The sequence below is a fragment of the Nocardia sp. NPDC056100 genome (genome assembly GCF_042266325.1).
Lineage (GTDB): Bacteria > Actinomycetota > Actinomycetes > Mycobacteriales > Mycobacteriaceae > Nocardia.
Map to the genome: position 1 here is coordinate 1,550,794 of NZ_JBHJVY010000003.1, position 57,671 is coordinate 1,608,464.

Sequence of the window (57,671 nt, forward strand, 5' to 3'; positions counted from 1 at the left end):
TGACCACACTCCCGGAACCTCGACGCGGAGAGCCGTGGACACCACCATCCCGGTCGAGCTTCAACCGACGGGCAACCTCGCGATCGATCCCGTCGCAAAGCTGCTCTACGTGGCCAACTCCCCGGCGAGCGATTCCAACCCGGGTTCGGTATCAGTCATCGATCTCGGCAGCAATACCGTGAAGGTGACCATCAACCTGACCTCGAATCCGAATTTCATTGCGGTGGACCCGGGTACGCGTACGGTGTATGTCACGAGCTCATCGGGGACCAGCAGCCGTGACGGTCGCGTGACGGTGATCGACGCCGTAACCAACTCCATCACCGCCAGTATTCCGACCAAGCAGGATTCACGAGTCATAGTGGTGGATCCGATCAGCCACACCGTATTGGTGAACAATCTGTCGGGCAGCTTCGATGTGAACGATCCGAGGTCCGATCCCGCGGAGAGCTCCGTCTCGGTGATTCCCCGCGGTTCCGCATCGGTCAGTGCGACCGTGCCGAGCGGTATCAACTCGATGGGTATCGCTGTGGCACCGGACCTTCGGACCGCCTTTGTCAGCAGTCGCGACGGAACTGTCAAGGTCATCGACCTCGCGACCAATATCCAAACCGGCTCCATTCCGGTGTCGATCGACGCCGGGACCATGATGTTCGACCCGGGCTCCAACAAGGTTTTCGCCGTGGACCGCAAGGGGATGATCGCCGTAATCGACCCGAGCATGCGCAAAGTCATCGGTTCGATCGATGGTCTCGGCCAGGAGATCCATGCCGTGGCAATTGATTCCGGCACCCACGCCATGTATCTGGCCAGTATGACCGATAGTCGGATCAAGGTCGTCGATACCGTCTCCCAAGCGATCACCGGTACTCTGAGTGCTCCGAGTCCGCAGTCGCTCGCGGTCGATCCGAGCACGCATACGCTCTATGCCTATGCCGCGGGCCAGGTTTCGGTGATTCGACGATGACGAAGAACAACAGGGGTGGGATGAATGGCTGAACCCAATGCTTTAACCGGTCTGAAGGACAGCGCTGCGGCCGGAACCTTCCAGTTCGATCGTGCCATAGCGGAATCCATCGCCAATCTCTGCGCCGGCATGATCTATGTTGTCGAGCAGATTGACAGGAATACGGAATCCCTTACGAAAGTCATGGACTTCAGCATCTTCGGCTCCGGTCGAGCCATCGCCTCCAAGTTCGAAAAGGCGGCCCACGACCTGCGAGGCAAGGTTATCGTCGACCAAAAGCGGACACTCGAAGATTTGGCGCAGACATTCATCTCGGCAGGGAAACTGGCCACCCAGACGGAGGCCAACTCGGAGGCCGCATTCAATCGCATCCGAAGCACTTTGCAGTCGAATCCGAGCTTCACCGGGGGGCGGAACTTCAGCCAGGGAGCCGTGACTTTTCCGGGCTGGAAAACCTCGGAAGACTCCAGTGGCATTGATGATGACGGCGAAGGAATCTACGTCGAGAAGCAAAACGGTCAGGGAGGTAGTCATTACTATACTGTCGAGCTGACTCAAGAGTATGAAGACAAATTGAATTCGCTCAAGGAGACGTCGAACCTCGATACATTATTCACCGGGGCGAAAGATGAGAGCCCGGTGGGTCCGGAGGCGGGGTCGTCACTGAGCTGGGATAACCTGCACGCCGACTATATCGAGATGAACGGCCGAATCCCACTTATTGCGGATACCGCTCGTGTCTGGCTGGGTGCAGCGAATCTGCTTGCGCAAGAGCTGTCCACATTTCAAACCCAGACCACGATTCAATTCAATGGAAATGGCGGCTCCGCTTGGGTTGGAGTATCCGAACTGGCGGCCAAGAATGCGATTACAGGCTTTCAGAACAGCACCACGGATCTGATCAACTCTATGAAGGCAATCAGTGCCAACCTAGCGTACTCCGTGGGCTATCTGGAGAAATTGCAGACATATCTTCCGGAAATTACCGCCGAAGCCTATGCCAAGAAGTTCGGTGTGAACACCTTGAATCAGGTCACGCGTCTCTATGCGGCAAAATGGGATGAATGGTACGGCGTCGGTGTCGCGAAGTCGAGCAGTCACATCCCTGTTCTGCAATCCCCTCTCGACAAGGCGTATCAACCGCAGAAGGTAATCGATACCGGTCCGGGTGGTGTGCCGAATACCGGCTCACCGGGTGGTTCGCCCGTCACCACCACCGGTGGCGGTGGCAATCCGAGCGGAACTCAGGATCTGTCGGAGTTGAAGAAGGAGTTCGAGGACCAGCTCAAGACATTGACCACCACGGAGCAGCCCAAGACCCAAACCCCGTCGACGACGACAACCACGGATACGACATCGCAGATCACCTCCCTGCTCTCGACACTGGCGCAGCAGGGTTCATCACTGGCTCAATCGTTGGCCTCGACCGGCTCGTCCCTGATCCAGTCCCTGCAGAAGAGCGCGACGACAACCGATACGACAGCGGATCAGCTGAAAACACAGTTGCAACAGCAACTTGCGGCATTGACGAATCTGCAGACAACGCCGACGGATCCGAACTCGCCGGGTGGCGGATCACCGAAGTCACCGAGCGGTGGCGGGGGCCCCACCGCCGTAAGCCCCAAGGAGAACCCGCAGAGCAAACTCTTTCCGCGTTCGACCGTGTCCTCCACCGACAAAGACGAGAACGTGGTCGCCACGCGGGCAGGCTTGGCGACAGGCGCCGCCTCTACATCGGGTACGGGAACGACCGGATCATCCGGTGCACCAATGGGATCGGGTGCTCAGGCAGGCAGCCAGGGCGCGGGTAAGGAGCACAAGCGGCCCGAATTCCTCAGATCCGGTGAGAACCTCGCGGAGGGTCTGGGTGACCTTCCGATCGCGGTCACACCCGTAGCGGAGAAATAACCGCCATGTGGAGTTTCACCGAGAGCGAGTTCTTTGTCCTCTGGCAGGACATCCTGAAAGAGAACTTGCCGCTGCCGTTCCTGTACACGTCTCGCAACAAGGCGCGTGATGCGTTCGACGAAGAGATGCGTCAGGCGCGCGAAAGTGTCGAGCAGACCCTCGATGCGAGAACTCGGGAAATGATCGCTGCGGCCTCGGGCCCGGATCTGTACCTCGCGGTCAGCGCTTGGAATGAACAGACACCTCTGGAGCCATCGGAGCTGATTCGAATTCTCGCGGTGCGGCAGGGATCCAAAGGCTACGTGCTCACTCAGAAAATCGGCGAATCTTTCTGGTACGGAGCCGGATACAGCGTTGTCGAATGTGATCCGCTGCGAATATCGGACGAGGTGGTTCGCGCTCTCCCCGATGTGAGTGCTGGTCAGCAGGGTGACATTGTCCTTGCCGCGGCCGCCGACGAGTCTTATGAATACGAGTACGGCAGGTCTTCCATCGTCGATGTCTCAGCGCCATCGACGGAGACCCGTTCCGCACGATTCATGTCGGCACCCACCGATCGTGCAGGCGAGATCGTGATCGCACAGGGTCGATCGATATACGGGCCCCGCGGGGTTACCCAGCGAGTGCTGGGGTGGCGTGATCTTCGCGACGATGGGCGATACGTGGTCGCCGATCAGAACCCGTCCCTGGCTGTATCCGCGGATGCCAAACGCCTGGTGACCCTGATCAACTCGCAGGTCGCCGATGTGGTTCGAGCGATCAAGGAAGAGCGGGAAGGTATTAGACGGTAACGCCGTACCCACAGTCGGTGGATCACGACCGCGGTGTGTTGAACTGAAGTGTGTGGCGCCGAATGCCACGGGTGTGGTGTTATGTCAACGACAAACTTGGGAGGGAGTTGTTATGACCGAGGGGGCGGTCAATTCAGGCGCTGCCGAGCAGGGTTGGGCTTCGACGACGATCGCGAATCCGCAGGGTTCGATCAAGCTGCGTACCACCGAGCAGGGGATTCCGCTCGCCGTGAAGGTGGATGTGGCTGAGCTGCATCGGGATCCGGCGCAGTTGGCGGGGGAGGTGCTCAGGTTGTGTCAGCGGGCCGCTATGCGGGCCGGGCTGGCCAAGCGTAAGCAGTACGAGGAAGCCGGGATGAGTGCCGAGATGCTCGCGCGCACCGGGTTGCCTACCGAGGCCGATGTCGCTCGACAGGAGATTGTCGAGGAACAGGACTATGATACTGAGCCGCAGAGCTGGCTTCGGACTGTCTGAGGAGGGGGGGACTCATGGTCGGGTCTATGGATGAGCTCGAGGAGCGGGTTCGGCGGCAGCTGTATCGGTTTCAGGATTTGGCCGAGCAGATGGCGGCGGTCCGGGGGCGGGAGACCTCGGAGGACGGTGCCGTGATGGCCGAGGTCGACGGGAATGGTGCGCTGCGGGATCTGCAGTTCGGGCATGCCATTTCGCGGATGACGCCGGATGAGTTCGAACAGGTCGTGGTCGCGACGTCCGCCGCGGCGGCGCGGGCGGCGTTCGAGCGGCGGGCCGAGGTTGTCAACCGGTTCAACGAGGAAATGGCCGGGTAAAGTCCGGTTCGTTAACGCAATCTTGAGCCAGAGTTTGCGTTTTACTATCTGGCACAACCAATTTCGTACTTGTACTGTCATTCAAGATCGTGTACTTGGGAGGGACCACCGATGGCCGACTACGTGAAAGCGGATTTCGAACCGATTCTGGAGTACGGGACCACGCACGCCGGGATCGCGGCGCAGATCGCGGGGGCGGCCGCGGCCGACTCGATCGGTGCGATGGCTTCGGCGGTGCCGATGTTCGGTCTGATCGGTCAGGACTTCCTGCTGGCGTTCGCGGGTGCGCAGGGCAGCTACCTGTCCTCGGCGGCGGAGATCGCCGGTGTGCACGCGGAGACCGCGATCAGCGCCGCGTCCGCGGTGGGCACCTACTCCACCACTGAACTGGCCTCGGCGACGACCTTCCTCAGCAACCTGTGACTGAATCCGTCGGTGTAGTCACTACGACACCGAGCCCCACCGTGCTGGACGTCATTCGTACCAGTCCGGCTGGGGCGCTGGTGGATACGCCCGTGGCCGATGTGATCAACGGGCTGGGATTGCCGCAGCTGCCGCAGTTTCCGGCGATTCAATTGCCAGATCTGTCGGGCATCCAGATGCCCACGCTGCCGACCATCGATCCCACGACGCTGATTCAGCCGGCGATCAGTCTGCTGTCCGCCATGGGCAACGGCGCGGCCAGCATCGGCACCCAGTTGATCTCGATCTTCGCTTCGGTGAGCAAGGCGCTCACCTCGGCGGCCAGCTCGAGTTCTGCTGCTACAGCGGCGGTTTCGAATAGTTGGCAGGGTGACGCGGCCAAAGCCGCGGAGGTGAAGAGCAAGCAGGTCGAAACCGTCATCCCGACCGTTGACGCGCAGGGGCAGGAGTTGCGGACGATCCTGCTCGCCGCGGAAGCGACTGTCGCGGAGGGGTATGGGCTGCTCTCGGCCCTCATCTCGCGATTCGTCGCGTCGGTGCTGGCGGATCTGCCCTTCCTGGTCACTCCGGTCGGCGTGCCGGTGTTGGTCGCGATGGCCACCGACGCGTTGTCGGAGGCGGGGATCATCACCGCCAATACCCGTGCCCAGCTCACCGTGCACACCGCCAATGTCGCCGCCGCCGGAATCAAGATCCCGGTGCCCGGTGCGCCGAACATCGCCGATGCGGCGTCACTCGCGAACCAGGTGACACAGGCCGTGCAGCCGTTCCTGAACGTCGGCACCACCGCCGTCCAGAAGGTGGTCGAAAAGGGCAGCACGGTGGCGTCTTCGGCGGCATCGTCGGCCAGCAGCATCAGCTCGGCCGGGCAGTCGGTCGTGAGCGCGCTGACCTCGAACACCAGCAAAGACACGACCACCACGAACAAGACCACCACGACCAACCCGGACGACAAGACCACCACCGAGACCAAGCCGGTCGACACCACCCTCAAGACCAACGACACCACCACAACCGGTGGCGGCGGCGGTATCCCGGGCGGCATGCCGATGGGCGCGGGACTCAGCAACAGTCCGCTGAGCCCGTACACCGGCAAAATGCCGACGGCGGAGGGCGTGGGCTCAGGCTCACCGGTCTCACGCGTCACCAGCAATAACAACGAGACCCAAACCCGTTCCACCACAGGCATGCCCGGCGGTATGGGTGCCGGTGCGGGCTTGGCGAACAAGGGCGACACCGAATCGGCGGGCGAGCGCACCGCTCTGGTCACCGGCGCACACGGCGACGAAGTGGTCGGCGTAATCGAAGGCGTCTCCATCCCGGTAGTTGGCGCGGTGGAAGCCGTCGACGAACCGCCGGACAAAGCGCTCACGCTCTGAAAACGCAGGGGTATTAGGAGGATTGCCATGAGCACCAACGATTTCGAAGGCGTGCGGTTCGATGCGTCGAGCGCACTTCAGGCCGCGATGCAGCTGGATGCGCTGGCCGATCGCATTGCGAACGGGCTGAGCGCGGAGCAGTCGAAGCTGGAGATCGCTCCGGCGGGGGCCGATGAGGTTTCCACGCGTGCGGCGCAGACGCTGAATTCCGTTGCGGCGTCGTTCCAGACGTCCGGTGGCACCGGTGTCGACGAGGTGCGCAAGCTGGCCGCGGCGCTGCGCGCGCAGGTCGGTCAGTACACCTCGGTCGAGGAGCAGAGCGTCCTCGGGTTCGCGGTCTGAGGAGCGCCGTAGCCGATGTTGGAACCGACGAGCCCCGGCTTCACCGGTGTGGTCTGGGAAGCCAGGCCACCCGAGCAGCTGGCACGCGATCTGGTGACGGGGGCGGGCGCGGTGCCCGCCGCCGAGGCCGGTCTCGCCTGGGCGCGCTTGAGCGCCGGATTCGCCGCGGCCGCACTCGACTACGAGCGCATTCTCGAAAACCTCGACAGCGCATGGCAATCGAAGAACAGTAGTCAGTTCATCGAGCGCATTCGCACGCTGCGGGACTGGTTCGCCAGTTCCGCGGCCGATGCGGCGGCCAATGCCGCCAAGGCCGAAACACACGCCGCCGCATACGAAATCGCACGCCTCGCCATGCCCGACGCCGACGATGTCGAGAAGCTGAAGCACCTGCGCGAGACGCTGGAGCAACTGGGAACCGCCATCGGCGCCCCGATGCTCGCCCAACTCGCACAGACCGACACCGACGCGGACACGGTGAAAGCCGTCGCGTCACGCGTCATGCACACCTATGAAGGCGCGACCGAAACACTGGCCACGCCTTGGGAACACCCCGCGCCGCCGGAGATCACCGCCGGTATGACCCCGACGCAGAGCGTGCCGCAGGCGGATCCGGAAACGGTGACGCCCGAGCTGCCCGCCGGCATGCCGGGAATCCCGCTGGGCGCGCTCAACATCCCTCCGGTCATCACCGCGTTCCGCCCGCAGGGCGTGGCCGAGGTGAACGCGAGCACCACCCAAAAGGTCACCGTGCAACCGGTTACGGTGCAGCAGGCCGGTTCGGTGCCCATGGCGCCCGGCGGTATGGTGCCGAACAGCCAGGACGAGGGCGAGCATCACACGCGCTCCGGGCTCGCCGGTGCGCCCACCAGCGATGAGGAACTCGGACTCACCTCGGGTATGCAGGTTGCGCCCGCGGTGCTGGGTGGGCTGGATCCCAATGCGCAGCAGCGGGTTCCGGATATCGCGTTCAATGCCGGGACCACCGGTGTCGAGAGTTCCAGCCCCGCACCCGCTCCCGCGACGAGTGAGGAGGCGTCGGCATGACGACCCTCACCAATGACAGCGTCATGGCGCTCGCCGCTGAGCTCGGAGTGCAAACCCTGCCGCTGGTGCTCTCGATTGCCCCGCAGCAGGATTCGCACCGCGAGTGGAACGAGGGGCAGGCCCGGGCGAGGGATGATCTGCGTCGCGGCCGCATCATCGACAACCATGGCGATGTCGAATCAGGAATGGCCACAGCGCTTTTCGTGCTTGCGCAGCCTGATCGCGAACTGGCCGCGCGCATTTACACCGCCAACGGTCAGATACGTGTGTGCCTGGCAAGGCGCGGCGAGGAGTCCGTTCTAGCTGTCCGGCGTGGTGACGATCTGGATATCCGGTCGATCTGGACCAATGACAGCGGTGACTCGCTGGCACGGCCCGTGCTGGAGGCTCTGGGCGCGTTCCCTCCCGCCGATGTCGCCAGCTTCAGCGCCCCGGCGGCGGAGCTGAGTGAACGCTTCGACAACGCAAGAACTTCCGAAGATTTCGCGAGCGCGGTTTACAGCCTCGGCGTCGCCGATACCGATGCCACGGTGTACGGTCTCGCGCTCGCGTCCTGCCACGCTTACGCCGAAGTGGTGGCCTATGCCTACGCCGATGGCGTGACTGATCGATCGCCGGGGGCCGTCGTGGTGTATGACACCGCGCGGGGTCGAATTGTGGCCGCACCCGGGGTCGCTCCGGATCAGCAGGTCTGGTCCACCTTGACACCGGGCACTGATCACCGTGTCGCTCAAGCGATTTCGGGCCTGATCGACATGCTGCCTGGGGGGAGGTGGCTGTCGTAACTCACATCCAGTGACCAGGCAGCTGACCCACTCCGAATCGGGTGATGCAGAGCCGCATTGCCCTAGCGTTCCATCGAATACACCGAAGAGGGAAACATCATGAGCGGCAATAGCGTTCAGTCAGAACACGATGTAGCCAGTAAGGCGCAGGGCCACATGGCCGACGTCGTCGCCTCCGTCAAGGCGATCCTGGCCAAGGTCACCGCCTCCGTCGACTCCTCGCGCCCGGGCTTCAAGGGTGTCGCCGCGGTGGCGTTCAACCAGGCCGCGGACAACTGGGACGCGGAGAACAAGCGCCTGAACGACATCCTCAACCAGATCGAGACCCAGGTTGGCACCGGTGTCGCGTCGTTCAAGCACCTCGATGCCGAGAACGAGGCCGGGTTCAAGACCCTCACCAACCTCTGATCGATCCACTGATCCACCCGAAAACAGCTTTGGAGGACTGACACATGTCGGATGAAATGCTTTATGACCAGGCGACTATCACCACCCTGGTGTCCGATCTCAAGGAGCAGTTCGGTCAGCTGACCGCGGCTGGCCAGGATATGGAAGACGCTGCCAAGCAGCTCGAGGTCGCGTGGGCGAACAACAGCTCGCTGGACGGTTTCAAGGCGGTGCACGCGAACTGGACCGGCGAATACTCGGACTCGCTGCACACGCTCAACCAGGTCGCGGTCGCCGTCGAGAACGCGATGCACTCCGCTCTCGGCGCCGACAAGAAGATCGGCGACGGCTTCGGCGGTATCTAAAGACTACCGGGATTTCGTCCGACAGCGCACCCCGCTGTTTCAGCGGGGTGCGCTGTCGAATGCCCGCCTCGGTAGTCTCCCGCTTGTAGTTCTCGTTCCGACGGAGGTTCAGTGCCAGCCCAGTTGACCACTCGGGCCCAGGTCAATGGGTACCGGTTCCTGTTGCGACGTCTTGACCACGCGCTCGTGCGCCGCGATGTGCGCATGCTGCACGACCCCATGCGCGCGCAGTTCCGGTCGCTGTTTTCGGGTGCGATCCTCGCGCTGCTGGTTGTCGCCGGTTGCGCGATCATGGCGTTCATCCGTCCGCAGGGATCGATCGGTGACGCGAAGATCGTCATGGGCAAGGACAGCGGCGCGCTGTACGTCGTCGTGGCGGACCCGAACGACAAGACCAAGATAACGCTGCAACCAGCGTTGAATCTCGCATCCGCGCGGTTGATCGTGGGTAGTGCCGAATCACCCAAGTCGGTCAAGGACAGCAAACTGAATTCGGTCCCGCGTGGCCCGATCCTCGGAATTCCAGGCGCCCCAGCGGCCTTGCCCGGTTCGTCGCAGGGAGACCGGTCGCAGTGGACGATCTGCGACACCGTGCAACTGTCGGCTTCTGGCGGTGCCGCGTCTTCGGTCGGTGCGACCACCACGGCCATCGCGGGCAAGCTCGAACTGAATGATCGGATCAAGCAGGCCGACGCTGATAGCGCGCTGCTGGTCCGTAGCGTGGCCAAGAAGGGCGACAGCGAGACGGTCACGAAGGACTATCTGCTGTACGACGGCAAGCGTGCCGAGGTGAAGCTCAATGATCCCACCATGATGCGCGCTCTGAATCTTTCCGCGCCCCGTCCTCGGCCTATCACCACCGGTGTGATCGGTGCGGCGACCGAAGTGGCACCGCTGGCTCCACCGGCGATTCCGAACGCGGGCGATCCGGGGCCGGGGCGGCTCAACGGGATTCGCGTCGGCGGCGTCATTCGGGTAGCGGCACTCGGTAGCTCGGATAAGTCGGATCTCTACGTGGTGCTCTCCGACGGCGTGCAGCGGATTTCCTCCTTCGCCTCGGATGTGATTCGCGCCGCCAATTCGCAAGGCATGGATGAGATCAAGTCTGTGCCACCGGATCTCATCGTCGGACTGGATCGCCCCGCGAACCCGCTGCCGGTATCCGATTTCCCGGCCGTGGCACCGAAGATCATTGCCACCGAAGATGATCCGGTTGCCTGCATCACCTGGTCCAAGAACAAGGCCACCGATGTGAAGGACGCCGACGCGACCGAAGGACCGTCGGACCGCGCGGTGGTCTCGATGCTCGTCGGAACCCGTCTGCCACTGCCGGACTCGTCGACCCCGGTGAAGCTGTCGACGGCCGATGGCACCGGCGACCATATCGATAAGGCGTACATCCCGCCCAGCACAGGCGAATTCGTGCAGACCACGGGTATCGCGCCTGGCAGTCGTCGTCGGGACAGTCTGTTCTACATCGCGGACAACGGGATCAGCTATGGCATAGCGGATTTGAAGACGGCACAGCTGCTCGGGCTCGGCACGGCACCTCGAGTGGCGCCATGGGAAATCGTGGGACAGTTCGTCCCAGGCCCGGCCTTGAGCGTGACCGCGGCCCTGACCAGCTTCGACTCCATGAGCATCGTCGAGAAATAACAGCGCGCGGCCCGAACCCCTCGGCCCGTATCGGCTGGCCGCGATCCATGCGAATGGCTCCGGCGGCCGACCGATGTTAGATTGGCGCCGAACACGCGGCCTCGCCGCAGGTTTCGCCGTTCGAGGCTTGAGTGTTCGCGGGGGAATCGCGGGCTAGGGGGGTGCATGCGGTTTCGATTCCGTCGACTCGCCGGGGCTGTGCTGGCCGCTGCGGTCGCGAGCGCCTCCGCCGGTTGCGGGAGTGACAGTGCGACAGCTGATCACGATCCGAAACTTGATGTCGGTTCCTACTCGACGCAGCGGCTCGACAGTGGCTATGACGATCGCCCGAGCCTCGATCGCGGAATTCTGGTGGATTCACTTCGACTGGGCGAGCGCATTGCGTTCGGTAGCGAGGTGGCGGCCGAGTTCGCGGCCGGGCAGGGTGGCCAGGTGCTGGCGAGTGCGCAGGGAATCCGCAACATACCCGGTGTTTCGGAGGAGGCGATGTACCAGTATCACCCGCTGGCGGTGTACTTCGCCCACTCCGCGGAGACGCCGTTCCTCGGGGCACACCAGCACCACTTCGAGCTTTCCATCGCCTTGATCGCCTTCCCGGATGAACAGGCCGCTGCCGCTGCTGCATCCGATTTGGAGCAGCATGACAACGCGGTCAATGGCAGGACTATCAAGAACGAAGCCGTGGCACTGCCGGATTATCCAGCGGCGCTGAGCCATTGGCGACCGGGTGTGCCGAACATGGTCAGTTGGATGGCGTATAAGACGATCGTGGTGGCGGTAGATGTGCAGGCGCGCGAGGCAAAGCTGGACCTGCTGACGGACTACGTGAGCAAGACCTATAAGCAACAGTTGCCAAGGCTGGACGGCTATACGGCCAGTCCGAGAGTTCAGCAGCCGAGCTTGAAGATTGATCCGGACAAGCTGTTGACGAAACTGGTGAAAACCGGTGACGCACACCCGGATCAGCGTGATTTCGCGGTGTACGCCCCGCGCGCCTTCGCGGTACTCGGTACCGATCCAGCCGTCACCGCCCGCGAATTTGACACACGAGGCGTCAAGTCCATCGCCGTGTCGAACAACAAGTATCTGTATCAGTTGCGCGATGCCGCGGCGGCGCGGGACTTCACCGGCTTTCTCGCGAGTGATCCGACCGTTTCCAACTATGGTTCGATGGCGGGTGTATCCGGCGCGCCCGAGATCGCCTGCTTCAAGGCGGCGAAACCGAATCCCACTGTTGTTTCGGCTCGCCGCTTCCGCTGCCTGATTCCGCACGACACCCTCGTTTCGGAGGTGTTCAGCGAGCAGGAGTTGGATGTGCGGCAGTTGGCCGCCGCTGAATACGTGCTACTGAAGGACGCTGGATGATGCGGCGGTCAGCACAGCGGAGCTTTGCGGGAGTGATGGCATGAAGGGTCTCGGTTCGCAGGACCCGCGTCAGCTCGGGCGCAATCGGATGGTGGCCGTGATCGGCCAGGGCGGGATGGGCCGGGTATTGCTCGGCGAGTCTCCCACCGGAAGGCTGGTGGCGGTCAAACAGATCCACCGGCACCTGTCGAGCGATGCTGATTTCCGTATTCGATTCCAACGCGAGGTAGAGGCCAGTCGAAGGGTTACCGGCGCTTACTCGGCGGCCGTCGTCGACTTTGACACCACCTCCGAAAATCCTTGGTTGGCAACCGAGTACATCGCGGGTCCGTCGTTGAACACGGTCATCGAGGAGACCGGTCCGCTATCGCTCGGTGGTTTGCGGCTACTGGCCGCGGGTCTGGCTTCGGCACTGATCGAGATTCATCGCGCCGGACTGATTCATCGGGATCTCAAGCCAGGCAATGTTCTGCTGGCGCCCGATGGGCCCCGAGTGATCGATTTCGGTATCGCCCGTGCCCTGGAGGGGGATACACAGCTCACGATGACCGGGTCGGTCATCGGTTCTCCCGCCTTCATGTCACCGGAGCAGGCACAGGGCCACCAGTTGACTCCGGCCGCCGATGTGTTCTCGGTGGGTGCGATCCTGGCCTTCGCGGCCTCGGGGCATAGCCCTTTTGCCGGGACCTCGACGCCACAGGTGCTCTACAGCGTGATGCATTCCGCACCGGAGACAACTCTTGTGCCGGAACCGTTGCGAGACATTGTCGTACGCTGTTTGGCCAAGGAGCCGGAGCGCCGTCCGACGCCGGAGCAGCTTCTCGATGCGGCTGGTCGAATCGAGCCCGAGCCGGTGTGGCCCGGCGCTGTCCGAGATGTCATTGCCGACCATCGGGCCGATTCCAGCTGGTGGGTTGAAACCACGGCCAAACACGCGAAATACGAAGCGCAGCTGACCGAATTGCGCACCCGCCGCAAACACCGGATCCGTACCTTGATAGCAGCTGCCGGATGTCTGTTGTTGCTCATCGGGATCGGTGTGGTGGCGCAGCAGTGGGCAGAGCAGCCGGGGCATGCCGCGCCGGCTACCGACCTCACGGTGTCGTTGACCGGAGAACAGTGGCGCCTGCTGGATTTGTGCACGCTTTTGGATAAATCTGTGGGCGGCCAATTCGGCCTGCGCACAGGGGATGTACCCAGTACCAGCTCGTACAAATGCTCTCTCAGCTATGCGGATGCAGCCGGAGCGAAGCGTTCTTTCAGCCTAGCCATTGGAAGTACGGTCGCGGTCTACAGCGATATGTACGTCCCAAGTGGCTCGGTGGCGGGCTGGATGCCGATGTACGGCATTTTCAAGGAGAATGACCTCTGCGCCCGCCGCGTTTTCACCCAGACGCGCCCCGTGGTGGCGATCGAGTTATCTGTTGGTTTCCGGGGCGGCGATGGGTGTAAGCCTGCTGAGCAGGTCATGCTTTCCCTGGTCAATCGGCTCGCGGTCAACCCGCCGCAGCTCTCTCTGCCCTCGAACTCGATTCGCCGTCTCGACCCCTGTGCGCTGCTGAGTCCGTCCCTGGTCAAGGCGGTAGTCGGGGATAGCCGAGAGTCCACCGGTTTTCCGTACGATTGTCAGCTGGAAAGTGATGACGCCTTCTTGAGTGTCGACTTCACCGAACGCGGCCGACTTGATAGGGCGAGTCTCAGCGGCACCCAGAATCCCTCGATTCAGGTCGATGGTGCCACCGCGTTCATCGAGGACAATGATCTGACCTACCACACTTGCACGCTGAACTACATGGCTCGTCCGACCCGAGACGATCTCGCCGAGATCGTCTCGGTTCGATCGGAAGTACACGGCCAACCCGGTTCGTGCGAGCGGGCCACCCGGGTCCTTTCCGCCGTTCTAGCGCAGCTGCCGAAATGACGATTCGTGCACTGGCTCAGGGAGATCCACAGCGGATCGGCCGATATCGCATCCTCGGAGTGCTCGGTTCCGGCGGAATGGGCCGGGTACTGCTCGGAGTGGGACCGGACGGCCGGTTGGTTGCGGTCAAGCAGGTGCACGCGCATCTACTCGGCGAGCGCGAGTACCGGGCGAGGTTCCGCCGGGAGGTCACTGCCTCAACTCGGGTTTCGGGTGCGTTCACCGCACCTGTAATCGATTTCGATGTGGATACCTCCGCGCCGTGGTTGGCGTCGGTCTTCGTAATCGGCGTACCGCTGGACAAGATCGTGACGGAGTACGGGCCGTTGCCGCCCATGGCGGTGCGCATGCTCGCGGCCGGGCTGGCATCGGCCCTACAGGCGATTCATCGAGCCGGGCTGATTCATCGAGACCTCAAGCCCGCCAATGTGCTGCTGGCAGCGGATGGCCCACGCGTGATCGACTTCGGCATCGCGCAGGCGGCGGAGAACCAGGGTCTTACCGAAGCCGGATCCGTGCTCGGCTCGCCCGCGTATATGTCGCCGGAACAGGCTCTCGCGGAACCGCTTACACCGGCGAGTGATGTATTCGCGCTGGGATCGCTACTGGTGATGGCGGCGACCGGTGCGAGCCCTTTCGTCGCGGCGTCCATGGCCTACACCCTTTTCAATATCGCCCATGTCGAGCCGGACCTGGGCGGGGTGCCTCCGGAACTGCGCGATCTGGTCGGGCCATGCCTGCGTAAGGACCCTGCGACGCGACCGACGCCGACTCAGATCCTGGACCATCTCGGGCAGCCACCGGAGCACGGTCGTATCTGGCCGGAACCGGTACACGCCGAGATCGATCGTGTGGGTGCGGAATTGGCCATGCTCGCTTCAGATCCGAATGCGACGGTGGTCCTGTCTGGTGGCAGACGTGGAGCTTTCACGCGAAAGCCGACGGAGTTCGCAATCCCGCAGGGCGTTCCACGTGGCCGGGGTACCAGGACGGTGCTCATTATGGTCGCCGTGCTGATAGCACTGGCGACGACGGTTGGGGCCGCGTGGATGCGCTGGAGTGACGGCGGCGACACCCCGCAGGCGACGTTGACCGGGTTCACGTTGGCCCAGATGCGCGAGGTCGACACCTGCGCATGGCTCAGTAAAGCACTGGGTTCAACCATTCCCGCGGGTTTGGATCCTGACTGGCCAACGACGGTCTCGGACTGGACGCTCACAACCTCCGAGACATGGGGATGTACCGTGACCGCGCCGGGCATCCGCTCGATGCTCGATATCGCCCCGGGGGATTTCCTGGTCGGATTCGGGTTGACTGCCAATGCTGTTTCCGGGCAGACGATTCTCGGCTCCGAGTCCGATGGATACTGTGGACGCGCCGTGAAACCCGCAGGCGCGCAAGTACCCTGGGGAATTTCGGTCGAAATCCATATTGGTGAGAAATGTGCTCTCCCCGAGTATGTAATCACCCGCTTGATGTCTGTGGCCGAACCGCCGCGTCGAGCGGATGCCGACCGCTCGTTGGCGACTGTTGATCCGTGCACTCTGGTCGACCACTCGACCCTGACTTCTTTGATCGGTGCGATCCCCGAGCCTCCCAAGGAGGTCTCGGCCCACTCCTGTGTGTGGGAAGGAGCCGACCAGGTGACAGTCAAACTCGAACAGATCAAGGCATCGGTGTTGGAAGACCCCATGGTCGACCTGGGCGATGGCAAGCAACTAATCGCGCCGAAGAGCACGGTGGACGCCATCTGCACACGCGACTACCCCTTCCGCGAGGTCGGAACCCAGCGCGAACAAGTGGAGATCAAGGTCCACGGCGGCAATGACAACGCGGCGCATTGCAGTGCCGCGGAATCCATTGCCCGAATGGTCATCGAAAAACTTCCGAAGTAGCGAAGAAGAGTTAGCGAACGTAGTGCGATGAATCTTGGGCCGGGAGCGAATATCGGTGGATACCGGATCGAGCGGGTGCTCGGTGCCGGGGGGATGGGGACCGTCTATTTGGGGAAGCATCCCAGTTTGCCGCGGTGGGATGCGGTGAAGGTGTTGAAGGCGGACGTCGCGGAAGATCGGGAGTTTCGGGGGCGGTTCAAGCGGGAGGCGAATCTTTCTGCCGGGCTTGACCATCCGAACATCGTCACGGTCTACGACCGGGGCGACGATGACGGACGGCTGTGGATCGCCATGCAGTATGTGCCGGGGATCGATGCTGCCGAGGTGTTGAAGAGTCACCCTCGGGGGATCGGGATGGAGCGGGCACTGCGGATTGTGAGGGAGGTGGGGAGGGGGCTCGACCATGCGCATCGGCGGGGACTGTTGCATCGGGATGTGAAACCGGCGAACTTCCTATTGTCACCAGGGGAGCCGGAGCGGGTGTTGCTCACGGATTTCGGTGTGGCCAAGGCGATGCAGGACTCCAGCGAGTTGACGGTGACGGGAAAGTTCGTCGCCACCGTTGCTTATGCTGCGCCGGAACAGCTTTCGGATGGAGCATTGAGTCGGCAGACGGATGTCTATGGGCTGGCTTGTTCGTTCTTCAAGTTGCTGACAGGGCGGAATCTCTATCCCGGAGCTCAACCCGCACTGGTGATGTCGGGTCATCTGTATGAACCCGTGCCGAGGATTACCGAGTTGCGGCCGGAACTGCCCCGAGCACTCGATGAGGTGCTGGCGGTGGCGTTGTCGAAGAGTCCCGATGACCGGTTCGGTAGCTGCCGTGAGTTCACGCAGGCGCTCGAACTTGCTTTGGAGCATGGTCTTTCGCCGGTCTCCACGCCTACCGAACCGGGGTCGGTGGCGGCCGTAACAGTTGGTCCCCGTAGGAAGGCGCCTGCGCGGAAGCAAATGTGGATTACGAGTGCGGCTGCGGTTACCGTGGTCGCGGCTGCTGCCGGGGTCGGACTCTGGGGCATCGACAGAGATGGTGCGACAGCTGGACCGGTGGTGACGACAACCGTCGCCCCTGTCATCGCCAAGACGCTTGCCGATGCACGGCAGCAGAATCCATCCTTCCTCGGGAAGAAGATCGCCGCTGTCGATATATCCGGTATCGGCGGCTACAAGGCCGATCTTGCCGTATACCTGAAGCCGAGTGCGCAAGCGGCTTTCTTCGAAGCGCTCGGCTTCAGTTACAACGATAGCTGTCATAAAGACGGGGACGAGACATCACCCCGCCATATCGCAACCAGCGCGACGAATGGCCTGGCCGAGGTCGACGGCCCGAATCGATTGCCGGATCTCAATTCGGGCTATCTATTGGCAGTCCGCACCGATTCTTCCGCCGGCGGCGGCGGACAAACGAACCTGCCGCTGACCATCAGTATGCGGTCCGCCACCGTGTTCGTTCTGGATGATCCGGTCGCGGTCGACGCCCTGCGGAATTGGTCGGATAAATCCGAGTCGATATTGCTAGAGCGGCTGATTCCGATCCTGCGCAAGAATGTCCGGTGATCGGAGAGAGTATGAACATTCCGGGTAGGAGAATCGCCGCTGCCGCGATGGTCGTCCTGACGCTGTCCGCTACCGGATGTGGCGGTGAATCGGATGCTGTGCAGCAGGATCCGACGATCGATCTGAACGCGCTCGACGTCGGAGGTTATCGGCATGAGCCGAAGGATTTCGCGCCGCCGGATCGATCCTTGGGCGGGCGGGCATTCGAAGCGGAACGGTTGGGTGCGGCGGTGCCCTTGATGTCGGAGATCGATGCGGGGCTTGACTACAACCTGGCCGAATCCGTGCATGTCTTTCTCTCGCCCGGCGAGGGCCACAACAGTCCCATGTCCACCTGGCTGAGTACGGACGGATTTGCCGATGATGCGAAGGGATTCATCGCCGGATTCGCAACCTCGGCGCAGTCCGATCAGGATTACGGAATCTCCTATGGGGCATCTGATTCGGTGCTGCTGTTCGATTCCGAGCAGGCTGCGAGTTCCGCCGCGGCGGCTCTGGCGCAACGTGGTTGGAGTTCGGTCAACGACATTCCGCCACGGGTGGAGCCGGTGCATTCGGCGGCGCACCCCACTGCGATCAGCTCCTGGCTACCCGATTCGCAGGTGCTCGCCTCCTGGTACGCCACCGGCAAATTCGTGATCGTCGCCCTGGCCGAAAGCGAGGAGAGCCGAAGCGTGAACCTCTCGGATCGGGATCTGTTGCAGACCCTGACCGATAAAACGATCACGCTCACCTCCGAACGACTGCGGTCGTTCACTCCGACACCCCGCGACCAATTGACCACCGTGCCCTTCGATCCCGATGGCATGCTTCGGATTTCACTCCCCCGACCGGACGGTGACTCCTATACGAATCTGCCCGGTGTGTACACCCCCGCCGCCTTTCTACATCTGGAGAACGATCCGGAGCGGGCGAAGTCCCGATACGACAAATTCGGTGTCGACCGGGTGGCTGCCAATGGCGGGCGGATTTATCGCGCCCGAGATATGCAGGCGGCCAAGCAATTACGTGACGATTTGGTGATGAATAGGTTCACCCGCCCCGTCGAGTCGCCCATCGGTCTGCCGACGGCTCGCTGCCGTCGATACCGCGGGCCGGTGAATGCTTCGACCCAGTTCTATTGTTATGTGGCCTTCGATCGATATGTCGTCATGACTTGGGGATTGCAATTGGCAGATGCACAACAGCGCGTTTCCGCACAGTACTCGATCCTCGCCCGGAGTAAGTAGTGGTTGAACGCAAAGCGCACAACATGTTTCGGTCGATCGCGGCATTGATGTTCGTCTCGGTCGCTGCAGTCTCCCTGACCGGCTGCGGATCAGCGGTCTCGGGAAGTGCTGCGGCCTCGGAGATTGACGTTCGCAAACTCGATACCGGCGCTTACCCCACCGATCCGCTCGACTATCGTGCCAAGTACGCACATTCCAACGCGAACGGCATCAACCTTGCCGTTATGCGGCTGGCGGATTCAGTTGCCAACGGCTGGGAGATCGACCCGACTCTGAAATACGCGAGGCTGGCGAAGCCTCTTACCACGGCAACGCAGGTCGGGGAGCTGCTCGCCGATGTCGACACCGCCATCGTGGCGCGCGAGAACATGATGTTCGGCTTCGCGATGTCGGCCACCACGACCGCTCCGGTGGCCAAGGACTACTCGGTTCAGCGCGATGTAAATTCGAAACCCGACCAACCCCAGCTCGACACCATCGCGGTGAACCTCACCGTGTTGCAGTTTCCGGACGCCGATTCTGCGAGGCGGGCCGCAGCCGACGTCGAGGCGGCCGACTTCGCTGTGGCAGCCGGGTCGAACACCGCTGTGGCGCTCGATACTTATCCGGACGCGAAAGCCCATTGGAGGCAAGGCATTCCGACGATCGGTACGACCATGGCCCGAGGAAGCTACCTGGTCAATGTATTCGTCAAGCGGCCGGACGCTGATCTGGACAAACTAAAGGAACTGACCCGTAAGGTCCTCGCTACCGAGCTGCCGCTGCTCGATGGTCTGGCCCCGCTGACGAAACGCGATGTCTTGCATCTGGATTACGATCCGCAGGCGATGATGCGCAGGACGCTCCACCCTGGAGACATACCCTCGCCGGACTATTCGAATGAATACGTACTCACCCCACGCGGATTTCTGCCTCGCGTCGTAGACACTGACGCCTGGCGGCATTTGATGGATGTCGGCGGAGTCGACTTGTTATCAGCCACGCCCGACGGTGGTTTGTTGATGCGGGCACGAGACGCAGCAGCCGCGGCAGATCTGGGGAATGAGTTCAAACGCGTGTCCAAGCGTCCGGCCGACCCGCCGGCCGATGTGCCGGGCGCATTTTGCAGTGAGAATACCGCCACGGCACCCTACACGCCGGGCGACCGATTCTACTGCACCGTGCGCTATGGGCGATATATCGCCCGGGTCAGCAGTGCACAGCGACTGGACGCGCAGCAACGTGCCGCCGCCCAGTTCGCGCTGCTGGCGAACAGTTCGTGGATGTAGGTTCGATGTGTTGCGGTCCCGCTCGCAACGATTCGAGAGCTCTCGATGTCCGGCAATGTGTTTCGGCGCAGTACGCTCAGCTGGTCAAGGCTAGATAGGCGTAATGGTGTACGTGCACAGGATATTCCGGAAGACGGCGTTGGCGCTGGTGGCGGCGCTGGGGTTGGCGGGGTGCGGGAGTGTGGTTCCCGGGGTTCCGATCGCGGGTGAGGTTGATGTTCGGGGGCTCGACGTGGGCTCTTACTCGACTGATCCGTTGAATTATCGGGCGCTGTCGCTGTCGAAGACCGAATTCGGGGCGGAGTTGGCGATCACGCGGCTGGCGGGGTTCGTGGCTGCGGGGACCGAGATTGATCCGCGGTTGCGAAATGAGCTGGCGGGCAAGGCCATCAGGACCAGTCGAGACGTCGATGACAGGCTTGCGCCGATTGTCGAGCGGAATGGGATGATGTTCGGGTTCGGTGCGGGGGCTGCCGCCGAGTCGGCGACCACCTGGGTTCGGCTGACCGTATTGCAATTTCCGGAGCCGGCCGCGGCGCGAACGGCCGCTATCGAAGTGGAGGCGGCGGGGTTCGGTGCGGCGCCCAAGGCCAATGCACCGGTGACGCTGGACTGGTATCCGGATGCCAAAGCGCACTGGCGGCAGGATATTCCGTCGCTGGACGCCGCGCTGGCTCGCGGGAATTATCTGATCATCGTGAATGTCGCTCAGCCGCGGCCGAATCTCGCCGCTCTGCAGGATCTCGGTAAGAAGACGATCGCGGCGCAATTGCCGCTGCTGGATCAGCTGCCGTCGCTTTCGGTGCCGGAAATGCGGGCGCTGGATCATGATCCGCAGGACATGCTGCGGCGGACGCTGCATCCGAAGGCGGATTTCACGCCGAGTTTCGATCGGGAGGCGGTGTTCAACGCGCGCGGCTTCCGGCATGTGGCGCCCGAACTCTGGCGGCGGCTGCTCGAGGTCGGCGGAATCGATGCCGTCGCACGGGTTTCCGATGTCGGACTGGTCGCGCGCGCCCGTGATCCCAAGGCCGCCACGCTCGTATTGAACGATCTGCGCACAGCGGCCGGACCGACCACCGCCGCACCGGCGGGGGTTCCCGATGCGTTCTGTGTCGAGAACACCGCGGCCGCCGCGCGATTCACCTGCACCGTGCGCGCCGGTCGCTATGTCGCACAGGTCGGCAGCGCGCAGCTACAGGACGCGCATCAGCGTGCGGCGGCGCAATTCGCCATCCTGGTCAACAGCGGCTGGATGTAGCGCCCAGCCCGCCTGTGGCCGGGAAATGGCCTCAGCGGCCCGTCGCACCGATGTAATGCTGTTCGGTCGGTGTGGTGACCAGCTGGGCGGTGGTACGGGTGGCGGGAGTGTGCACGGTGACGGTGTGCGGGGCATTGGGGTGCTGCACGATCGTCACATCGGCGTCCGGCTGGTAATCCTGGGGGAGCCGATCGTGCACGGTGACGACGGTTGCCGAACCCGGCGGTGTGGTCGAGGGGACGCCGTCGAAGACGATCACGGTGGCCGCCGGATGCGGGGTGCGCGCGGTCATGGTGCTGTTGCGCGAACTGTGCGTGATCGACGAGGCCAGCGAAAGCGCGTGCGCCGCACCGACATTGTTGACCATGCGCTGCCAGGAGCCGGGGCGCGCGGTGTGCACCACCGCGCCCGCGCCCAGCGCGATGGCGCGCAGGATGACCTGCTGCGCCAGATGCAGATCGGAGATGATGTCGATGCGCCGTGAACCATCGCCGATCAGCGGAACGGCCACACCGCTGCCGGTGGCGTCCGCGCCGATCAGCTGACCGCAGCCCGCGGTCGGCACCGAGATCTCGGCCAGCGCGCTCACCGGACCGCGATGCGAGGACGAGTGCAGCTCCTGCGCGCCGAACGCCAAAGTATCGGTGAGCGCCCACAATTGACGCTGGGGGAGCTGGCGCAGACCGTCCACCGGCGGTTCGTCCATCGGCTGCTGGGTGTCATAGCGGACGCGGGCGTCCACCTCGATGAACTCATCCTTGCGATCGCTGTCGGCGCTCGCCGCGGCGGGACGCAGGCGCACCGTGACCGTGGTGGCCAGGCTGCGCACCGACCAGACCGCCGCCAGGCCGTCGGGGGTGAACAGGTTCGGATCGATCTGGAAGCTGGTGAGGTGAACGTCGTTGTGCTCCAGCGAATGCGGCGTCTCGACGAACTCCTCCAGCGGGATGCCGCGGGTCAATTCCCTGGTGAACGCGGTCATTTCGGCGGTGGTCAGGATCGAGGCGGTGATACCGCGCGCGGCAAGCCGATTCGCCACGCGCCGGGTGGCGACGATCGCGGCGCGCAATGCGCCCTCCGGTCCGCCGCCGCGATTCTGCACGGCCTTGGAGTTCGCGAGCGGATTGAGCCGCAGCACCAGCCACACCGTGCGATGCGCGATAGCCGGTAGCGGGCCGAGGATTTCGTCGTACAGCCGCCCCAGCGGCGCGATGCTCGCGGCATAGCCGGACAGCACCGCCTCGGTACCGGCGGTGCGGGTACCGGTGCTGATCACATCGGCCGAATCCAGTTCGACATCGTATTGCCGTAGGCAGGAAGCGATTTCGGCCAGCGGCAGCACCTGATCGGTGCTCAGCGAACCGCGCCGCAGCAGCGTCAGGGTGTCCGGCGGGGTGTCGATGCGCAGCATGGTGGTGAGCAGCGTTCCGTCCCAGCGCAATCCGTAGGTGCCGCCGTCGGGCAGCGGCACGTCGAACTGCTTGGACTCCTCGACCGGGCGACGGCGCGATACCCGCCAGCGATAGGCCACCCAGCGGCCCATCCGCATACCGATCGGCTTACCGCCGATCGGGGCGAGACCGATCAGCACCGGCAGCGCCGCCGCCAATCCGACTGCCCACCAGGGCGCTTGACATGCGACCGCCACCAGGGAGGCGAGCACCCCCACCAGCGCGACCGGAATGACCAGGCGCAGCGGCAGCACCCGGAACAGCCATAGATCGTCCGAACGCAGTTCCGTATCGTTCAGCCGCACACCCTCGTTCACAGCCGCATACCTTCGTTCACAGCCAAGCCCCCTCTATACCGGCGAACCGCGTTGCCCGCGGCCACACCCTATTCAGCTGCGGACGACAAACCCAGTGAGCTCAGCAGCGTGGTGAGCGCCGCCTTCATATCGGGCGCCTCGATGCGCATGAGCGCTGCCTCGTCGATATCGCTCAAATCGATGGATTCGTCATTGGCGAGCCGGAATTCGCGTTCCTCCTCGGCCGCCTCGATCAGGTTGCGGATGAAACGACCGTTACCGGCCACGTCCACCCCGCGTCGCGGCTGCCCGCTCTGATCGGTGCTCTCCAGGTCGTAGAGCTTCTGGCAGGTCTTGACCAGCTGCTCCATCGCGCCGTCGGACAATTCCGAATCCCGTTTGTGCGCGATGACCTGACCGATCTCACCGAGCTCGGGCGCGGTGTACGACGGGAATTGCAGGCGCTTGGCGAAACGCGAGGCCAGACCGTCATTGGCGGCCAGGAAGCGGTCGATCTCGCCGTCGTATCCGGCGATGATCACCACCAGCCGATCGCGATCGTTCTCCATACGGGCCAGCAGCGTGTCCACCGCCTCGCGGCCGAACGCGTCACCACCCGAAAGACCCTGCTGGATAAGGGTGTACGCCTCATCGATGAACAGCACGCCGTCCATGGCGGTATCGATCAGCTTCTCGGTCTTGATGGCCGTGGAACCCAGATGCTGGCCGACGAAGTCCGAGCGCTTGGTCTCCACCACCTTCTCGGTCTTGAGAATGCCGAGGCCGCAATAGATTTTGGCGACCACGCGCGCGATGGTGGTCTTACCCGTTCCGGGCGGACCGGTGAACGCCAGGTGCTGACCGCGCGCCGAGCTCGAAAGCCCTTTCTCCGCACGGATTTTCGCCAGCTGCGCACTCGACTGCAGCTTCGCGACCTGGGTCTTCACCGCGGCCAGGCCGATCTGCTTATCCAGTTCGGCGCGCGCCTCGGCCAGGATCACCTTGGCGCGATCCTCGTTCTCGGCCTGCCGCTTCTCCTCCAGCGACGGGGCGGACGCGGGATCCCATTTATCGGTGCGGGCCTCGATCACCTCTTTGGAGGTGACGGTGATCCGGTACGTCCGATCGCGCATGGCGGAGGTGTTGGCCTCGAAATCCGGGGCCTGCGAATACACCTTCTCGAACAGCGCCTGCGCCTCATCGGCCTCGCCGGTCTCGCGCAGGCACAGGCCGCGGCAGAACATGGCGGCGGTGCGGGCGGCCGGAATCGGGCCCGCCTCGGCCTGTTCCATGCGGCGGATCGCCTCACCGAACAAACCCAGCTGCGCGCACGCTGTGCCGACCATCACATGTGCGCCCGCGGCCAGGTACAGATCCTCCCAGGCCTCGGAGCCCGCCAGCACGGTCATCACATCGGACCAGCGCTGGCTGTTGTAATGCAGAATGCCGCGCACGTATTTGGTCACGCGGCCGTCGATCTCGAAGTCCGGTTCATTGGCCCGCGCCCGGCGATGCTGCTCGAGTTCGTTCAGTACGACCTCGGCTTCGCCGTACTGCTTCTCGGCGATCAACTGGGCCGCGTACGCCAGCCAGATCTCGGTGAAACTGGCCAGCGGGTAATCGATGTAGAGACCCGGCAGGAAACGTCCGGCTAACACCCGCGGCGGCAGCCCCAACCGCCGCTGTTCCCGTCCCAGCGAGATGGTGCTGCACTTGTACAGGTTGTGTAGAACGTCCTTGGTTACCTCACCGGCTACCGCCCGGCCGAGCCAGGCGTCACACATGGTGGGATCCCACTCGGTCGCGCGCTGAAAGGCCAGCTTCGCGTACTCGAGATCCTTGTTGGACTCCTGCCCGTCGATGCTCAACCCCAGTGAGAGCACGCCGGCGTCGAAGGCGCGTTGTGCCTGACGAGTGTCGATCATCGTAGTCGAACCCCGAATTCGTTGAACCTGGTTAGGCTTTCGTTCACAATCCCCATCCGCAGGTGCGGATCGCACAGTTGCGGACAGTCGGATACATTATGGTTAACCGCCCTGGGCGGGCAACTGTTACGAGGGTGAGGGAGCAGTTCAGCTAGTGACCGCACAGTCGATCAGCGGTTTGGGAGCCGCTGAACCCGAATTGTGCCGAGTGTCCGTCATCGGGGGGAATACCCAGCTCGACGTCGGTCTGCCGGCAAACGCGCCGATCGCCGCCTTCATCGGCGATCTGGTGCGTCTCATCGAATCACGCAATCCGGATCCGCTGGGCGGCGAAGAAGGGGGAACGCCGCTCCAGCCACAACATTGGACGCTGGCCAAACTCGGACGCGACATGATCGCGCCCAGTCAGACGCTCAATGACGCCGAAATCTACGACGGTGAACTGCTGGTGCTGCGCGCCGTCGCGGCCAAGGAAGCGCCCGCGCTCTTCGACGATGTGATCGACGCGGTCTCGCGGCTCACCTCCGAGGAGTTCCGGGGCTGGTCACCGGCCTCGGCACGGTGGACCGGACTGTGCGGGGCCATTGTCGCGACGCTGTTCGCGCTGTTCCTGGGCGCGGTATCGCGCGGCGCCGGAGATCAATTCGTCGCACCGGCCATGCTGCTCGGCGGCGCGGTCGCGGCACTGGTCGCCGCCATCATCGCCGAACGCAAGTACGGCGATGAGCTGACCGCGACGGTGCTCACCCTGCTGTTGCTATTGCTCACCTTCGGTGGCGCGGCGCTGGCCGTACCGCACGAATTGGGTAGTCCGCACGTATTGCTCGGAGCCAGTGCGACTTTGCTGGTCGCGGTCGTCGGATATCGAATGATCCGGACCGGCGCGGCCATCGTCTCCGCGGCCGTCACGCTCGCGATCTTCATCGGCTGTGCCGCGGCCGCGCGCCTGATCTGGGACACCGAACTGCCGAAACTCGCTGCCGGAGTGCTGGTCGCGTCGATTCTGCTGCTCTCGGCCGTACCGCGACTGGCCGCGATGCTGGCCCGGCTGCCGGTGCCGCCGGTGCCGACCGCCGGTGCGGCCATCGATCCCGCCGATCATGAGCCCCGGCCCACCATCGAGGGCATCGGCGCGATCGGCGCGACCGTGCTGCCGTCGGCGCACGGGCTCGGATTGCGCGCCCGCATCGCCAATCAATTCCAGACCGGCATGGTCGTCGGCGCGGCGATCGGCGCGACCTTCGGTGCCGTTGCCGCGGCGGATCCGCTGGGCGGCGCACGCTGGCAGGGCATCGCGCTGGCCGTGATCGTCGCGATCATCCTGTGCCTGCGCGGGCGCGCCTTCGCCGATCTGACCCAGGCTTCGGTCCTGATCGCCGGTGGCGGACTGACTTTCGTCTCGCTGCTGGTGCTGCTGGCGTTCGAGGACGACGGCATGCTGCTCGTCTCGGCCGGACTGCTGCTGGTTTTCGCGGTGGCCGCCATCGTGTTCGGCGTGATCGGCCCGCACATCGAGGTGACCCCGGTGACCCGGCGCTTCAACGAGATCTTCGAATACGGCCTGATCGTATCGATCGTCCCGTTGGTGCTCTGGATCTCGGGTGTCTACTCGATGGCGCGCAACATATGAGAGCGCTCGGCGGAGGCTGGTCGCGAATCTTCTGTGCCACAGCGGTTCTCGGTGTCGCACTGTTGAGCCCGCAGGGGATCGCGGCGGCCGAGGTCAAACCGCCGACGATCGACGACAGCGCGCTGGCGGACGCGATCGCGCTCAGCGGTAAGCCCGCACCGCCGGAAACCACTGAGAAGCAGCACTTCTGCGCCGAACCGTTCATGAGCGGCACCACGCAGAAGGACGCGCCGGTCGCACAGCGCGTGCTGAATCTGCCCGCCGCTTGGCAATTCAGCACCGGCGCGGGGGTGAAGGTCGCGGTCATCGACACCGGGGTTTCCCGGCATCCGCGGCTGGGCTCGGTGGAAGTGGGCGGTGACTACGTTTCCCCGGACGGGGACGGCACCGTCGACTGCGATGGGCACGGCACCGCCGTCGCCGGAATCATCGCCGCCCGGCCGAGTCCGGATGACGCCTTCGTCGGCGTCGCGCCCGATGCCGACATTCTCTCCATCCGGCAGAACAGCGAGTACTACAAGGCCAAGAACGCGTCCGGTGGCGATGAGCCGGGCAAGATCCACGGGTCCGGCTACGGCAATATGCGGACGCTGGCGGCCTCCGTCGTACGCGCGGTGAATATGGGCGCGCAGGTGATCAATATGTCGCTGGCCGCCTGCTCCAGCGCCTCCGCGACACCCGAGGACGCCGCCGTGGGCGCGGCGGTGAAATACGCCTACGACCGGAATGTCGTGGTGGTCGCCGCCGCCGGAAATGTCGACTCCTCCAGCGGATGTGGACAGAACGCGATCGCCGGGTGGGACAAATTGAGCACCGTGGTCAGTCCGGCGTGGTTCAGCCCCTATGTGCTCAGTGTCGCCTCGGTCATCTCCAAGGACGGCAGTCCGGCCGACTCGTCGATGCATGGTCCGTGGGTGAGCGTGGCCGCGGTCGGCACCCCGATCGTGTCGCTGGACAACAAGCCCGGCGCCACCGGACTCGTCGATGCCAACGGATACGGCCAGGACGGTAAGCCGAACCTGCTCGGTGGAACCAGTTTCGCCGCACCGTATGTCGCGGGACTGGCCGCGCTCGTCCGCGCCAAGTACCCGGATATGACCGCGCAGGAAGTCATGAACCGGATCACCCGCACCGCGCACAATCCGGGCGGGCCGACCGGTCGTGACGACCGTGTCGGGTACGGCCTCATCGATCCGCTCGCCGCGCTCACCGCGCAGCTGCCCGCACAGGCGGTCAATGTCGGCGCCGATAAACCGCGCGCCATCCCCCCGCTCGAAAAGCCCGCCGGGCCGGACGCTTTGCCGCGTCTGGTCGCCGTCATCGGGTCCATCGTCTGTCTCGCCGCGCTGGGAATCGGTCTCGCACTGTCGATTCCATTCCGGCGCGCCCGCCGCGACGACGAGCTGCCCGACCTCGATTCTTAGACGACCGGAGAAACACTCATGGCCACAGAAGGTTTCGTCCGCAGACCGCGTATCGCGCCGCCGCGCGCGCCCGGCGGTGAGATGGCGCTCACGCCGCCGCCGGAGATTCCGCGCGCGGTGCCCGGCAACCTGCTCAGCAAGCTGATGCCGGTGGTCATGGTCGTCGCCATGGTCGGCATGATCGCCATGATGGCGATGATGGGGCGGTCGATTCTGACCAACCCCATGATGATGATGTTCCCGATGATGATGATCATGTCGATGGCGGGCATGTTCATGGGTCAGCGCAGCGGCGCCAAGAGCGCGGGCGAGCTCAACGAGGAACGCAAGGACTACTTCCGGTATCTCGACCAGACCCGGCGCGAGGTGCGGCGCACCGCTTTGAAACAGCTCGAGACGCTGGTCTGGAGTCATCCCGAACCCGCGGATCTGCATTCGGTCGTCGGCACTCGGCGCATGTGGGAGCGGCGGCCCAACGATCCCGACTTCGGGCATGTGCGAGTCGGCATCGGAACCCACCGGCTCGCGGCCAAACTCGCGCGACCCGAGACCGGACCGCTGGAGGATCTGGAGCCGGTGTCGACCGTCGCGCTGCGGCGGTTCGTGCGCACGCATTCGGTGGTGCATCAGCTGCCCACCGCCGTCTCACTGCGCGCCTTCCCCGCCATCAATGTCGAGGGACCGGCCGAGGATGCGCGCAGGCTGGTGTGGGCCATGCTCATCGAGCTGTGCGCCTTCCACGGGCCCGATCATGTCGCGGTGGCGATCGTCTGCGCCGATCCGGACTCCGAAGCCTGGGCGTGGGCGAAATGGCTTCCGCAGCTACAGCATCCGAGCCATCGCGACGGTATGGGCGCGGCGCGCATGATGTATCGCTCACTCGGTGAGTTCGAGACCGCGCTGGCGGACGATCTGCTCGAACGCGGGCGGTTCATGCGCAATCCGCAACCGACGCAGGGACGTCTGCACTTCGTCGTGATCGTGGACGACGGATACGTGAGCGGTTCCGAACGACTGATCAGCGAATCCGGTTTGGACGCGGTCACCGTCATCGATTTGAGCGCGGCGGAGAATTCGCTGGCCGCGCGGCGCGGGTTGCAGCTGGTCGCCTCGGGCGGGGACGTCTTCGCCAAGAGCGCCGCGGGCACCGAGAAGTTCGCCACCGCCGACAATGTGACTTTGGCTGAGGCCGAGGCGTTCTCGCGCAGTCTGGCGCGGTTCCGCGTCGCCACCGCCGCGCAGATCGTGAGCCTGGGGGACAACACCTCCACCGCGGACCCGGGTTTGATGGCGCTGCTCAAGATTCCGGACGCGGCGCAGATCGATCCGGCCAAGGTGTGGCGGCCGCGCTACGGGCGTGAGCGCCTGCGCGTGCCGATCGGCATCACGCCCGACGGCACGCCCGTCGAGATCGATATCAAGGAATCCGCCGAGAACGGTATGGGGCCGCACGGGCTCTGCATCGGAGCGACCGGTTCCGGTAAGTCGGAATTCCTTCGCACCCTGCTGCTTTCGATGGTGGCGACGCATTCACCCGATCAGCTGAACCTGGTGCTGGTCGACTTCAAGGGTGGTGCGACCTTCCTGGGTATGGATCCGCTGCCGCATGTCGCGGCGGTCATCACCAACCTCGAGGAAGAGCTCTCGCTCGTCGACCGTATGCGCGACGCGCTCGCCGGTGAGATGAACCGGCGACAGGAATTGCTGCGCACGGCGGGCAATTTCGCCAATGTCACCGATTACGAGAAGGCGCGTGCGGCGGGTGTTCCGCTGGATCCGCTACCGGCGCTGTTCGTGGTCATCGACGAGTTCTCCGAATTGCTCTCGCAGAAGCCGGATTTCGCGGATCTGTTCGTCATGATCGGTCGACTCGGCCGGTCGTTGCATGTGCATCTGCTGCTCGCCTCGCAGCGCTTGGAAGAGAACAAGATGCGCGGGCTCGACTCGCATCTTTCGTACCGCATCGGTTTGCGTACGTTCTCCGCCAATGAATCTCGCGCCGTGCTCGGTATCACCGACGCCTACCATCTGCCGGGTATCCCGGGCTCGGGTTATCTCAAGAGCGATGCGTCGGATCCGTTGCGGTTCAACGCGACCTATGTCTCCGGGCCGTATGTCGCGCCGCGCGCCTCCCGGCAGCTGGACGGGCGGGCGGTGGCCGAAGCGCCGCCGCGCGAATTCACCGCCGGGCCGGTGGAAATGCTCGCGCCGCCGGAGCCGGAGAATCCGCTCGATCCGCTGGATCTGCTGCCGCCGCCTCCGCCCGCGGACGAGGGCATTCCCGACACCCTGCTCCAGGTCGTGGTGAAACGCCTTACCGGACATGGCCGTCCGGCGCACGAGGTGTGGTTGCCGCCGCTGGATGAATCGCCGACCGTCGATATGCTGCTGCCCGATCCGGAGTGGAGTTCGCCGGTCAACCGGCACGGACAGCTGTGGATGCCGATCGGCATCATCGACAAGCCGTACGAGCAGCGGCGCGATGTGCTCACCATCAGTCTGTCCGGCGCGCAGGGCAATGTGGCGGTGGTCGGCGGCAAGCTCGCCGGTAAGTCCACCGCGCTGCGCACCATCATCATGGCCGCGGCCGCCACGCACACGCCCGAGCAGATGCAGTTCTACTGCATCGACCTCGGCGGCGGCAGTCTCGGCAGTATGGCCGGGATCCCGCACGTCGGCTCGGTCGCCAGCAAGCTCGACATAGATCGGTTGCGCCGCACCATTTCCGAGCTCATCACGCTGCTGCATCAGCGCGAGGAGCGGTTCGCGCAACTGGGCATCGAATCCATGGCCGAGTTCCGGCGGCGCAAGCACGCGGCGCTCGCGGCGGGCGCGATGGACGATCCGATTCTCGCCGACAAATTCGGTGACGTATTCCTGGTCGTCGACGGCTGGCAGCAGTTCCGTGATGACTTCGACACGCTGGAAGGATCGGTCAGCGCCCTTGCGGCACAGGGTCTTTCCTACGGTATCCACGTCATCGTGAGCGCCAACCGCTGGGCGGAGATCCGGCCCAATATGAAGGATATGATCGGTACCCGCATCGAGCTGCGGCTCGGTGATCCTTCCGATTCGGAGATGGGCCGCCGGGTCGCGGTGAATGTTCCGGTGAATCAGCCCGGTCGCGGTCTTACCGCGGATCCGCTGCATCTGCTGATCGCGTTGCCGCGCTTGGACTCCGATACCGATCCGACCACGCTGCCCGAGGGTGTGGGCGCGGCCAAGGAACAGATGGCGGCGCTGTACGGCGATCGCCGCGCACCCGAGGTGCGCATGCTGCCGATGAGCGTTCCGCGCGATCAGGTACTGCGGCTCGCACAGGCACACGGTATCCAGCAGAGCCCGACCAAGGTCGTCGTCGGACTCGGCGAATCCGAATTGCAGCCGCTGGCTCTGGATTTCAGCGCCGACCCGCACCTGATGATCTTCGCCGACGTGGAGAGCGGCAAGACCACCGCGCTGCGCAACATCATCCACGGCATCGCCGAGAGCTCCAATGCCGAACAGGCGCGTGTCATCCTCATCGACTACCGCCGCACGCTGCTCGGTGCGCTGGAAGGCGATCAACTGGCGGGGTATTCGACCTCGTCGCAGACCTGCGGGCCGATGATCCAGGAGGTCGTGAACTACCTCGGCAAGCGCATTCCGGGCTCCGACATCACCCCGCAGCAGTTGCGTGAGCGCAGCTGGTGGACCGGGCCCGAGATCTACATCATCATCGACGACTACGACATGGTCGCCACCAGCGGCATGATGAATCCCCTTGCGCCACTGGTGGAATACCTGCCCCAGGCGCGGGACATCGGCATGCACGTGATCGTCACACGGCGCATGGGCGGCGTCTCCCGCGCGCTCTACGACGGTGTGCTGGGCGCGATGAAGAACATGTCCGTCGACGCGGTGCTCATGTCCGGACCGCGCGACGAGGGCAAGATCATCGGCGAACTGCGCCCGATGAAGCTGCCCCCGGGCCGCGGCATCCTCGCCTCGCGCAGCCGAGGCCAGGAGATGATCCAGTTCTGCGACCTGCCGGGGCTGTAATTGCCGGAAGTCGAGGAGCTGCGGGTCGACCTCTCGGGCGAACGCGGCCATGTAATGCTGATCGGCGGGCCGGACGCCGATCAGCGGGCCGTGCTGCACGAGTTGATCAATGGGATCGCGGTGCGGCACACGCCCGAACAGGTGCAGTTCTACTTCATCGATATCGGGCGCAGGCTGGCGGACCTCGCCGCACTGCCGCACGTCGGGGCGATCGCCGGTAAACGTGACGATGAACTGGTGCGGCGCATCGTTTTCGAGCTCGCGGCGCTGCTGCGTCGGCGTCAGGAGAGTTTCGCCCGGCTGGGGATCCGGGATATCGCGGAATTCCGGGACTGGCAGCACAGCGCCCGCGAGGCTGGGGCGGTCAATGATCCGGTGCTGCGGGACGGATACGGCGATGTCTTTCTCGTCGTCGACTACTGGTCGGTGCTGACCGAGGAGTTCGAGGACCTGGTAGGCAGCGTCGATCAACTCGGCCACCACGGTCTGGCATATGGAATCCACCTAATTTTGGTCGTCTCCAAGAGGTTCCAGATTCGGCCCCTGCTGCATGACGTGATCAAGACCGAGATCGATATGTGGCCCGACTATCCCTCGGATCGTCTGGTGCGCCCGTCGCTCGTGGTCGAACCGCTATTCGGCGAACCCACCTCCCTCGAGTCACAGCGCTCGTTTCATCCGCCCGAAATTCAGCTGCTGCCAACCGATATCACTCGCGCCGAGGTGCTGCGCCAGGCAGAGGCGCACGGAATCACCCAGGGCGCGACCCGGGTCGTACTCGGCATCACCGAATCCGAATTACGGCCGCAGGCGGTAGATTTCGACATCGATCCCCATCTGCTGGTGCTCGGCGACACCGAATGCGGCAAGACCACGCTGCTGCGCAACGTGATTCGCGGCATCACCGACTTCACCGGGCCGGAGTGGGCGCAGATCCTGGTCATCGACCCCTGCCGCACATTGCTGGGTGCGGTCCCCAGCGAATATCTGGCCGGATACGCCACCAAACACGATTCAGCCACCACCCTGATCCAGGACCTGGCCGACTACCTCGCCAAGCGTCTCCCCGGCCCCGACCTCACCCCGCGGCAGATCCGCGAACGGGACTGGTGGACAGGTCCGGAAATCTTCCTCCTCGTAGACGACTACGAACGCGTGACCCGCCCGAACTCCGCCAACCCCTGCACATCCCTCATCGAATTACTCCGGCAAGCAGAACATCTCGGCTTCCACCTGATCCTCACCCGCCGCATGACCCGTGCAGCCGATGCCTTCACCACCGACCCATTCCTGGCCGCCATGCACACCACCGCCCCCGCCGTCCTCCTCATGTCGGGCTCCCGCGACGAGGGCAGAGTAATCGCGAACACCGGCCCCATCCCCCTACCCCCGGGCCGCGCCATCTTCGTAACCCGCCGCACCGCACCGGATCTCATCCAATTATCCAGCCTTCCCGGCGCCTAGCTCACCGAATATCCAGGGGGACAAGTGATCATCGGCCCGGGCAGTATCCTCGGCGGCTACCTCATCGAACGTCAGCTCGGCAGCGGCGGTATGGGTACCGTCTACCTGGCCCGCCATCCTGCCCTCCCACGCCACGACGCCCTCAAAGTCCTCTGGCCGCATTTGGCCTCCGACCCCGAATACCGAGCACGTTTCGAACGCGAAGCGAATATTGCTGCCGCCCTGGATCATCCGAACATAGTCTCGGTTCTGAACAAAGGCGAAGACCAAGGCTGCCTCTGGATCGCCCTGCAATACGTGAACGGCACCGACGCCGACAGCGCGGTCACCCGTGACGCTGCATCGATGACAGTCGCCCGGGTGCTCCATGTAATCACCGAAATCGGCAAGGGCCTGGATCACGCCCATCGCGCGGGCCTGCTCCACCGAGATATCAAGCCCGCCAATTTCCTGCTGGCATCCGGCATCCCAGGTGAAGAGCGCGTCCTCCTGGCCGATTTCGGCATAGCCAAACCATCGGAAGACGCGACCCAACTAACCAAGACCGGTACCTTCCTGGCGACCCTCGCCTATGCCTCTCCGGAACAGCTGTCCGGGCGACCCCTCGACTCCCGCAGCGACATCTACAGCCTCGGCTGCTCCTTCTACCGCCTTCTGGTCAACCAAAACCCTTACCCAGGAACCCAACCACTCAACGTGATGATGGGCCATATCAACGAGCCCGTGCCACGCATCACCGCGGTCCGCCCCGACTTACCCCGTGCCCTCGACGATGTTCTGGCGCGTGCACTGGCTAAATCTCCGGTCGATCGCTACCCCACCTGTTCCGACTTCACCGAGGCCGTCCGGATGGCCGTCGCGCAGCAGGTGGTGGGAAACACTGCGCCCGAGCTCGATTCGGCTGCGCCCTTTGCCCGCTTGGCCGCTGAGAACGCTGCCAAGCGCGAGGCGGCGGCCCGTGCCGCTGCGGCCGCCGAGGTCGCTGACAGGTCAGCTCGTTCCAGTCGAGCCGGAGTCGTTTCCTTCGCGCGACTCGCGGCGCAGCGGGCGGAATCCGCCAGTTCGGCAGAGACTGCCGTATTAGCGCCGGGTCGCGTACGGGACGGAAGTGATGCTGCGGCAGGGCAATCCGCGACATTTGTTGGCGACGCACCGAATCTCGTGTATCCGGCGGTCGGTGGTGCGCGGCCGATCCCTAGGGTCTCGGCCGATCGTGGTGCTGTCGAAGCGGTCAGGATTTCAGCACTGCGGCATCGTCCCTGGATGATCCTGGCCGCGCTGGTCGCAGGTGTTCTCTTGGTGGCGACGGTGATCTACGCGATCGGTCGGGACGGCGATCGGGCATCCGCTGGTCCAGCCGCGGGTTTGCCGAATCCGTGCGAACTGCTTACCGATGATATGAACGGAGAACTTGAATTACGGTCGCCGAGACCATATTCCTCGGCGACCAGCCGGGCCTGCGCCTGGGGGTCGAAGCGGCAGGGTGGGCCCACCGTGGCTCTCGACCTGCTCACGTCGGGAATGATGGTCACCGGAGATCCGACGTATCAGGCGATCCGGATCGGCAACGCGGTTGACGGCAGTCGATGGTTCAACGGGAACAAGGACAGCGCTCCCACGTGTGTAGTGATGTGGCCGACCGGCCACGGCCACGCAAAGTTGAGCGTGGTTATCCCGACGGCCAGGGGCGGTGCGGATGAAGTTTGCCCGATCGCATCACGTCTGGCCGACAACATCTTTCCGAAGTCTCGCGGCTGATCCGATACCGCCGAGCACCTGGGCAGGCGCTGCTTCGGGGAGCCCGACCCGGATCAGCCCGCGTGGAGTTGGGGTTCGGCGGTGAGGGGGATGGGGTCGGGGAGGTGGCGGGTGGAGAGCCAGCTGGTGGTGGGGCGTTCGAAGAGGGCACCGGAGGGGCCGGTGGCTTCGGGGCCCGCGAAGCGGGCTTGGCGGAAGCCGGCGCGGATGTAGTAGGCGTGCAGGTCGGCGTTTGTTGTCCAGGCGTCGAGGCGGACCCAGTCGCGGTTGGCTTGGGCGGCCAGGTGGGCGGCCTTTTCCAGGAGGACGTGGCCGATGCGGTGACCGGCGAAGCGGAGGTCCACGATCATGTAGTGGACGATGACCGCTTCGGCTATTTCGCCGGGGGACCACAGGCCCTCGTCGGCGCGGTCGTTGACCGTGATGGTGCCCGCGGGCTCGCCGTCGATTTCGGCCATCCAGGTCTCACCATTGTCGACCGCGCGCGCCACCGAGCGGACGAAGGTTTCGATGGGCAGCCCACGACCGGCCCGGGTCCATTGATCGCTACCGCGGGCGGCCAGCCAGCTGGTGCGTTGGAGCCGGAACCGGGTGATGGTTCCGATATCGGTGTGCAGGGCCGGGCGTAGGTGCGGGGTCATGACGAGCCGGGTAGGAGCGAGCTCTCGAAGGAGTGCGAATTGCCGGGCGGCGGTGGGGCGCCGAGTGTTTTGCGAATGATGTCCGTACCTGGGTCGTCGCCCAGCTCGTATGCCAGGCGGTTGCGGGCCGCCGTCGAACGATGGCGGGTGACACGCGTGATGCGTTCGTGGTTCGCGCCTATGCGCAGGTGGTCCAGCAGGATGGTGCCTGGACCGACGCCGAGCACGGCGGCCTCCTCAGCGGTGGCCGGGCGCGCGACGACGGTATCCCGATGCGCCGTTTCGGCGAAACCACGCTCGGCGAGTCGGCGTGTCGTACCTTCCGGTATGTCGTACGGATGGTCGATACCGGTGGCCTCGGCGAGGTCCCGCGGATAGAAGCTCACCTCCCAGGACCACGGTTCGTTGTCCAGGTACTGCATGACGGTGCGCGAGACCACCCACGAATCCCGTTGCACCCCCAGCCAATGCGCGACGTCCGGACTGGCCGGTTCCATCCGCGCGCTGAACTGCTTGGACGGCTCGCGACCCGCCGCGCGCGCGATCTCCACGAAGATATCGTGGGCCGCACGCGGCCGGTCCGGCCGAATGTGGTTGGTGACAACCGATTCCAGCACCTCTTGACTGCGCACGATGGTGCCCCTGGAAGTCGCCGTATAGACCAGGTTTTCGGCAACCAGGAGCTGAATCGCGTTGCGAGCGGTGGTGATCGAGACCTGCATCTGATCAGCCAGCTCGTTATGGCTGGGTAGTCGATCGCCCGGTTTCCACTTGCCGGCGCGGATCTCCTCGCGGAGGAGGTCTGCGATCCGTTGGTATCTCGGACCGTCCGCCATCTCGCTCCTCGGTTGTTGCTTCAAGGCCCCGAAGTCTACTCCGGGTGCCGAATCGCCGTGTAAGGCTTGACAGGCACATTCTGAGGTTTATTGTAATGAACGTCCTGAATGCGGTGTTGTACGTCGATGAACGTGAGGCAACGTGGCTGGTTCGGAGACATCAAATACGGTCGTTGTGGCTTTGCCTGATATGTCCGATCAATATGCGGACGTGGATACGCATGCCCTCACGAGCGGCCTATTGCCGACCTCCGATCTACTTTTACGCGCCTGCCGTGGTCACCGTGTGATCGGCGGACCCCTCCTGTGGTTCGCCCATGATCTCGCGGTGCTGCATGAGCGGCGCATAGTCGGCAGGGGTGGTATCGGCGCCGAGACCGATCCCACCGCAATCATCGAAAACAAGCGTCGCCGAATCGAATTGGTGATGGCCATCGATGATTGGATCGTGCGGTCGATTCCCCAGCATCGCCTGGGTGCGACCCTGCACACCGAAACCGTCGGATCGGTCATCGACCGATTGGCGGAGGCGTCGATTCGCGCGCACCACGCGTTGATGACGCTTGACGCGAACGATGAGATGCTGCACGGCGCTTGGCACCATCTAGCCGAATTGTCCGACGCCTACGATGATCTCGTGCGCGATGTACTCGCCGGACGGCGGCGACTGCCCGCCTGGTAGGCGACCCCGGCGGTCCGGGCCCGAGGGTGGCTCGGACCGCGTTCGGGGGCGCGTGGTCAATTCACCTTGGGCAGTTGTCCTATGAGGGCGTTCAGTATGGATACCGCTGTGCCGCACAGGCGTTCACGCTGGTTCTTCTCGCCATCGAGCCGGACGAGCACTGTCTCCTGGAGATCTGCGACGGTGCGATACGCGTAGACCAGCTCGCAAGTCGAACTGAGACTGGATATTTGGGGAAATGCGGACTTTCCGTTCGCCAAATCCATTCCGGCCTCGAGGCGCATCTTCGACATGTCGACGGCCTGCGTATTCACCTCCACCGTGGCGGACCCCTCCCAGTGGCAGCCGTGCGCGGCGGCCTGCGGTGGCGTCTGCGACAGCGGGCCGATCGCACTGTCCAGCGCCGCGCGCGGTACGACCTGGCACGGATCGACCCCGGCGAGGGATGCGGTATCGGCGCGTTCGGGCGGGGCGGTCCGCGTCGCCAGCAACCGGTCGAGGATGTGCACCGCGAGATCGCAATTGGGCGCATTGGAGAGATTGACTGAAATGCCCCAAAGTTGTTCGCGGTCACCGAGTTTTACGCCGCGACTGCAACCGCTGGGACCGGAACCCTCGGTGCCGAGCAAATCGAAGCCGCCGGCTTTTCCGTTCACGCGCTGCGTCGGTGTGATCGCGGATCCCACATCGAGATACAGCCACTGTGTACCGGACTTGGCAACGCAACCCCACTTGTAACCGGTGTCGACGCTCCAATTCCTCGGATCGGCGTCCCAGCCGGACTCCGCCGGAACCGACCCGTCGAGCGCCTGGCGCAACCAGGCGCACACGTCGGCGGCGCGCAGCGTGGCCAGGCTCGTATCGGCCCCCGGCAGCGTCCCAGCCGAAGTTTCGGAATGCTTCCAGGTGAATACGCCCGCCACCAGTGCGACGACCGCCAGCAGCGCGACCAGGCTGAGCCAGGCCAACTTTCGTCGTGAACCCGACGCGGGAGCGGCTGCCGCGGCGGTCCACGACGACCGGGAGGCAACGACGGTCGCGTCCGGATCGCGAGCGATCCCCGCCATACCCAGGCTCTGCCGTTCGATCGCCTGCTGGATCGGCTCGGGCCACGGAGCGGGACCCTCGGGCTGTCTGCCCAGCTGCGCGAGCAACCGGTCGGGTGTGGCCCGATGATGGGGATCCTTGTACAGGCAGGACTCGATGATCGTCCGCAACTCCGGCGGCACCGAGTTCAGCTCGGCCGCACCGTGGGCTATCTGAAACAATGTGTACGCCAACGAGGGCGCCTGGAATGGATTGACCCCGGACGCCGCCGTCGCGAGCACCGAGCCGAGTGCGAACATATCGCTCGCCGCCGTAACCGGTTCGCCCAGCGTCTGCTCCGGTGACATGAACGCGGGCGATCCCAGCGTGGAGCCGGTTTCGGTGAGTCCGCCGGGATTCTCGGTCATGTACGCGATGCCGAAATCGATCACGCGCGGGCCGTCCGCGGTCAGCAATACGTTGGCGGGCTTGAGATCCCGATGCACGAGACCGGCGCGGTGAATATCGGCCAGCGCCACCGCCAAACCTGCCGCCAGTGCGCGAACCGCGGGAACCGGCAGCGGGCCGAAGTTCTCGATGGCCTCGTTCAGCGGTATGCCGACCACGAAAACCGAAGCCAGCCACGGCGTCTCATCGTCGACGTCGAAATCGACGACCGGCGCGGTGAACGCTCCCGATACCCGGGTGCTGGCCGATACCTCGCGCTGGAACCGCGCGCGGTAACCGCGCTGGTTCAGCAGATGCGCGTGCACCTGCTTGATGGCCACCAGGCGGCCGTCCGGTCCCGCGCCGAGCAGCACCCGGCCCATACCGCCTTTGCCGAGTACGCCGAGCACCCGGTAGCGGCCGATCCGGCGCGGCTCATCGTGCGTAAGCGGTTGAACCGTCACGACTTCGGCAGCTTGGTGAGGGCGTCGGCCATCAGATCCTGTGCGCGGGCGCACTTGTCGACCTTGCCCGAGCGGTCGGTGACCGAGAGATAGGCGACCTCGGCCAGCTTTCCGGTGGTGGGCCGCAGCATGTAGGAGAGGGAGCACGATGTGTCTCCGGTGGAGCGGTACACGGTGCGTGATCCCAGCTGAACCTTGTCCGTTCCGCTGTCGGGCCGGTCCTGTTCATTCAGGACGAAGGTGACGATGGTGTTGTCCCCATTGATCGTGCACTCGTGCGGAAACTCGCTGCCGCGCTTGCCGGGATCGCCTGTGATAGTGCGGCTCCGGTCCACGTCGAGTACCGCACAGGGGTCGAGCCGGAGCAGTGAATCCGAGGGCAACGCCAGCAGCGGAACGAAGACTGTCAACTGCCGTACGACCGCCTCCAGGGCTCGTTCGGCGACTCCGCACTGGTCGCCGCTGCCGCCCTGCACCGTGAGTTGCAACGCGACCTGGCCACCGCTCTGGGTGATCACCGAACGATGGCAGATCTCGTAGGACGCGGGGCGGCCGTAGATCGGTGCCCACCCGACGGTGCGCCCGGTGTTCTCGGCGGGGATGAGCGTTTCCGAGAGCAGAGCACCGACCTGCAACGTCACGTTGAAGTTCTTGCCCGCCGCATCGGTGAGTCCGATGCCGCAGTTGTAGAACTTGCCCCGCGACGGATCGGTCTTGCGCGTGCCGACCTTGCCGGGCAACGCCATATCGAGCACCTTGCAGCTGTCGAGGGTGCGCAGTTCGGCCGCCGTAAGCGCCAGCGACGGATCATTCATCGGCACCGGATGCCCACTGCGAGCCGCCCAACCGCTCACCGCGACACCGAATCCGGCCAGCACCAGGACGGCCACTGCGGCGGCCGCCAGCCAGCGCATCAGTTCGCGACGGCGATTCCGTATGTCCGCCAATTGATCCTGGTACTTCGATTGCTTCTCGGCGGTCTCGGTCCACCACTCCGAATCGGCACGATGGGTGTCGACCCGCTCGCGCACCGATTCCGGCCACACCGGTTCGGCGGTGATGTCGGCGGTGGCGTTGAGCACCTCCTCGACCGAGGGCCGCTGCGCGGGATCCTTTGCAAGACAGGCTTCGACCAGTCCGCGCAGCGGGGACGGCACTCCCGCGGTGTCTGGCGCCGAATGTGCGATGGCGTAGAGGATCTGCGGGGTCGAAGTACCCGGGAAAGGTCCCGAACCCGTTGCCGCGAACGTCAATACAGCCCCGAGTGAGAACACGTCGGTGGCCGGGGTGACCGGTCGCCCTTCGGATTGCTCCGGGGAGGTGTAGCCGGGCGAGCCGATCAGTTGACCGGTCATGGTCAGCCCGTCGGCCTGTTCGACACGGGAAATGCCCAGATCGATCACCCGTGGACCCTCTGGGGTGAGCAATACGTTGCCGGGCTTCAGATCTCGATGCACCAGACCGGCGCGATGTATCTCCACCAGTGCCGAGGCCAGCCCCGCCGCCAGCAGGCGCAGCCCGCCCAGATGCAGTGGGCCGCAGTCGGCGACCACCGTCGTCAGATCGGGGGCCGCGATGTATTCGGTGGCCAGCCAGGGATTCTCCGGATCGGCACTGCTGTCGACCACCGCCGCGGTGTACGCGCCGGTGACCATTCGCCCGGCCTGCACCTCGCGCTCGAAACGCGCTCGGAATTCCGGATCACCGGCCAGATGCCGGTGAATCTGCTTGACCGCCACCAGCCTTCCGGTCGGCGTGCGGCCCAGGAACACCCGGCCCATCCCGCCCTGACCGATCACGGTGAGCAATCGGTTCTCGCCGAGCCACCGCGGATCCTGCGGCATGAGCGGCTTCATCGCGAGTCTCCATCGGAAAGCACCGAGTCCTGAGCGGCGGCCAATCGGCGTACATCGATATCGGTATTGCTGAAGACCTTGGCCACGTATTCACCGCGAGTGATCAGGCAGCGGTAGCGGGAGGCATCCGCGGATCGGTTGTTCGGTTGCTTCAATTGCGCGCAGTCGATCGAATCCCGTCCCGCGACACCGTGAATCGGGTCGTATTCGGCCTGACTCGCCTCGATGAAGTGCTTGGTGAACTCGGTGGCGGCGGCGTTATCTCGCAATCGGTACAGCATCTTGTTGTGGGACACCGCGATCGAGGTCAGGCCCCGCGAACTGTTCGCCTCGAAATCCGCCGCGGGTTTCGACGAGGCGGCGGCGAAGGCGCGCGTGCTGTAGACGGCGAAGGTGCGATCGTCGGGGGTGTAGTCATCGGTTTTCACCAGCCGCGGCAGTAAGCCGTCCGGATCCAGCCGCAGGCTGGGCAGCTCCGATGCCGGTGTGGGGGTGAACCTTTCGAGCGCCGCCACCTGCAATTGCAGGGCCTTGGTCGCCTGCTGGGTGAGCTTGCCGAAATCCGGCTCGGTGAGTTCGGCGAACACCCGAATGACCAGCGACTTCCAGGACAGCCAGCTGCCCAGCGTCGGCACACCCGGCCGCCAATGATTGATGGCCGCGGGATAGGCGTCCAGGCCGACCGGAACATTGTCCGGATTGGTCATGAAGTCGGCGTGTTCCATATCGCGGGCGGCGGCCGCGGCGGTCTGCTCATCAGGGAACGCGAGAATCGAGATCGCCAAGAACTTCTTGGAGGTCTCGGCGGGATCGAAGGGCTTGTTCCCGGCCAGCGCGCTGTACCCGCCGAGGATCGAATAACCCTGTAGCGCGGTCCGTTGCGGCCCGGACAGCGTGCCGTCGGTCAGGCCCGTGCTGTCCACCAGCACCCCGCCCCCGCGCCCCGCCGTGAGATCCGGATCGACCTCGTTCCCGAGCACGATGCGCTCACCCAGCCGCAGTGATTCCGCGAGAATGCCGCGTGCCCGGCTGGGCCGCTGATCGAAATCACCGCTGATCCGATGCGTGGGATACGGGCCGTAATCGACCGCATCACCCGAATTGCCACCGCAGCCGCCGACCAGCAGCACCACACCTATTGCGGCAACGGCGAATCGACCCGACCTGAACCGCATAATCCCCCCACACCGCCTCGACGGTGGTTCCCTCCCGATCTATATGAACTCGGACGAACCTAGCATCGGCCGCCCGATGAAGCCATCGGGCGGCCGAGGGAGGGGGACTGCCGGAACTCAGACCAGAGTGCGCTCGGCGACAATGGCCGCGGCTACGCGCTGGCCCATGCGGACCGCGCCGTCGACGTGCTGGAAGCCGTGGCCCGCGAGGTCCGAACAGGCGAAGTGCATGGGGCCGATGGGGTCGCGGTGGTCGTGGCCGTAGCGGGTCATGCCGCCGAAGTCGAAGCTGACGCCGTAGGCGCCGCGGGTCCATTCCTCACTGCCCCAGTCGGATTCGTAGAAGACGACGGGGTTGGCGGCTTCGGGGCCGAGGTAGCGGACCAGGCAGTCCAGGGCGGCGGCCTTGCGCTCGGCCGGGCCCATGGCGAAGTAGGCGTCGGCCTGTTCGTGTGCGATGAAGCCGACCATCGCGCCGTTGTCCACGCCGTGGTTGGTGTTGTCGTAGACCTCCGACACCATGTCGGTATCGCTGAAACCTGTTCCGGACAGGCCCTTTTCGCGCCAGAACGGGGTCTCGTACACCGCGTGCACCTTGACCACGAAACCGAAGGACATGTGCTGGTACATCTGGTGGCGGCGGCGCGGCATCGGGGGATCGAAGCTGATGCCCGCGTACTGGGTCGGCGGCACGGCCAGCACCACTCGGCTCGCGCGCACTTCGAGATCGCCGTCGGCGAAGACGGTCACGCCCGCATCGGACCACTGGATCTTGCGCACCGGCGCGCCCAGGTGCACATCCGCGCCCAGCGAGGCCGCCAGACGTTGCGAAACCTGTTGCATGCCACCGATAACGCGCTTGTCGAGCATGAAGGTGTCGGTGGCGAGCGCGGTGTAGGAGCCCTGCGCGGCGGCCATATGCAGCGCCTGCAGCGTGGAGAAGGTGTGCGCGGGCTTGGTCAGCATGGCACCGGCGACGAAGAACGAGACGGTCTCGCGGGCGTACTCGTTATCGGACTGGCGCTCCAGCCAGATGCTGAACGGCACCGAATCCAGTTCCGCCGCTTGCGGATGCGCCCACGGCTCCCATGCGCCGACCTCGGCCGCGAGGCCGTCCAGCAGCGCGATGAGCCGATCGATCTCGGCCGCGGTCTCGGCGGGGGCGGGGAATACGTCACCGGTGAACTGCTGCCTGGTGCCGTCCGCCGCGAGGTACACCGACTCGCCGTCGCGGTACCGGGAGAAGGTCCGCAAACCGAGTTCCTCGACCAGCGCCAGCGCGGCGGTGTGGTGCGGGGACAGCCACTGGCCGCCGATCTCGATCATGGCGCCTTCGATATCACCGGTCCAGGTCCGGCCGCCGACCCGATCGCGGGCTTCCAGCACGGCCACCGTGAGGCCGGCCTTGCGCAGTTCGGCGGCGGCCGTCAGACCGGACGGTCCGGCACCGACGATCACGACGTCACGAGTGATGACAGCCACGAGAGCTCCTTACCGATACATTCGGAAACTTCGGATAACCCGAAGGTTGCTACTTCAGTATGTGCGCGTGATCACGATTGTGCCCACGCCGTTTCGGTGAGCCGGCCCGCCCCTCATTCGCCACTTCGGCGTGCGCGGGCCGGATCACCTGCTGACCTCGGCGCTGGTCAGCGAGCCGGAAGCGGCTCGTTCTGGGTGATGCAGTGGATGCCGCCGCCGCGGGCGAAGATCTCCCGGGCGTCCACGGTCACAATGGTGCGGCCCGGGTACGCCCGGGCCATGATCTCGGCGGCCTCGGCATCGTTCGGATCGTCGAACCCGCAGAGTATGACCGCGCCATCGCAGACGTAATGGTTGATATAGCTGTAGTCCACGAAGCCCTCCTCATCCCGCAGCGTGCGCGGGGCGGGCACCGGGATCACCTCGAAAGGCGTTCCGGTGGACGAGGTCTCGGCGGCGAACTGCTTCATGAGTTCACGGCTCAGCTCATGATCGGGGTGCTCGGGATCGCGCTGATCGTGCACCAGCACCACACCCGGCGACGGCAGCGCCGCGACGATATCGGCGTGCCCGCGGGTGCCGAAGCGCTGCGAATCCCGCCACAGTCCGCGCGGCAGCCAGATCGCGGTATCGATGCCGATGGTGCGCCGCAGTTCGGCCTCGACATCCGCCCGGGTCAGGCCGGGATTACGGAAGGGGTCCAGCTGTACGGTCTCGGTCAGGATGACCGTGCCCGCACCGTCGACCTGGATACCGCCGCCCTCGTTCACCAGCGGTGAATCGATGACCGGCACCCCGGCCGCCTCGGCGACGGCCCGGCCGATCTTCGAGTCGTTGTCCCAGCGTGCCCAATCCTGTTGTCCCCAGCCATTGAAGACCCAGTCCACGGCCGCGACGGAACCGTCGGCGGCGTGCACGAAGGTGGGCCCGATATCCCGCATCCAGGCGTCATCGAGCGGCGCTTCGAGAATGTCGATCGCGCCGGAGAGCTGCTGTTTCGCGGCACCGATATCGGCCGGATCGACCACCATGGTCACCGGCTCGAATTCGGCCACCGCATGCGCCACCGCGGTCCATGCCGCGCGCGCCTCATCCACCGCCTCGGGGGTCGCGGTGATCTCCGAACCGGCAGGCGGGAACGCCATCCAGGTCCGGCGATGCGGTGCGTGCTCGGCGGGCATTCGCCAATTCGATTGATTACCAGCGGAACTCATCACGCCCTCCCGAACGGGTGCGCGCGATCGACCGGCTCGGTCAGCCGGGCGTAGGTGTCCGGTCGGCGGGTCTCCAGGAACGGGAACAGCGTCAGCCAATCCTTGCGCTGATCCAGATCCAGATCGGCCACCAGCACCGCGGACTCGTCGCGCGGGGCCTGCACCAGCACGCGGCCGTACGGATCGGAGATGAAAGACGAACCGTAGAAGGTGATCTCACCTTCATTGCCGTACCGGTTGGGCACGATCATGAAGGTGCCCGCGGTGATGCCATTGCCGACGATGACGTGCTGCCACAGCGGCTGGGTGTCGAAGGCGGGGAACGACGGCTCGGAGCCGATCGCGGTCGGGTAGACGATGATGTCCGCACCGGCGAGCGAGTACATCCGGGCGACCTCCGGGAACCATTCGTCCCAGCAGGTCGGCAGGCCGATGCGCACATCGCCGAGATCGGGATGGCTGTGCGGCCGGTACGCCTCCTCGGTCGCGGGGCCCGCGCGGAAGTAGGTGTCCTCGTAGTACCCGTCCGTCACCGGAATGTGCAGCTTGCGGGTGCGCCCGACCAGCTCACCGGTGGGGGACACCAGGATCGCGGTATTGAACCCGAGGCCGTCGCCCTGATCGGCGTGCTCGTACAGCGAGGCGTGCACGAAGACGCCGTGTTCGATGGCCGCCTTCGCCGCGAAGGTGAAGGTGGGCCCGGTGGCCAGATCTTCGGCATCCGCACCGGGGTTCGCACCGCCGCGCTCGAAGGCCGGGTACTTGCTGAACGTCACCTCGGGCAGGAAGACCGCCTTCGCGCCCAATTCGGCGGCCTTGGCGATGCCCTCGTTCAGTTCGGCGCGCACGGCCTCGGCGTCGGCCTGCCAGCGGTGCTGCACCAGGGCCACCCGCAGCGGCGTCTGCGCCGGTGCGTCGACCCGCGCGTGCGAGACGGGTGGTTCCAGACAGGTGATGACGTTCATGACTACTCCGGATCTTCTCGAAGTTGACTGGGGGAGAGGTGTTTTCGCTACAGCGAGCTCAGGTGCGGTTCCGGCACCACCGGCATGGGATCACCGGACACCGCGCGTGGCAGCGTCTTACCGCGGAAGTACTCCGGCTGCCGCCAGCGCAGCACCAGCATGAGCACCGCGCCCAGCGCCAGAATCCCGAAGCCCAGGTAGAACACCAGGCCGACACCGAAAATCGAAGCGCCGCTGCCGACTTCGGGCTTGAGGCTCTCGCGCACCGAGATGCAGAAGACGATCAGCAGCATGGAGCCGCCCAGCAGCGGGAACAGCAGCTTGAACACGAAATCGCGCACCGAGGCGAACCAGCGCTTGCGGAAGTACCAGACGCAGGCGAACGCGGTGATGCCGTAGTACCAGCAGATCATGATGCCAAGGGCCGCAATGGTATCCAGCAGCACATGCTCGGAAAGCAGTGCGGTGATGGCGTAGAAACCGCCCGCCACGACCGCGGCCACGGCCGCGCCGAAACGCGGCACCTGATACACCGGATGCACCGTGGCGAACCGCTCCGGCAGCGCCTTGAAGGTGCCCATGGCCAGCATGGCGCGGGCGGCGGGCAGGAAGGTGGCCTGCAGACTGGCGATGGTCGAGACCAGCACCGCCAGGAACAGCAGCAGCTCACCGGCTCCACCCATCACGGGCTGGGCCAGGGTGCCGAAGACATTGTTCTTCGCGTCCGGACTGCCCAGGCCGATACCGGTATCTCCGACACCGGCGTACCACATGAGCGCAACGGCCAGCAGCAGATACGTGCCGAGCACGGTCAGGATGGACAGCAGTCCGGCGCGGCCGGGTGTGCGCTTGGGGTCCTTGCATTCCTCACCGAGGGTCAGCGCGGTATCCCAGCCCCAGTACATGAAGACCGAACCGATCAGGCCGATCGCGAACGCGCCCAGCGTGAGTCCGGTGAACGGGTTGAACCAGTCGATATCGAAGCTCAGGCCGGACGGGCCGTCGCCGGTGATGGCCTTGCTCAGCGCGATGCCCGCGAACAGCAGCAGCACGATGAGCTGGAAGCCGACGAGCACATACTGTGCGCGCTCACTGGAACTGATCCCGCGACTGGCCGCCCACCCGGCCGCGGCCAGGAAGGCCAGCGTCGTCGCGATATTGATCAGCTTGTTATCGCCCAGCGTCGCAATGTATTCCGAGTGCACCAGCCGCCCGATGAACAGGTAGAGGAACTCCGCGCCGACGGCCGCGATATTGGCCAGCACGATGACGACCGCGATCACCGAACCCCAGCCCGCCATCCAGCCCATGTACGGGCCGAGCGAACGAGCGGACCAGGTGAAGGACGCGCCGCAGTCCGGGGTTTCGGCGCTGAATTCGCGATATGCGTAGGCCGCCAAGAACATTGGAATGAAACCCGCGATCAGCAGCGCGGGCATTTTCAGCCCGACGGCGGCGACGATCAGGCCCATGGAGGCGGTGGTGGTGTAGGCGGGCGCGATGGACGCGATACTCAGGATTGCACCGGAGAAGGTACCGACCTTGTTGGTGGCCAGGCCCTTCCCGCTTGCGGGGGTGGTATCACGCGACGGCACTGTCGCCTCGGAGGCATTCTGCACGAGCATCCAAGCTCCTCGTGTTGGGTCTGGTGGTGCCGAAAGCCCCGCTGCTCAGCGATACGGACAGACAACGCCACCGCGCCACGGTGGTGAACCGGAACCCGGCGGGTGAGCGCCGGATTCCGGGTGGGCGCCTAATCCGGCGCAGGGGCCGGGGCGCCGATGACGTCAGCGGGTCAGCGCGACGTATTTGGTATCGAGGTATTCGTGGATCCCCTCTGATCCACCCTCGCTGCCCAGCCCGGACTGCTTCATACCGCCGAACGGGGCCGCCGGATCGGAGATGACGCCCCGGTTCACGCCGACCATGCCGGCGTCCAGGGCATTCGAAACACGCAGGGCCCGATCCAGATCCCGCGTGTAGAAGTAGGCGGCCAGACCGTATTCGGTGTCATTGGCCGCGGCCACGACATCGTCCTCGGTATCGAAGCCGTAGATGGCGGCGACCGGGCCGAAGATCTCCTCGCGGTGCATGCGCGCGCTGCGCGGCACCCCGTCGAGCACGGTCGGCTGGAAGAACCAGCCGGGACCGTCGATGGCCTTACCGCCGGTGCGCACCACCGCGCCCGCCGCGACCGCGTCGTCCACCAGTGCGGCAACCGAATCGCGCTGCCGCTCATTGATGAGCGGGCCGGTGTCCACACCGGACTCGTGGCCGGGGCCGACGCGCAGTGCGCCGATCTTCTCGGCGAGCTTGGTCGCGAACTCCTCGCGGATCGAATTGTGCACGTAGATGCGGTTCGCCGCGGTGCACGCCTCGCCGCCATTGCGCATCTTGGCCGCCATGGCACCGGCGAGCGCCTGCTCCAGATCGGCGTCCTCGAACACGATGAAGGGGGCATTGCCGCCCAATTCCATCGACGTGCGCAGCACATTGTCGGCGGCCTGGCGCAGCAGCAGCTTGCCGACCCTGGTGGAACCGGTGAAGGTCACCTTGCGCAACCGGGAATCCGCGAGCAGCGGCGCGGTGATGGCGGCGGCATCGCTGCCCGGCACCACCGACAGCACGCCCTCGGGCAGACCGGCTTCGGCGAAGATCTGGGCCAGCGCCAGCATGGTCAACGGGGTGTCCTCGGCGGGCTTCACGATCACCGTGCAGCCCGCGGCCAGCGCGGGTCCGATCTTGCGAGAACCCATGGCCAGCGGGAAGTTCCACGGCGTGATGGCCAGGCACGGCCCGACCGGCTGCTGGGTGACCAGAATGCGGCCGGTCCCGGCGGGGGATTCGGTGTAGCGGCCGCCGATGCGCACCGCCTCCTCGCTGAACCAGCGCAGGAACTCACCGCCGTAGGCGACTTCACCGCGCGCCTCGGCGAGGGTCTTGCCCATCTCCAAGGTCATCAGCAGCGCGATTTCCTCGGTGCGATCGGTCAGGATCTCCCAGGCGCGGCGCAGAATCGCCGAACGCTCACGCGGAGCCGTTGCGGCCCAGGCGGATTGAACCCGGACGGCCGAGTCCAGCGCGCGCAGGGCATCGTCGCCATTGCCGTCGGCGACCTCGGTGAGGATCTCACCGCTCGCCGGATTGCGCACCGCGAAAGTGGCTTTCGAGGCGGCGGGCGTGGAGGCGCCGTCGATCCACACACCGGTGGGGATGAGGCCGCTGATCCGGTCGTACTCCAACATCGTTCTCCCTGAAGGTGTTCAGCCCGCGAGGTCGCTGATCGCGGTGCACAGCACCGTCAGCGCCTCGTCGAGTAGGTCGTCGCCGATCACCAGCGGGGGCAGCAGGCGGATGACATTGCCGTAGGTGCCGCAGGTCAGGGTGATGACACCCTGCTCCAGGCAGCGCTTGGCGATGGCGGCGGTGAGCGCGGCATCGGGCTCGGTGGTGCCGGGGCGGACGAACTCGAGCGCCAGCATGGCGCCGCGGCCGCGCACCTCGCCGATGGCCGGAACCTGTTGCGCGAGTTCGGTGAACCGGGCGGTGGCGACCTCGCCGATATGCCGGGCGCGAGCGGGCAGATCATGTTCGCGAATGGCGTCGATGGCGGCCAGCGCGGCGGCACACGCCACCGGATTGCCGCCGTAGGTGCCGCCCAGGCCGCCCGCGTGCACGGCGTCCAGCAGATCCGCGCGGCCGGTGATGGCCGAGAGCGGCATACCGCCCGCGATGCCCTTGGCCATCGTGATGATGTCCGGCACAACGCCTTCCGCCTCACAGGCGAACCAGTCGCCGGTGCGGGCGAAACCGGTCTGCACCTCATCGGCGATGAAGACCACGCCGTTCGCGCGCGCCCATTCGACCAGGGTCGGCAGGAAACCCGCTGCGGGAACGATGAATCCGCCCTCGCCCTGAATCGGCTCGATGATGATGGCCGCGAGCTGATCCGCGCCGATCTGCTTCTCGATGCGCGAGATCGCCTCGCGGGCCGCCGTTACGCCGTCCAGCCCGCCATCGCGGAACGGGTACGACATCGGCATGCGGTACACCTCGGGCGCGAACGGGCCGAAATGCGCCTTGTACGGCATGTTCTTGGCGGTCAGGGCCATCGTGAGATTGGTGCGGCCGTGGTACGCGTGATCGAAGGCCACCACCGCGGTGCGGCCGGTGGCCAGGCGCGCCACCTTGATGGCGTTCTCCACCGCTTCCGCACCGGAGTTGAAGAGCACGCTGCGCTTCTCGTAATCGCCCGGGGTGAGTGCGGCCAACTCCTCGCAGACCCGGATGTACGCCTCGTACGGGGTCACCATGAAGCAGGTGTGCGCGAACCGCTCGATCTGCTCCTGCACCGCCGCAACAACTTTCGGATGCGAGGCGCCGACGTTGGTGACCGCGATACCGGCCGCCAGATCGATGAGCGAATTACCGTCAACGTCCACGATGACGCCGCCGTCGGCATCCGCGGCGTACACCGGCGCGGTGGAACCCACACCGGCCGCGACGGCGGCCTTGCGGCGCGCGGCCAGCTCCTGCGAGCGCGGGCCCGGCAGGGCGGTGTTCAGCACCCGCTGCTGCGGGAGCCGGTAGCTGATCTCGGTCATTGAAAATCCTTCTGCGGAAAGAGGTTCGAGGGTTTGCGAGGCGCGCGGTCAGTCGTGCGCGCTCATCACATGCTTGATGCGGGTGTAGTCCTCCACGCCGTACGCGGACAGATCCTTGCCGTAGCCCGACCGCTTGAAACCGCCGTGCGGCATCTCCGCCACCAGCGGGATATGGCAGTTCACCCAGACCGCGCCGAAGTCCAGCGCGGCCGAAACACGCTGCACCACACCGTGATCCCGAGTCCACACACTCGAGGCCAGGCCGTAGTCCACATCGTTGGCGAGCTGGATCGCCTCGGCCTCATCGGCGAAGGACTGCACGGTCAGGACCGGGCCGAAGGTCTCCTCCTGCACGATCGGATCGTCCTGGCGCACACCGGTGATGATGGTCGGCGCGAGGTAGAAGCCGGTATCGCCGACCCGGGTGCCACCGGTCGCGATGGTGGCGTGCGCGGGCAGCGCCGCGAGTTTGCCGGTGACGGATTCGAAGTGTCGAATGTTGTTCAGCGGGCCGTACGCGGCATCCGGATCATCGGGCAGGCCGGGCTTCACGGACTCGGCCTTCTTCACCAGCGCGGCGACCAGATCGTCATGCAGCGATTCGTGCACCAGGACGCGGGTGGCGGCGGTGCAGTCCTGCCCGGCGTTGAAGAACGCGGCATCGCCGATGCGATCGGCGGCCAGGGCCGGATCGGCGTCACCGAAGACGACCACCGGGGCATTGCCGCCCAGTTCCAGATGCGCCCGCTTGACCTGTTCGGCGGCGGCCGTGGCCACCGCGATGCCCGCGCGCACCGAACCGGTGATGGCCACCATGTCCAGGCGCGGATGGCTCACCAGTGCCGCGCCGCTGACGGCGGTGCCGAGCACCACATTGAGGACGCCGTCCGGGAGGATGCCCTTGGTCAGTTCGGCCAGCACCAGGGTGCTGCCGGGGGTGGTGTCACTCGGCTTGAGCACCACCGTGTTTCCGGTCGCCAGCGCGGGGCCGATCTTCCAGATGGCCATCATCAGCGGGTAGTTCCACGGGGTCACCTGGCCGATCACACCGACCGGTTCGCGGCGCACGTATGAGGTGAAACCGGGCATGTACTCGCCCGCGGACTTGCCTTCCAGCCCGCGTGCGGCGCCGGCGAAGAAGCGGAGGTGATCGGCTCCGACGGCGACCTCCTCGGAGGCCACCAGATGCTTGGGCTGCCCGGTGTCGCGGCACTGCGCCTCGACCAGGCGGTCGGAATTGGCTTCGATGGCGTCGGCCAGTTTGAGCAGGGCGGCCTGACGCTGACTGGGGGTGGTGGCCTTCCACGCTGGGAAGGCGGCGGAGGCGGCGGCGACTGCGGCATCGATATCGGCCTGCCCGGAAATCGGGCTGATACCGGTCACCGATTCGTCCACCGGGCTGATCAGTTCGAACGACTCCGATGCGGTCGCGGGTACGAACCGGCCGTCGATGTAGTTCCGAAGCATCTCAGTCATGTGTGCCCGATCTCGTTCGAAGGAAGTGCTGTGCGGTTGCCAGTCAGTGTGCTGTGCGACACACCCCCGCGTCACCTGCCGGATCGGCGTGGAGGCAGAATCAGGTTTCGACAACTTGTCCAGTTTGCTACGGGAGAGCTGTGAACGCGGGAATTCCGGTCCGATGGATACTGTCCCAACCCGAGCTGGGACTGGTCCTCAAAGGCGGCGGAGACGGACTCGGGCGCGCCGTCACCCTGGTGCTCACCTCCGAGCTCACCGAACCGCAGCAGTGGATGTCCGGCGGGGAACTCGTGCTCACCACCGGAATGGGGTTGCCGCTCAGCCGTCCCGATCGGCTGCGTTATCTCCAGGATCTGTATCGGGCCGGAATCGCGGGACTCGGCTTCGGCGTCGGGCTCTCGCACGAGACCGTGCCCGAGGATCTGGTCGAGGCCGCGGATCAGTGCGGGCTGCCGCTGTTCGAGGTGCCGCTGCCGACGCCGTTCGGCGCGATCACCAAAAAGGTGATGCAGCGGCTCGCCGAACAGGAATACGAGAAGGTGCTGCGCGCCTCCCGTGCGCAGCCGCGCATGACCCGGGCTGCCATTCAGGGAGTGCGGGCGGTGATCCGGGAGTTGTCGGCGGCTTTGTCGGCCACGGTGCTGGTGGTCGGGGCAGACGGTGTGATCGCCGAGGCGCATCCGCGACAGCCTGCCGTCGAGATACTCGACCGCATCCGGGAGTTTCTGGCCACCCGCAGCGATGTGGTCGGCAGTGGGGCGATACAGCTGCCGACCGGGCAATACATTGTGCTGCAAGCCATTACGGCCGGACATACGGTGCACGGATACCTCGCGGTGGTGACCGCCGGTGCGATCGGCTCGGTGGATCAGGTGCTGCTCGGCCATGCCAGCTCACTGCTCGCCCTCGACTTCGAGAAGCCCGCACGACTGCGCATCGCGCAGAACCGCTTGAACTCCCAGGCCATGGCGATGCTGCTGGACGAGCCCGGAGATCCGGACATCATGTGGCAGCATCTGGCGGCCGCCGCCGACCGCACCGGACGCGTGCGCGCGCTGGTCCTGCGGTGCGCCTCCGCGCCGGTGGCCAGGCAGGCGCTGGAAACCGTTGACGCGCAGTTGCATCCGCAGAATCGGCAGCTCTTCGCGCATCTGACCGGGGATCGGGTCGCGGTGCTGCTCCCGGGCTCCGACACCGACGCCACCGCCGAACAACTGCTCACCGGAATTCCCGCTGAAGTCCGGGCCACCTTGCGCGCCGGGCTCAGCGCCCCACATCCATTGCGCCGCTTCAACGTCGCCATCGAACACGCCGAACTCGCCGCCTCCGCAGCGCTGCCCGGTGCGCGCCCGCTCGAACTCGCGGCGCTGGCGGGCCATGCGCTTCTTGCCTTCCCGGAGGCGCAACGCGTCCTGAGCGCGGTCTCCGAAGCCATGCTGCAACCCCTCGTCGACTACGACGAACGGCACGGCACCGACCTCATCACCTCACTGCGCGCGTACCTCGAAGCACACGGCCAATGGGAAACCGCCGCCAACGCCCTTGGCGTACATCGCCATACGCTGCGCAGCCGAGTAGCGAAGATCGAATCCGTCCTCGGCTGCCAGCTGGATCAAGCTCTGGTCCGCGCCGAATTGCTCCTGGCGGTCATCGCCCGCCGTTGATCCACTTGAGCTCGTGCCATCCGGGTGTGGGTCAGCCGCTTGAACACTTTCGCGGCGTTGGACAGCTCTCGGAGATTAGTGTGTTGCGGCCGTGGCCAATTCGGCATTGACCACGCACAGGCGGGCGATATCGACTGTGTCGGAACGTTGTAGTTGGCCGACGAGTTCGATCAGGCGGGTCGCGGCCTGGGTGTCCTTCCATGCGGTGACGTGGTCGCGGGCCGAATCGCCGGGGGTGGCTTCGGATAGGACGGCCGCCACCAAAGCGTGCCAGCGGGATTGGAGTTCGTCGGCCAGGACGGCGGCGGCGAGGGTTTCCCAATGATCGGAGGTGCGGACGGTGGCGAAAGTCGTTGCCAGCCAGTCCAGGCCGATCAGTTCGCCCAGTTCGCGGTAGGTCTGGGCGACCAGGGCGACCGGCAGGCGGGTGCGGCGGGCCGTATCGCTCAGGGGGAGGGCCTGGGCGAGTAGGCGCAGGTTGGCCAGGTCTCGGCCGGAATGGCCGCCCGGGCGGGGGAGTACCGCGATCAGTTCCGCCACAAGCGGTGCGTGGCGATCGATTTCGGTGGACCAGGAATCGTCGGAGCGGTGGGTGAGCAGCCAGGCGGTGGACTGTTCCACCGCGTCCTGGATGCCCTTGAGCACGCCCATGCGGACCTGGGGGGAGACGCCGGGCAGCGCCAGGGCGTCGCGCCACCAGCGGTCCACATCCAGCACCGTGTCGATTACGGTGCAGGCCAGCACGATCTGCGGGGTGCCCGCGCCGATGCGCTCCTCCAGGCGATGGATCAGGCCGGGGCCGACCCGATTGATCACCTGATTGGCCGCTGCCACCGCGACGATCTCGCGCGCCACCGGATGCTCGTTGAGCAGCCGTTCGCCCAGCAGCGTGCGAATGCGCTCCGGGAAATAGCCCGCCAGGGTCCCGGATACGACCGCATCGTCGAGGGCGTCCGAGGCCAGCAGTTCATCGCGGACCAGGTTCTTGGCCGTGGCCAGCAGGACCGCGATCTCCGGGCGCACCAGACCCTTGCCCGCGCGGCGACGGGCGGCGAGTTCGGCCCGGGTGGGCAGGAATTCGGCGGCGCGATCGAGATCGGTTGCCTGCTCCAGGTTTTCGATCAGGCGGCCGTGCCGGTCGATGAGGAAGGGCGCGTGCGCCTCGGCCAGGCTGATGGCAAGGGCCTGGCGATCGCAATCGGCGAGCACCGCGCGGGCCACGGCGTCGGCATTGGCAGCGAGCAGCTTATTGCGCTCGGCGACCGTCGAAAGACCCTCCGCCACCGCGGAATCCAGGGCGATCTTGAGATTCACCTCGCGGTCGGAGGTGGCGACGCCCGCCGCGTTATCGATGAAATCGGCGTTCACCTTGCCGCCCGCGACGGCGAATTCGATGCGGGCCTGCTGGGTCAGCCCCAGATTGCCGCCCTCACCGATGACTCGGCAGCGCAGGCGTTCGGCGCTCACCCGCACCTCGTCATTGGACGGGTCGGCGACCTCGGCGTCGAGCTCGCCGCCGGCCCGCACGTAGGTGCCGATACCGCCGTTGAACAGCAGATCGACCTCCGCGCACAGCATTGCCCGAATCAGTTCCGGCGCGGGCAATTCCGTTGCGGTGACACCCAATCGGCGACGCACCTGCGGGGAGAGCGGAACCGATTTCGCGGTGCGCGGCCAGACGCCGCCGCCCTCGGAGATCAGCGTCGGATCGTAATCCGCCCAGCTGCTGCGCTCCAGGGCCGCCAGGCGGGTGCGCTCCTTGAACGACAGCACCGGGTCCGGATCCGGATCGAGGAAGATGTGCCGGTGGTCGAAAGCGGCGACCAGGCGGATGCATTCGGTTTCCAGCATGCCGTTGCCGAAGACATCACCCGACATATCGCCGATGCCGGTCACCGTGAACGGCTGCACCTCGGGATCGATGCCGAGTTCGGCGAAATGCTGGCGGATCGAACGCCACGCGCCGCGCGCGGTGATGCCGAGCGCCTTGTGGTCATAGCCCGTCGAACCGCCCGAGGCGAAAGCGTCGCCCAGCCAGAAACCACGGTCCACCGCAATGGAATTCGCGAGATCGGAGAAGCGCGCGGTGCCCTTGTCCGCGGCCACCACCAGATACGAATCGGGATCGTCGTAGACCACCGTGTGCGCGGGCGGGGTGCTCACGCCCTCGACGATATTGTCGGTGACATCGAGCAGGCCGCCGATGAACGCCGCGTACGCGCGCTCCACCGACGCCGGATCGGTGACACCGCCGCGCACCACGAACGCGCCCTTCGCGCCCATGGGGACGATTACCGAATTCTTCACCGTCTGGGTTTTCATCAAACCCAGTACCTCCGTGCGGAAATCGTCGACGCGATCGGACCAGCGCAGGCCGCCGCGCGCGATGACGCCGCTGCGCACATGACTGCCCTCCACGCGGGTGGAATGCACGAAGATCTCGCGGTACGGGGTGATCGGACCGGTCAGCGACAGGCGTGACGGATCGATTTTGAACGCGGCGACCGCGCGATCGGGCTGGAACCAGTTGGTACGCAATACCGCTGTGCAAAATGTGGACAGGCCGCGCAGCAGTTGATCCTCGGGGAGTGTGGTCGCGGCTTCCATGCGGTGGCGGACTTCGGCTTCGGCCGCTTCCACCCGATCGGTGCGATCCGGCAGCGCGGGATCGAAGCGGGCATGCCACAGCGTGACGAACGCGCGCACGAAATCCGAATGCGCGGTGAGGATTTCGGCGATGCGCGGGCCGCCCAGGCGCAGGCCCGCCTGCCGCAGGTAGCGGCAGGCCGCGCGCACCAGCACCACATCGCGCCAGGCCAGACCGGCCGTCGCGGTCAAACTGGTGAAGCCGTCGATCTCGAACTCGCCCTCGGCAGCAGCCAGGAAGGCCGCGGCCAGCAGTTCCGCCATCGGCTCGGTGAGCTCGAAAGCGGTGGGGCGGAAGGTGAATCGATGCTCGGCCGCATCGGCGCTCACCTCGTGGGTGGTGACGTGCAGGCCCAGGGCGGAGAAGATCTCGATCAGCTCGGTGAGTGAGGCCGGAGCGCCCGGCCAGACCAGCCTGGCGCCCGGCGGCTGCGAACCAGGATCGAATTCCAGCCGCGGCGCGGCGGCCATCCGATCCTCGTCCAGAACGCCGACGGCTGCTCCGAGATGCATCTGCCTCAACTCCCTGCGCGTGACCCTACGGTTGTGGCAGTTAATCTGCCGCAAAGAGACGCAGGACACAGTGGACGAAAAGGAGCGGTGCGGTTCGTGCGCCGCTCCGTTTCGTCCAGCAGGGTTGAGTCAGCCGCGTTCTTATCAGCCGCCGTAGCGGCGGTGATCGGTGGCGAAATCATCGGCCACGGTGGCGGCGAGCTCCACGTAGGCGCGCTTGGTGTCCTTCGACAGGCGGGTCAGATCGATCTCCGCGCCCTCACCCAGATGACCGTCGTACGGAATGATGTGCACCGCGCGGCAGCGCGACAGGAAGTAATCCCGCAGCTGATTGATCCCGACATTCGGGGCGCCCGGGCGCGGCAGGTTGATCACCACGACCGCATTGCGCACCAGATGGTCGTGCCCGTGCAGGGACAGCCAATCCAGCGTGGCCGCGGCACTGCGCGCGCCGTCGATCGCCGACGACGAGATCAGCACCAGCGAATGCGCCAGATCCAGTACACCGGCCATGGCCGAATGCATAAGTCCCGTACCGCAATCGGTCAGGATGATGTTGTAGAAGCGCTGCAGAATGCGTGCCACATTGCGGTACTCGTCCTCGCTGAACGCCTCCGAGGCTGCCGGATCACGTTCGCTCGCAAGCACTTCCA

General features: G+C 65.2%; 43 protein-coding genes (2 of these 43 only partly in view). 27 read left to right on the forward strand and 16 right to left on the reverse strand.

Annotation, left to right across the window (positions count from 1 at the left end; translation table 11 throughout):
* The 20 genes from ACFC0O_RS28925 to ACFC0O_RS29020 all read left to right on the forward strand — a co-directional run.
* Nucleotides 1-967 carry the 3' portion of a YncE family protein gene (locus tag ACFC0O_RS28925; protein WP_375963101.1) on the forward strand. 563 nt of this gene lie to the left of the window's left edge, so the window shows 967 of its 1,530 coding nt (coding positions 564-1,530); the start codon falls outside the window, past its left edge; it ends in the stop codon at nt 965-967.
* A 24-nt stretch (nt 968-991) separates the two neighbouring features.
* The gene (locus ACFC0O_RS28930; protein ID WP_375963104.1) at nt 992-2,875 is read left to right on the forward strand and encodes a hypothetical protein; all 1,884 of its coding nucleotides are present in this window, start codon (nt 992-994) and stop codon (nt 2,873-2,875) included.
* A gap of 5 nt (nt 2,876-2,880) precedes the next feature.
* Nucleotides 2,881-3,666, forward strand: coding sequence for an ESX secretion-associated protein EspG (locus ACFC0O_RS28935; RefSeq protein ID WP_375963106.1), 786 nt, complete (start codon nt 2,881-2,883; stop codon nt 3,664-3,666).
* 112 nt (nt 3,667-3,778) lie between these two features.
* Nucleotides 3,779-4,141 carry a hypothetical protein gene (locus ACFC0O_RS28940; RefSeq protein WP_375963109.1) on the forward strand — a complete coding sequence of 121 codons (363 nt, stop codon included), beginning with the start codon at nt 3,779-3,781 and terminating at the stop codon, nt 4,139-4,141.
* 26 nt (nt 4,142-4,167) lie between these two features.
* The gene (locus tag ACFC0O_RS28945; protein ID WP_375963111.1) at nt 4,168-4,455 is read left to right on the forward strand and encodes a YbaB/EbfC family nucleoid-associated protein; all 288 of its coding nucleotides are present in this window, start codon (nt 4,168-4,170) and stop codon (nt 4,453-4,455) included.
* 111 nt (nt 4,456-4,566) lie between these two features.
* The gene (locus ACFC0O_RS28950) at nt 4,567-4,878 is read left to right on the forward strand and encodes a type VII secretion target (protein ID WP_375963113.1); all 312 of its coding nucleotides are present in this window, start codon (nt 4,567-4,569) and stop codon (nt 4,876-4,878) included.
* Complete coding sequence (locus ACFC0O_RS28955; RefSeq protein WP_375963115.1) at nt 4,875-6,257, forward strand: hypothetical protein; 1,383 nt, start codon at nt 4,875-4,877, stop codon at nt 6,255-6,257. Before ACFC0O_RS28950 ends, ACFC0O_RS28955 begins: the two co-directional genes overlap by 4 nt.
* 27 nt (nt 6,258-6,284) lie before the next feature.
* Nucleotides 6,285-6,599: a PE family protein gene (locus tag ACFC0O_RS28960; protein WP_375963118.1), complete on the forward strand. Its 315-nt coding sequence runs from the start codon at nt 6,285-6,287 to the stop codon at nt 6,597-6,599.
* A 15-nt stretch (nt 6,600-6,614) separates the two neighbouring features.
* A complete protein-coding gene (locus ACFC0O_RS28965) occupies nt 6,615-7,646 on the forward strand; it encodes a PPE domain-containing protein (RefSeq protein WP_375963121.1) in 1,032 nt (343 codons plus the stop codon).
* On the forward strand, nt 7,643-8,431 hold the full coding sequence (locus ACFC0O_RS28970; protein WP_375963124.1) for an ESX secretion-associated protein EspG: 789 nt from the start codon (nt 7,643-7,645) through the stop codon (nt 8,429-8,431). The genes ACFC0O_RS28965 and ACFC0O_RS28970 overlap by 4 nt, the downstream gene beginning before the upstream one ends.
* 99 nt (nt 8,432-8,530) lie before the next feature.
* Nucleotides 8,531-8,839: a WXG100 family type VII secretion target gene (locus ACFC0O_RS28975; RefSeq protein WP_375963126.1), complete on the forward strand. Its 309-nt coding sequence runs from the start codon at nt 8,531-8,533 to the stop codon at nt 8,837-8,839.
* 44 nt (nt 8,840-8,883) lie between these two features.
* Nucleotides 8,884-9,183, forward strand: coding sequence for a hypothetical protein (locus ACFC0O_RS28980; protein ID WP_375963128.1), 300 nt, complete (start codon nt 8,884-8,886; stop codon nt 9,181-9,183).
* Between the two features lie 111 nt (nt 9,184-9,294).
* Entirely contained in the window at nt 9,295-10,839 is a 1,545-nt protein-coding gene (eccB, locus tag ACFC0O_RS28985; RefSeq protein ID WP_375963130.1) for a type VII secretion protein EccB, read from the forward strand.
* Between the two features lie 165 nt (nt 10,840-11,004).
* Complete coding sequence (locus tag ACFC0O_RS28990) at nt 11,005-12,204, forward strand: hypothetical protein (RefSeq protein WP_375963132.1); 1,200 nt, start codon at nt 11,005-11,007, stop codon at nt 12,202-12,204.
* A gap of 40 nt (nt 12,205-12,244) precedes the next feature.
* Complete coding sequence (locus tag ACFC0O_RS28995; RefSeq protein ID WP_375963134.1) at nt 12,245-14,125, forward strand: protein kinase; 1,881 nt, start codon at nt 12,245-12,247, stop codon at nt 14,123-14,125.
* Nucleotides 14,122-16,020 (forward strand): serine/threonine-protein kinase, encoded by a 1,899-nt coding sequence (locus ACFC0O_RS29000; protein ID WP_375963921.1) that lies wholly within the window; start codon nt 14,122-14,124, stop codon nt 16,018-16,020. The genes ACFC0O_RS28995 and ACFC0O_RS29000 overlap by 4 nt, the downstream gene beginning before the upstream one ends.
* A 27-nt stretch (nt 16,021-16,047) precedes the next feature.
* Complete coding sequence (locus ACFC0O_RS29005) at nt 16,048-17,577, forward strand: serine/threonine-protein kinase (protein WP_375963136.1); 1,530 nt, start codon at nt 16,048-16,050, stop codon at nt 17,575-17,577.
* Nucleotides 17,578-17,588: 11 nt separating this feature from the next.
* Complete coding sequence (locus tag ACFC0O_RS29010; protein ID WP_375963138.1) at nt 17,589-18,806, forward strand: hypothetical protein; 1,218 nt, start codon at nt 17,589-17,591, stop codon at nt 18,804-18,806.
* Nucleotides 18,806-20,074 (forward strand): hypothetical protein, encoded by a 1,269-nt coding sequence (locus ACFC0O_RS29015; RefSeq protein ID WP_375963140.1) that lies wholly within the window; start codon nt 18,806-18,808, stop codon nt 20,072-20,074. Before ACFC0O_RS29010 ends, ACFC0O_RS29015 begins: the two co-directional genes overlap by 1 nt.
* A gap of 256 nt (nt 20,075-20,330) precedes the next feature.
* On the forward strand, nt 20,331-21,335 hold the full coding sequence (locus ACFC0O_RS29020) for a hypothetical protein (RefSeq protein WP_375963143.1): 1,005 nt from the start codon (nt 20,331-20,333) through the stop codon (nt 21,333-21,335).
* 31 nt (nt 21,336-21,366) lie between these two features.
* On the opposite strand, the gene eccE is transcribed toward ACFC0O_RS29020, so the two are convergent.
* Entirely contained in the window at nt 21,367-23,103 is a 1,737-nt protein-coding gene (gene eccE / locus ACFC0O_RS29025) for a type VII secretion protein EccE (RefSeq protein ID WP_375963145.1), read from the reverse strand.
* A gap of 68 nt (nt 23,104-23,171) precedes the next feature.
* A complete protein-coding gene (gene eccA, locus ACFC0O_RS29030) occupies nt 23,172-25,007 on the reverse strand; it encodes a type VII secretion AAA-ATPase EccA (RefSeq protein ID WP_375963147.1) in 1,836 nt (611 codons plus the stop codon).
* A gap of 154 nt (nt 25,008-25,161) precedes the next feature.
* Between eccA and eccD the strand changes: the two genes are divergently transcribed.
* From eccD to ACFC0O_RS29055, 5 genes are read left to right on the forward strand one after another with little or no spacing between them, the layout of a single operon-like run.
* Nucleotides 25,162-26,637, forward strand: coding sequence for a type VII secretion integral membrane protein EccD (gene eccD, locus ACFC0O_RS29035; RefSeq protein ID WP_375963150.1), 1,476 nt, complete (start codon nt 25,162-25,164; stop codon nt 26,635-26,637).
* The gene (gene mycP, locus ACFC0O_RS29040) at nt 26,634-28,061 is read left to right on the forward strand and encodes a type VII secretion-associated serine protease mycosin (protein WP_375963152.1); all 1,428 of its coding nucleotides are present in this window, start codon (nt 26,634-26,636) and stop codon (nt 28,059-28,061) included. The genes eccD and mycP overlap by 4 nt, the downstream gene beginning before the upstream one ends.
* Before the next feature lie 18 nt (nt 28,062-28,079).
* Entirely contained in the window at nt 28,080-32,102 is a 4,023-nt protein-coding gene (gene eccCa, locus ACFC0O_RS29045; RefSeq protein WP_375963154.1) for a type VII secretion protein EccCa, read from the forward strand.
* The gene (locus ACFC0O_RS29050; protein WP_375963157.1) at nt 32,103-33,566 is read left to right on the forward strand and encodes an FtsK/SpoIIIE domain-containing protein; all 1,464 of its coding nucleotides are present in this window, start codon (nt 32,103-32,105) and stop codon (nt 33,564-33,566) included. It abuts the gene before it with no gap.
* A 24-nt stretch (nt 33,567-33,590) separates the two neighbouring features.
* Entirely contained in the window at nt 33,591-35,324 is a 1,734-nt protein-coding gene (locus ACFC0O_RS29055; RefSeq protein ID WP_375963159.1) for a serine/threonine-protein kinase, read from the forward strand.
* Between the two features lie 53 nt (nt 35,325-35,377).
* On the opposite strand, the gene ACFC0O_RS29060 is transcribed toward ACFC0O_RS29055, so the two are convergent.
* Both ACFC0O_RS29060 and ACFC0O_RS29065 read right to left on the reverse strand, forming a co-directional pair.
* The gene (locus ACFC0O_RS29060) at nt 35,378-35,965 is read right to left on the reverse strand and encodes a GNAT family N-acetyltransferase (protein ID WP_375963162.1); all 588 of its coding nucleotides are present in this window, start codon (nt 35,963-35,965) and stop codon (nt 35,378-35,380) included.
* Nucleotides 35,962-36,801, reverse strand: a complete 840-nt coding sequence (locus ACFC0O_RS29065; protein ID WP_364640825.1) for a GntR family transcriptional regulator — start codon at nt 36,799-36,801, stop codon at nt 35,962-35,964. The genes ACFC0O_RS29060 and ACFC0O_RS29065 overlap by 4 nt, the downstream gene beginning before the upstream one ends.
* Before the next feature lie 211 nt (nt 36,802-37,012).
* Here ACFC0O_RS29065 and ACFC0O_RS29070 point away from each other — a divergent pair, with 211 nt between their 5' ends.
* Entirely contained in the window at nt 37,013-37,483 is a 471-nt protein-coding gene (locus ACFC0O_RS29070; RefSeq protein ID WP_375963166.1) for a DUF4254 domain-containing protein, read from the forward strand.
* Between the two features lie 56 nt (nt 37,484-37,539).
* Here ACFC0O_RS29070 and ACFC0O_RS29075 read toward each other — a convergent pair whose 3' ends face one another.
* The 10 genes from ACFC0O_RS29075 to ACFC0O_RS29120 form a co-directional block, all read right to left on the reverse strand.
* On the reverse strand, nt 37,540-39,420 hold the full coding sequence (locus ACFC0O_RS29075; RefSeq protein WP_375963169.1) for a serine/threonine-protein kinase: 1,881 nt from the start codon (nt 39,418-39,420) through the stop codon (nt 37,540-37,542).
* Complete coding sequence (locus ACFC0O_RS29080; protein ID WP_375963172.1) at nt 39,417-41,276, reverse strand: serine/threonine-protein kinase; 1,860 nt, start codon at nt 41,274-41,276, stop codon at nt 39,417-39,419. The genes ACFC0O_RS29075 and ACFC0O_RS29080 overlap by 4 nt, the downstream gene beginning before the upstream one ends.
* Nucleotides 41,273-42,451 carry a hypothetical protein gene (locus tag ACFC0O_RS29085; RefSeq protein ID WP_375963174.1) on the reverse strand — a complete coding sequence of 393 codons (1,179 nt, stop codon included), beginning with the start codon at nt 42,449-42,451 and terminating at the stop codon, nt 41,273-41,275. Before ACFC0O_RS29085 ends, ACFC0O_RS29080 begins: the two co-directional genes overlap by 4 nt.
* Nucleotides 42,452-42,568: 117 nt before the next feature.
* The gene (locus ACFC0O_RS29090; protein ID WP_364640810.1) at nt 42,569-43,933 is read right to left on the reverse strand and encodes an NAD(P)/FAD-dependent oxidoreductase; all 1,365 of its coding nucleotides are present in this window, start codon (nt 43,931-43,933) and stop codon (nt 42,569-42,571) included.
* Between the two features lie 167 nt (nt 43,934-44,100).
* On the reverse strand, nt 44,101-45,147 hold the full coding sequence (locus tag ACFC0O_RS29095) for an agmatine/peptidylarginine deiminase (protein WP_375963176.1): 1,047 nt from the start codon (nt 45,145-45,147) through the stop codon (nt 44,101-44,103).
* The gene (locus tag ACFC0O_RS29100; protein WP_375963178.1) at nt 45,147-46,112 is read right to left on the reverse strand and encodes a nitrilase-related carbon-nitrogen hydrolase; all 966 of its coding nucleotides are present in this window, start codon (nt 46,110-46,112) and stop codon (nt 45,147-45,149) included. The genes ACFC0O_RS29095 and ACFC0O_RS29100 overlap by 1 nt, the downstream gene beginning before the upstream one ends.
* Before the next feature lie 47 nt (nt 46,113-46,159).
* On the reverse strand, nt 46,160-47,737 hold the full coding sequence (locus ACFC0O_RS29105; protein WP_375963180.1) for an APC family permease: 1,578 nt from the start codon (nt 47,735-47,737) through the stop codon (nt 46,160-46,162).
* A gap of 162 nt (nt 47,738-47,899) precedes the next feature.
* Complete coding sequence (locus ACFC0O_RS29110) at nt 47,900-49,357, reverse strand: NAD-dependent succinate-semialdehyde dehydrogenase (RefSeq protein WP_375963183.1); 1,458 nt, start codon at nt 49,355-49,357, stop codon at nt 47,900-47,902.
* Nucleotides 49,358-49,375: 18 nt separating this feature from the next.
* Complete coding sequence (gabT, locus tag ACFC0O_RS29115) at nt 49,376-50,716, reverse strand: 4-aminobutyrate--2-oxoglutarate transaminase (protein WP_375963185.1); 1,341 nt, start codon at nt 50,714-50,716, stop codon at nt 49,376-49,378.
* Between the two features lie 48 nt (nt 50,717-50,764).
* Nucleotides 50,765-52,192 (reverse strand): aminobutyraldehyde dehydrogenase, encoded by a 1,428-nt coding sequence (locus ACFC0O_RS29120; protein ID WP_375963187.1) that lies wholly within the window; start codon nt 52,190-52,192, stop codon nt 50,765-50,767.
* A 140-nt stretch (nt 52,193-52,332) separates the two neighbouring features.
* Here ACFC0O_RS29120 and ACFC0O_RS29125 point away from each other — a divergent pair, with 140 nt between their 5' ends.
* The gene (locus tag ACFC0O_RS29125) at nt 52,333-53,859 is read left to right on the forward strand and encodes a PucR family transcriptional regulator (RefSeq protein ID WP_375963189.1); all 1,527 of its coding nucleotides are present in this window, start codon (nt 52,333-52,335) and stop codon (nt 53,857-53,859) included.
* A gap of 75 nt (nt 53,860-53,934) precedes the next feature.
* Here the strand turns inward: ACFC0O_RS29125 and ACFC0O_RS29130 are convergent, their stop codons facing one another.
* Both ACFC0O_RS29130 and ACFC0O_RS29135 read right to left on the reverse strand, forming a co-directional pair.
* Nucleotides 53,935-57,018, reverse strand: coding sequence for an NAD-glutamate dehydrogenase domain-containing protein (locus tag ACFC0O_RS29130; protein ID WP_375963191.1), 3,084 nt, complete (start codon nt 57,016-57,018; stop codon nt 53,935-53,937).
* A gap of 144 nt (nt 57,019-57,162) precedes the next feature.
* Nucleotides 57,163-57,671: the 3' end of an AAA family ATPase gene (locus ACFC0O_RS29135; RefSeq protein WP_375963924.1), read on the reverse strand. It continues 1,039 nt past the right edge of the window; 509 of the gene's 1,548 nt are visible here — the last part of the coding sequence; its start codon lies beyond the right edge, outside the window — the gene reads right to left on this strand; the stop codon is at nt 57,163-57,165.

What these genes read in the sequence shown, in the direction of transcription:
- ACFC0O_RS28930 (WP_375963104.1), top strand. Translation starts at nt 992, where the DNA reads ATGGCTGAACCCAATGCTTTAACCGGTCTGAAGGACAGCGCTGCGGCC.
- ACFC0O_RS28935 (WP_375963106.1), top strand. Translation starts at nt 2,881, where the DNA reads ATGTGGAGTTTCACCGAGAGCGAGTTCTTTGTCCTCTGGCAGGACATC.
- ACFC0O_RS28940 (WP_375963109.1), top strand. Translation starts at nt 3,779, where the DNA reads ATGACCGAGGGGGCGGTCAATTCAGGCGCTGCCGAGCAGGGTTGGGCT.
- ACFC0O_RS28945 (WP_375963111.1), top strand. Translation starts at nt 4,168, where the DNA reads ATGGATGAGCTCGAGGAGCGGGTTCGGCGGCAGCTGTATCGGTTTCAG.
- ACFC0O_RS28950 (WP_375963113.1), top strand. Translation starts at nt 4,567, where the DNA reads ATGGCCGACTACGTGAAAGCGGATTTCGAACCGATTCTGGAGTACGGG.
- ACFC0O_RS28960 (WP_375963118.1), top strand. Translation starts at nt 6,285, where the DNA reads ATGAGCACCAACGATTTCGAAGGCGTGCGGTTCGATGCGTCGAGCGCA.
- ACFC0O_RS28965 (WP_375963121.1), top strand. Translation starts at nt 6,615, where the DNA reads ATGTTGGAACCGACGAGCCCCGGCTTCACCGGTGTGGTCTGGGAAGCC.
- ACFC0O_RS28970 (WP_375963124.1), top strand. Translation starts at nt 7,643, where the DNA reads ATGACGACCCTCACCAATGACAGCGTCATGGCGCTCGCCGCTGAGCTC.
- ACFC0O_RS28975 (WP_375963126.1), top strand. Translation starts at nt 8,531, where the DNA reads ATGAGCGGCAATAGCGTTCAGTCAGAACACGATGTAGCCAGTAAGGCG.
- ACFC0O_RS28980 (WP_375963128.1), top strand. Translation starts at nt 8,884, where the DNA reads ATGTCGGATGAAATGCTTTATGACCAGGCGACTATCACCACCCTGGTG.
- ACFC0O_RS28990 (WP_375963132.1), top strand. Translation starts at nt 11,005, where the DNA reads ATGCGGTTTCGATTCCGTCGACTCGCCGGGGCTGTGCTGGCCGCTGCG.
- ACFC0O_RS28995 (WP_375963134.1), top strand. Translation starts at nt 12,245, where the DNA reads ATGAAGGGTCTCGGTTCGCAGGACCCGCGTCAGCTCGGGCGCAATCGG.
- ACFC0O_RS29000 (WP_375963921.1), top strand. Translation starts at nt 14,122, where the DNA reads ATGACGATTCGTGCACTGGCTCAGGGAGATCCACAGCGGATCGGCCGA.
- ACFC0O_RS29005 (WP_375963136.1), top strand. Translation starts at nt 16,048, where the DNA reads ATGAATCTTGGGCCGGGAGCGAATATCGGTGGATACCGGATCGAGCGG.
- ACFC0O_RS29010 (WP_375963138.1), top strand. Translation starts at nt 17,589, where the DNA reads ATGAACATTCCGGGTAGGAGAATCGCCGCTGCCGCGATGGTCGTCCTG.
- eccA (WP_375963147.1), bottom strand. Translation starts at nt 25,007, where the DNA reads ATGATCGACACTCGTCAGGCACAACGCGCCTTCGACGCCGGCGTGCTC.
- mycP (WP_375963152.1), top strand. Translation starts at nt 26,634, where the DNA reads ATGAGAGCGCTCGGCGGAGGCTGGTCGCGAATCTTCTGTGCCACAGCG.
- eccCa (WP_375963154.1), top strand. Translation starts at nt 28,080, where the DNA reads ATGGCCACAGAAGGTTTCGTCCGCAGACCGCGTATCGCGCCGCCGCGC.
- ACFC0O_RS29060 (WP_375963162.1), bottom strand. Translation starts at nt 35,965, where the DNA reads ATGACCCCGCACCTACGCCCGGCCCTGCACACCGATATCGGAACCATC.
- ACFC0O_RS29065 (WP_364640825.1), bottom strand. Translation starts at nt 36,801, where the DNA reads ATGGCGGACGGTCCGAGATACCAACGGATCGCAGACCTCCTCCGCGAG.
- ACFC0O_RS29080 (WP_375963172.1), bottom strand. Translation starts at nt 41,276, where the DNA reads ATGAAGCCGCTCATGCCGCAGGATCCGCGGTGGCTCGGCGAGAACCGA.
- ACFC0O_RS29085 (WP_375963174.1), bottom strand. Translation starts at nt 42,451, where the DNA reads ATGCGGTTCAGGTCGGGTCGATTCGCCGTTGCCGCAATAGGTGTGGTG.
- ACFC0O_RS29095 (WP_375963176.1), bottom strand. Translation starts at nt 45,147, where the DNA reads ATGAGTTCCGCTGGTAATCAATCGAATTGGCGAATGCCCGCCGAGCAC.
- ACFC0O_RS29100 (WP_375963178.1), bottom strand. Translation starts at nt 46,112, where the DNA reads ATGAACGTCATCACCTGTCTGGAACCACCCGTCTCGCACGCGCGGGTC.
- ACFC0O_RS29105 (WP_375963180.1), bottom strand. Translation starts at nt 47,737, where the DNA reads ATGCTCGTGCAGAATGCCTCCGAGGCGACAGTGCCGTCGCGTGATACC.
- ACFC0O_RS29110 (WP_375963183.1), bottom strand. Translation starts at nt 49,357, where the DNA reads ATGTTGGAGTACGACCGGATCAGCGGCCTCATCCCCACCGGTGTGTGG.
- gabT (WP_375963185.1), bottom strand. Translation starts at nt 50,716, where the DNA reads ATGACCGAGATCAGCTACCGGCTCCCGCAGCAGCGGGTGCTGAACACC.
- ACFC0O_RS29120 (WP_375963187.1), bottom strand. Translation starts at nt 52,192, where the DNA reads ATGACTGAGATGCTTCGGAACTACATCGACGGCCGGTTCGTACCCGCG.
- ACFC0O_RS29130 (WP_375963191.1), bottom strand. Translation starts at nt 57,018, where the DNA reads ATGCATCTCGGAGCAGCCGTCGGCGTTCTGGACGAGGATCGGATGGCC.